This is a genomic window from Idiomarina sp. 28-8 (genome assembly GCF_000320945.2).
Classification (GTDB): domain Bacteria; phylum Pseudomonadota; class Gammaproteobacteria; order Enterobacterales; family Alteromonadaceae; genus Idiomarina; species Idiomarina loihiensis.
Genome location: NZ_DF266790.1, coordinates 182,977 through 240,647, shown reverse-complemented (window position 1 = coordinate 240,647; position 57,671 = coordinate 182,977). Strand labels below are relative to the sequence as shown.

The 57,671-nt window shown below is 47.0% G+C and carries 44 protein-coding genes and 4 tRNA genes (1 of these 48 running past the window's edge); 17 read left to right on the top strand and 31 right to left on the bottom strand.

What is annotated here, in order from left to right:
- The 5 genes from RJ32_RS05870 to grpE form a co-directional block, all read right to left on the bottom strand.
- Positions 1–200, bottom strand: the 5' end (the start) of a protein-coding gene (locus tag RJ32_RS05870) for a dicarboxylate/amino acid:cation symporter (protein ID WP_034820119.1). It extends 1,033 nt beyond the left edge of the window; 200 of the gene's 1,233 nt are visible here — the first part of the coding sequence; the start codon lies at positions 198–200; its stop codon lies beyond the left edge, outside the window.
- A 128-nt stretch (positions 201–328) separates the two neighbouring features.
- Positions 329–1,165, bottom strand: coding sequence for a M48 family metallopeptidase (locus tag RJ32_RS05865; RefSeq protein ID WP_034820116.1), 837 nt, complete (start codon positions 1,163–1,165; stop codon positions 329–331).
- A gap of 49 nt (positions 1,166–1,214) precedes the next feature.
- Complete coding sequence (dnaJ, locus tag RJ32_RS05860) at positions 1,215–2,369, bottom strand: molecular chaperone DnaJ (protein WP_034820113.1); 1,155 nt, start codon at positions 2,367–2,369, stop codon at positions 1,215–1,217.
- A 102-nt stretch (positions 2,370–2,471) separates the two neighbouring features.
- The gene (gene dnaK, locus RJ32_RS05855) at positions 2,472–4,400 is read right to left on the bottom strand and encodes a molecular chaperone DnaK (protein WP_034820110.1); all 1,929 of its coding nucleotides are present in this window, start codon (positions 4,398–4,400) and stop codon (positions 2,472–2,474) included.
- 105 nt (positions 4,401–4,505) lie between these two features.
- On the bottom strand, positions 4,506–5,171 hold the full coding sequence (gene grpE, locus RJ32_RS05850) for a nucleotide exchange factor GrpE (RefSeq protein ID WP_034820107.1): 666 nt from the start codon (positions 5,169–5,171) through the stop codon (positions 4,506–4,508).
- 142 nt (positions 5,172–5,313) lie between these two features.
- On the opposite strand from grpE, the gene nadK reads away from it, so the two are divergent.
- From nadK to RJ32_RS05825, 5 genes are all read left to right on the top strand, one after another.
- Entirely contained in the window at positions 5,314–6,192 is an 879-nt protein-coding gene (nadK, locus tag RJ32_RS05845) for an NAD(+) kinase (protein ID WP_034820105.1), read from the top strand.
- A gap of 80 nt (positions 6,193–6,272) precedes the next feature.
- Entirely contained in the window at positions 6,273–7,937 is a 1,665-nt protein-coding gene (gene recN, locus RJ32_RS05840) for a DNA repair protein RecN (protein WP_034820102.1), read from the top strand.
- An 86-nt stretch (positions 7,938–8,023) separates the two neighbouring features.
- Positions 8,024–8,374 (top strand): outer membrane protein assembly factor BamE, encoded by a 351-nt coding sequence (locus RJ32_RS05835; protein ID WP_034820100.1) that lies wholly within the window; start codon positions 8,024–8,026, stop codon positions 8,372–8,374.
- Between the two features lie 30 nt (positions 8,375–8,404).
- The gene (locus tag RJ32_RS05830; RefSeq protein ID WP_034820098.1) at positions 8,405–11,113 is read left to right on the top strand and encodes an insulinase family protein; all 2,709 of its coding nucleotides are present in this window, start codon (positions 8,405–8,407) and stop codon (positions 11,111–11,113) included.
- Positions 11,114–11,218: 105 nt separating this feature from the next.
- A complete protein-coding gene (locus tag RJ32_RS05825) occupies positions 11,219–15,100 on the top strand; it encodes an EAL domain-containing protein (protein WP_227016309.1) in 3,882 nt (1,293 codons plus the stop codon).
- Positions 15,101–15,115: 15 nt separating this feature from the next.
- Here the strand turns inward: RJ32_RS05825 and fadJ are convergent, their stop codons facing one another.
- Complete coding sequence (fadJ, locus tag RJ32_RS05820; RefSeq protein ID WP_034820093.1) at positions 15,116–17,242, bottom strand: fatty acid oxidation complex subunit alpha FadJ; 2,127 nt, start codon at positions 17,240–17,242, stop codon at positions 15,116–15,118.
- The gene (gene fadI, locus RJ32_RS05815) at positions 17,242–18,552 is read right to left on the bottom strand and encodes an acetyl-CoA C-acyltransferase FadI (protein ID WP_034820090.1); all 1,311 of its coding nucleotides are present in this window, start codon (positions 18,550–18,552) and stop codon (positions 17,242–17,244) included. Before fadI ends, fadJ begins: the two co-directional genes overlap by 1 nt.
- Positions 18,553–18,763: 211 nt before the next feature.
- Between fadI and RJ32_RS05810 the strand changes: the two genes are divergently transcribed.
- Genes RJ32_RS05810 through RJ32_RS05785 form a run of 6 tightly spaced genes read left to right on the top strand, consistent with a single transcriptional unit; the run spans position 18,764 to position 25,684 of the window.
- Complete coding sequence (locus RJ32_RS05810) at positions 18,764–19,720, top strand: MoxR family ATPase (RefSeq protein ID WP_034820087.1); 957 nt, start codon at positions 18,764–18,766, stop codon at positions 19,718–19,720.
- Positions 19,720–20,679, top strand: coding sequence for a DUF58 domain-containing protein (locus RJ32_RS05805; protein ID WP_034820084.1), 960 nt, complete (start codon positions 19,720–19,722; stop codon positions 20,677–20,679). Before RJ32_RS05810 ends, RJ32_RS05805 begins: the two co-directional genes overlap by 1 nt.
- Entirely contained in the window at positions 20,679–21,155 is a 477-nt protein-coding gene (locus RJ32_RS05800) for a DUF4381 domain-containing protein (RefSeq protein WP_034820081.1), read from the top strand. Before RJ32_RS05805 ends, RJ32_RS05800 begins: the two co-directional genes overlap by 1 nt.
- Positions 21,145–22,131: a VWA domain-containing protein gene (locus RJ32_RS05795; protein WP_370543293.1), complete on the top strand. Its 987-nt coding sequence runs from the start codon at positions 21,145–21,147 to the stop codon at positions 22,129–22,131. The genes RJ32_RS05800 and RJ32_RS05795 overlap by 11 nt, the downstream gene beginning before the upstream one ends.
- A complete protein-coding gene (locus tag RJ32_RS05790; protein ID WP_034820075.1) occupies positions 22,128–23,966 on the top strand; it encodes a VWA domain-containing protein in 1,839 nt (612 codons plus the stop codon). Before RJ32_RS05795 ends, RJ32_RS05790 begins: the two co-directional genes overlap by 4 nt.
- A gap of 41 nt (positions 23,967–24,007) precedes the next feature.
- On the top strand, positions 24,008–25,684 hold the full coding sequence (locus tag RJ32_RS05785) for a BatD family protein (RefSeq protein ID WP_235598923.1): 1,677 nt from the start codon (positions 24,008–24,010) through the stop codon (positions 25,682–25,684).
- 74 nt (positions 25,685–25,758) lie between these two features.
- Here the strand turns inward: RJ32_RS05785 and RJ32_RS05780 are convergent, their stop codons facing one another.
- From RJ32_RS05780 to RJ32_RS05730, 11 genes are all read right to left on the bottom strand, one after another.
- A complete protein-coding gene (locus RJ32_RS05780; protein ID WP_034820069.1) occupies positions 25,759–27,627 on the bottom strand; it encodes a SurA N-terminal domain-containing protein in 1,869 nt (622 codons plus the stop codon).
- Between the two features lie 153 nt (positions 27,628–27,780).
- Positions 27,781–28,053, bottom strand: a complete 273-nt coding sequence (hupB, locus tag RJ32_RS05775) for a nucleoid-associated protein HU-beta (protein ID WP_011234253.1) — start codon at positions 28,051–28,053, stop codon at positions 27,781–27,783.
- A 304-nt stretch (positions 28,054–28,357) separates the two neighbouring features.
- Positions 28,358–30,682 (bottom strand): endopeptidase La, encoded by a 2,325-nt coding sequence (lon, locus tag RJ32_RS05770; RefSeq protein WP_034820068.1) that lies wholly within the window; start codon positions 30,680–30,682, stop codon positions 28,358–28,360.
- Between the two features lie 121 nt (positions 30,683–30,803).
- Positions 30,804–32,075 (bottom strand): ATP-dependent protease ATP-binding subunit ClpX, encoded by a 1,272-nt coding sequence (clpX, locus tag RJ32_RS05765; protein WP_034820067.1) that lies wholly within the window; start codon positions 32,073–32,075, stop codon positions 30,804–30,806.
- 28 nt (positions 32,076–32,103) lie between these two features.
- Positions 32,104–32,724, bottom strand: a complete 621-nt coding sequence (gene clpP / locus RJ32_RS05760; RefSeq protein ID WP_011234256.1) for an ATP-dependent Clp endopeptidase proteolytic subunit ClpP — start codon at positions 32,722–32,724, stop codon at positions 32,104–32,106.
- Positions 32,725–32,823: 99 nt separating this feature from the next.
- A complete protein-coding gene (gene tig, locus RJ32_RS05755; RefSeq protein ID WP_011234257.1) occupies positions 32,824–34,125 on the bottom strand; it encodes a trigger factor in 1,302 nt (433 codons plus the stop codon).
- A 180-nt stretch (positions 34,126–34,305) separates the two neighbouring features.
- The gene (locus RJ32_RS05750) at positions 34,306–34,533 is read right to left on the bottom strand and encodes a hypothetical protein (RefSeq protein WP_034820065.1); all 228 of its coding nucleotides are present in this window, start codon (positions 34,531–34,533) and stop codon (positions 34,306–34,308) included.
- Positions 34,534–34,633: 100 nt separating this feature from the next.
- Positions 34,634–34,710 (bottom strand) — tRNA-Pro (locus RJ32_RS05745).
- 27 nt (positions 34,711–34,737) lie between these two features.
- Positions 34,738–34,813 (bottom strand) — tRNA-His (locus tag RJ32_RS05740).
- A 26-nt stretch (positions 34,814–34,839) separates the two neighbouring features.
- A tRNA-Arg gene (locus RJ32_RS05735) sits at positions 34,840–34,916 on the bottom strand.
- Positions 34,917–34,944: 28 nt separating this feature from the next.
- Positions 34,945–35,021, bottom strand: a tRNA-Pro gene (locus tag RJ32_RS05730).
- Here RJ32_RS05730 and RJ32_RS14500 point away from each other — a divergent pair.
- Together RJ32_RS14500 and folD are read left to right on the top strand one after the other, a co-directional pair.
- Positions 34,994–35,173, top strand: a complete 180-nt coding sequence (locus tag RJ32_RS14500) for a hypothetical protein (RefSeq protein ID WP_082815444.1) — start codon at positions 34,994–34,996, stop codon at positions 35,171–35,173. The genes RJ32_RS05730 and RJ32_RS14500 overlap by 28 nt on opposite strands.
- 88 nt (positions 35,174–35,261) lie before the next feature.
- A complete protein-coding gene (gene folD, locus RJ32_RS05725) occupies positions 35,262–36,122 on the top strand; it encodes a bifunctional methylenetetrahydrofolate dehydrogenase/methenyltetrahydrofolate cyclohydrolase FolD (RefSeq protein WP_034820064.1) in 861 nt (286 codons plus the stop codon).
- 3 nt (positions 36,123–36,125) lie between these two features.
- On the opposite strand, the gene RJ32_RS05720 is transcribed toward folD, so the two are convergent.
- The gene (locus RJ32_RS05720; RefSeq protein ID WP_034820063.1) at positions 36,126–36,860 is read right to left on the bottom strand and encodes a TadE family protein; all 735 of its coding nucleotides are present in this window, start codon (positions 36,858–36,860) and stop codon (positions 36,126–36,128) included.
- A gap of 111 nt (positions 36,861–36,971) precedes the next feature.
- Positions 36,972–39,590, bottom strand: coding sequence for a type I DNA topoisomerase (topA, locus tag RJ32_RS05715; RefSeq protein WP_034820062.1), 2,619 nt, complete (start codon positions 39,588–39,590; stop codon positions 36,972–36,974).
- 296 nt (positions 39,591–39,886) lie between these two features.
- Between topA and astB the strand changes: the two genes are divergently transcribed.
- Positions 39,887–41,230: an N-succinylarginine dihydrolase gene (gene astB, locus RJ32_RS05710; RefSeq protein WP_034820061.1), complete on the top strand. Its 1,344-nt coding sequence runs from the start codon at positions 39,887–39,889 to the stop codon at positions 41,228–41,230.
- A gap of 34 nt (positions 41,231–41,264) precedes the next feature.
- Here the strand turns inward: astB and purF are convergent, their stop codons facing one another.
- The 10 genes from purF to fabB form a co-directional block, all read right to left on the bottom strand.
- On the bottom strand, positions 41,265–42,782 hold the full coding sequence (gene purF, locus RJ32_RS05705; RefSeq protein ID WP_034820059.1) for an amidophosphoribosyltransferase: 1,518 nt from the start codon (positions 42,780–42,782) through the stop codon (positions 41,265–41,267).
- Between the two features lie 14 nt (positions 42,783–42,796).
- The gene (locus RJ32_RS05700) at positions 42,797–43,291 is read right to left on the bottom strand and encodes a CvpA family protein (protein ID WP_011234264.1); all 495 of its coding nucleotides are present in this window, start codon (positions 43,289–43,291) and stop codon (positions 42,797–42,799) included.
- Between the two features lie 89 nt (positions 43,292–43,380).
- Positions 43,381–43,926, bottom strand: coding sequence for an SPOR domain-containing protein (locus RJ32_RS05695; RefSeq protein WP_034820056.1), 546 nt, complete (start codon positions 43,924–43,926; stop codon positions 43,381–43,383).
- Positions 43,927–43,928: 2 nt separating this feature from the next.
- Positions 43,929–45,221 (bottom strand): bifunctional tetrahydrofolate synthase/dihydrofolate synthase, encoded by a 1,293-nt coding sequence (gene folC, locus RJ32_RS05690; RefSeq protein ID WP_034820053.1) that lies wholly within the window; start codon positions 45,219–45,221, stop codon positions 43,929–43,931.
- Complete coding sequence (accD, locus tag RJ32_RS05685) at positions 45,221–46,099, bottom strand: acetyl-CoA carboxylase, carboxyltransferase subunit beta (protein ID WP_034820050.1); 879 nt, start codon at positions 46,097–46,099, stop codon at positions 45,221–45,223. Before accD ends, folC begins: the two co-directional genes overlap by 1 nt.
- A 91-nt stretch (positions 46,100–46,190) precedes the next feature.
- On the bottom strand, positions 46,191–46,976 hold the full coding sequence (gene truA / locus RJ32_RS05680; protein ID WP_034820047.1) for a tRNA pseudouridine(38-40) synthase TruA: 786 nt from the start codon (positions 46,974–46,976) through the stop codon (positions 46,191–46,193).
- A gap of 11 nt (positions 46,977–46,987) precedes the next feature.
- A complete protein-coding gene (locus RJ32_RS05675; RefSeq protein WP_034820044.1) occupies positions 46,988–49,345 on the bottom strand; it encodes a FimV/HubP family polar landmark protein in 2,358 nt (785 codons plus the stop codon).
- Positions 49,346–49,424: 79 nt separating this feature from the next.
- The gene (locus tag RJ32_RS05670; protein WP_034820040.1) at positions 49,425–50,441 is read right to left on the bottom strand and encodes an aspartate-semialdehyde dehydrogenase; all 1,017 of its coding nucleotides are present in this window, start codon (positions 50,439–50,441) and stop codon (positions 49,425–49,427) included.
- An 11-nt stretch (positions 50,442–50,452) separates the two neighbouring features.
- The gene (locus RJ32_RS05665) at positions 50,453–51,598 is read right to left on the bottom strand and encodes a 4-phosphoerythronate dehydrogenase (RefSeq protein ID WP_034820038.1); all 1,146 of its coding nucleotides are present in this window, start codon (positions 51,596–51,598) and stop codon (positions 50,453–50,455) included.
- A gap of 21 nt (positions 51,599–51,619) precedes the next feature.
- A complete protein-coding gene (gene fabB / locus RJ32_RS05660; protein WP_034820035.1) occupies positions 51,620–52,834 on the bottom strand; it encodes a beta-ketoacyl-ACP synthase I in 1,215 nt (404 codons plus the stop codon).
- A 133-nt stretch (positions 52,835–52,967) separates the two neighbouring features.
- On the opposite strand from fabB, the gene mnmC reads away from it, so the two are divergent.
- Complete coding sequence (mnmC, locus tag RJ32_RS05655; RefSeq protein WP_034820031.1) at positions 52,968–54,788, top strand: bifunctional tRNA (5-methylaminomethyl-2-thiouridine)(34)-methyltransferase MnmD/FAD-dependent 5-carboxymethylaminomethyl-2-thiouridine(34) oxidoreductase MnmC; 1,821 nt, start codon at positions 52,968–52,970, stop codon at positions 54,786–54,788.
- Here the strand turns inward: mnmC and RJ32_RS05650 are convergent.
- Positions 54,753–55,049: a YfcL family protein gene (locus tag RJ32_RS05650; RefSeq protein WP_034820028.1), complete on the bottom strand. Its 297-nt coding sequence runs from the start codon at positions 55,047–55,049 to the stop codon at positions 54,753–54,755. The genes mnmC and RJ32_RS05650 overlap by 36 nt on opposite strands.
- Before the next feature lie 105 nt (positions 55,050–55,154).
- On the opposite strand from RJ32_RS05650, the gene fldB reads away from it, so the two are divergent.
- Positions 55,155–55,676, top strand: a complete 522-nt coding sequence (fldB, locus tag RJ32_RS05645; protein ID WP_034820885.1) for a flavodoxin FldB — start codon at positions 55,155–55,157, stop codon at positions 55,674–55,676.
- A gap of 5 nt (positions 55,677–55,681) precedes the next feature.
- Positions 55,682–57,671: zinc-dependent metalloprotease (locus RJ32_RS05640; RefSeq protein ID WP_034820024.1), on the top strand; the 1,990-nt coding region annotated here is incomplete at its 3' end.

Below are 57,671 nucleotides of genomic sequence, written 5' to 3'. Positions count from 1 at the left end.
TCATTCAAATCCGTAATGGCACTGACAATGGCACAGAAAATAAGCGGCGCGACCAGCATTTTAATGGCTTTTATAAATAAATCGCCAAGAGGCTTAAGCGCAACTCCAACTTCAGGAGCCAGTCCACCTATGAGCATGCCTAATACAAAGGCACCTAAAACACGTTGCCAAAATGGAATTGCAAACCACGCTTTAAACATAATTCCCCAGCCGCTTTATAAAAATGGGAGCTAGGGTAAAACTTTAAGGATAAGGGCAAAAAGAATAAATTGAACTAGGTTATAACCTTTTGAAAGGCAGAGGGAACAGGATCATTCCCTCTGTTACTTTATTTGTCTGAACTGCCGACCGAAGCAGGCCGTTGACAGGCTGGTGTTTTTCCGGCGGCACGAGCCGCAGAATAACGCTCTTGCAACGAAGGGATCAGCGCTTCAAGATCTTTAATACGAGTTTTTGGATTCGGGTGAGTCGACAACAGCTCAGGCGGCGATTCACCGTCTGAAGCCGATTGCATATTGCGCCAAAGCTCAGGTGCCTCTTCCAGCTTGAAGCCAGCGTCGGCCATATATTCCATACCCAGTTCATCCGACTCTGATTCATGGGTGCGTGAATAAGGTAGCAGAATACCAACCTGGGCTCCTACACCTAACGCGGCCATCAATAAACCGGCTTTATCATTGTCCAACTGAGTACTGGCAAGGATACCACCAAGCTGCAAACCAAGCCCTACCATCATATTACTGGAAATGCGCTCGTTACTGTGTTCCGCAATCACGTGGCCAATTTCATGCCCGATAACCGCAGCAAGCTGATGTTGATTTTCGGCAACTTCTATCAAGCCGTCGTATACGCCAATATAACCACCAGGTAGAGCAAAAGCATTAACAGTAGGCTCTGCAAAAACAGTCACTTGCCAGTCCATATCACTATAGTTTCCCGGCAAGTTTTCAACTAATGCATTGCTGATACAACGCACATAAGCATTGACCTCAGCATCATCATTAATTTTTTGCTCTTCGCGCATTTCTTCGTAGGAGGCAGCCCCCATTTTATTCAACTCGCTATTTGAATAAAGTTGCAACTGCGAGCGGCCCGTCGGAGATTTAGCACAACTGGCTAATACCGCCAACATGCAGGCGCTTAACGTCACGGTCTTCCAATTCATTGACTGCCTCCGGTCTTTTTTATCATGCACTTATATAGTGATAGACAATCTAGCTACGTAAGTCATCAAAGAATTGTTTCACGCCGTCGAAAAAACCTTTTTCTTTGGGTCGGAATTTTGCAGCTTCATCGCCGGTACCCATTGAATCCTCGAGTTCTTCTAACATGTCACGTTGCTTAGATGACAGATTTACCGGGGTTTCAATCACCACTTTGCAAATTAAGTCGCCAACTTCACCCGTGCGGACTGACTTAACGCCTTTACCACGTAACCGGAAATGTTTACCCGTTTGTGTTTCTTTAGGCACTTTCAGTTTTACTTTGCCATCTAAGGTTGGCACTTCAATGTCGCCACCCAGAGCAGCTTTAGTGAAACTGACAGGCACTTCACAGAACAAGTTATTGCCGTCGCGGGCAAAAATAGGATGCTCCCGTACGTGAACCTGAACATACAAATCACCCGCAGGCGCTCCGTGCTCACCGGCCTCACCTTCATTCGCTAAACGAATGCGATCGCCGGTATCAACGCCGGCCGGGATCTTAACCGACAAGGTTTTTGTCTCTTCTTTACGGCCATGCCCATGACATGTGCGGCAAGGATCTTTAATAATCGTACCTGTACCACGGCATTGAGGACAGGTTTGCTGCACAGCAAAAAAGCCCTGGCGCATCTGAATCTGACCTGAACCATGACAATGACCACAGGTTTGCGGCTTACTGCCTTTCTTCGCGCCACTGCCGTTACAGTCTCGACATTCCACTAAGGTAGGAATTTCGAGCTCAACAGTTTTACCGCGAACCGCTTCTTCCAGCGACATATCAAGGTTGTAGCGCAAATCTGCACCGCGTTGCGCGCGAGCTTGCTGACGTCTGCCACCGCCAAAAATATCACCGAAGACATCACCAAAGATATCAGCAAAATCAGCACCGCCACCGCCGAATCCGCCTGCACCATGGCCAGCTCCGCCCTGGCGTGCCTGTTCGAAAGCTTCATGCCCATATTGATCATACATCTGGCGTTTCTGAGGATCAGAAAGAACTTCGTACGCCTGCTTAATCTCTTTAAACTTAATTTCCATATCTTTATCACCCTCGGTTCTGTCCGGGTGATACTTCATCGCCATACGTTTGTAGGCTTTTTTAATGTCACGTTCATTGGCGTCTTTCGATACGCCCAGAACCTGATAAAAATCTTGCGTCGCCATAATTTCTTCGTCTTCTATCTGTGCTGTTTGTCAGCCTGATACAAATACACGGGTATTACCTTTCGGCAACACCCGTGTGCTTTTGCGAAGTTGCCTTGATGCTTACTTCTTATCGTCGTCTTTGACTTCTTCAAATTCAGCATCAACAACATCATCATCCGCTTTGGAAGACTGTTGTTCACCGCCAGCTGCACTTTCAGCACCTTGCTGTGCCTGTTGCTGCTGAGCCGCTTCCATCAGTTTCTGTGATGCTTCCATTAACGCCTGAGATTTCGCATCAATGGCTTCTTTGTCGCCATCTTTAGCAGCCTGCTCTAACTCTTCACAAGCTTTCTCAATGGCGTCTTTGTCTTCCTGAGACAAGGCATCGCCAACTTCTTTCAGTTGATTACGAGTTGCGTGAACCAAACCATCAGCTTGGTTACGTGCCTGCACCATTTCTTCAAACTTCTTATCTTCTTCAGCGTGCGCTTCTGCATCTTTAACCATCTTATCGACTTCGGATTCATCCAGACCAGAAGACGCTTTAATGGTTATCTTCTGCTCTTTGCCGGTATCTTTATCTTTAGCCGATACGTGCAGAATACCGTCCGCGTCAATGTCGAAAGTGACTTCAATTTGCGGTACACCGCGTGCCGCAGCACGAATACCTTCGAGGTTAAACTGACCCAGCGACTTGTTGTCTGCTGAACGTTTACGCTCGCCCTGCAGTACATGGATAGTCACCGCAGACTGGTTATCTTCAGCCGTTGAGAAGGTTTGCGACTCTTTAGTAGGAATCGTTGTGTTCTTCTCAATCAGTTTCGTCATAACCCCGCCCATGGTTTCAATACCCAGCGACAGCGGGCATACGTCCAGCAGCAGTACGTCTTTAACGTCACCTTGCAGTACACCGGCCTGAACCGCAGCACCAACGGCAACCGCTTCATCAGGGTTAACATCGCGGCGTGGTTCTTTACCAAAGAAGTCAGTTACAGCAGCCTGTACTTTCGGCATACGAGTCTGACCACCCACCATGATGATGTCCTGAATGTCACTGACAGACAGATCAGCATCCGCTAGCGCCTGTTTCAGTGGCTCAAGTGACTTCTTAATCAAGTCTTCAACCAGCGACTCCAGTTTCGCACGGGTCACTTTAATGGCCATGTGCTTAGGACCGGTGTTGTCTGCCGTAATGTAAGGCAGGTTCACTTCGGTCTGCTGCGCAGATGACAGTTCAATTTTTGCTTTCTCGGCAGCTTCTTTTAAGCGCTGCATCGCCAGCGGATCTTTACGCAGATCAATGCCCTGATCTTTTTCAAACTGCTCAACTAAGTAGTTAATCAAGCGGTTATCAAAGTCCTCACCACCTAAGTGCGTATCACCATTAGTCGCCAGTACTTCGAAGGTGTGTTCGCCTTCAACTTCATCAATTTCAATAATTGAGATATCGAACGTACCACCACCTAAGTCATACACAGCAATCACATTGTCGCCGGACTTCTTGTCCATACCGTATGCTAAAGCAGCTGCTGTCGGCTCGTTAATAATACGTTTGACGTTAAGACCCGCGATTTTACCGGCGTCTTTTGTTGCCTGACGCTGAGCATCGTTAAAGTACGCCGGTACAGTAATTACCGCATCCGTTACTTTCTCGCCCAGAAATTCTTCCGCTGTCTTTTTCATCTTTTTCAGGACTTCAGCAGAAATTTGTGGTGGCGCTTTTTTGTCACCATCAATTTCTACCCATGCGTCACCATTGTCAGCCTTAACAATTTTATAAGGCATGATGCCTATATCACGCTGTACTTCTTCGTCCTGAAAGCGACGGCCAATAAGGCGCTTAATAGCAAACAGTGTTTTGTTTGGGTTGGTTACTGCCTGGCGTTTTGCCGGTGAACCTACCAAAATTTCGCCATCGTCAGTAAATGCAACTACTGACGGAGTTGTACGGTCGCCTTCGCCGTTTTCAATAACGCGAGCTTTGCCACCATCCAGTACAGCAACGCAAGAGTTTGTTGTACCTAAATCTATACCAATCGTTTTACCCATGATTCGTCTCCAACTTCTGATTCATGTAATTTGTTTCGTTACCCCTTATCTGGGGTGCCTATGTTCGAATTTCAATACCCAACACAGGGATAATTTTCGATTTTGTTACGCTTTTGTGTCGACACCAGAGTTCGAATTACGCGCAACCATTACCATTGCCGGACGCAACAGGCGTCCATTCAGCTCGTAGCCTTTTTGCATTACCGCCATAATGGTGTTGTTCGGATGTTCATCAGATTCCTGCATCGACATGGCCTGGTGTTGATCCGGATTAAAGGCTTCGCCTTCAGCACCAATTGCTTTTACGCCAAATTTTTCCAGCGTTGAGGTTAAGCTTTTATAGGTAAGCTCAATCCCTTCTACAAAGTTTTTGTTCGCTTCATCTTCTTTATCAGCCAGCTGTAAAGCACGTTCCAGGTTATCTACCGAAGTCAGTATTTCATTAGCAAACTTCTCCAGCGCAAACTTATGTGCTTTTTCAACATCCTGACTGGCCCGGCGACGCACGTTTTCCATTTCAGCCTGAGTGCGTAGTACCGAGTCGCGTTGATCATTCACTTTCGCTTCTGCTTTACTTAAAGCCAATTCCAGTTCAGCAATGCGATCCGTTTGATCCGATGACTGTCCCGCAGTTTCTGCTTCGTCAACTGCTACGTCTTGTTGCAACGCCTCTTCAGCTGCCTGTGCGGCTTCCTGTTCAGCTTTTTGCTGCTCTACAGTCGGCTCATCAGCCGCTTCATTTTTCTGTTTCGAATCGTTTTTATCGGTCATAAGTGACTCTCTTTAACCAGTTTAAAATTAAGGTTGCAGGATTAATGGGGGCAAGTTTTTTTCTTTCAAGGGGATTTCTCTTACTTGATAAATTTTCTTGCTCATCGTAGCGTAAGCACACGAACGCATAAGGATCCCGTTAATGAGCGCTTTTACAAAGATTGGGTTACTCGGCAAGGCCGACGATCGCGGTACCCAGTTAACTTTAGAAACAATTACCACGGCTTTAATTCATCGTGGTTTTGCGCTGTGTCTGGAGGCACGTACGGCGGAGCAATTAAACCTGCCGGAAGAGGTTGAGACGCTGAGCCTGCCGGACTTAGGTGAATGGGCCGAAATTGCTATTGTCGTCGGTGGTGATGGCAACATGCTGGGTGCTGCCCGCGCCTTATGTGAATATGATATCGGTGTTATCGGCGTCAATCGCGGCAATTTGGGCTTTTTAACCGACTTAGACCCTGACGAAGTTATGACGCCTTTGTTGTCGGTACTCAATGGAGACTACCACGTAGAGGAACGTTTCCTGCTCTCAGCTGAAGTCATTAACAAAGGCAGCTCATCAGGTACCGGCAGAGCAATTAATGAAATTGTTCTGCACTCAGACAAAGTCGCGCATATGATAGAGTTTGAACTCTATGTAAACGACCATTTTGTTTTTAGTCAACGCTCTGATGGTTTAATTTGCGCCACACCAACCGGCTCTACCGCCTATTCATTATCAGGCGGCGGCCCTATTTTGCATCCCGGCCTGGACGCAATGACTCTGGTGACTATGTTTCCCCATACTTTAAGCAGTCGCCCAATTGTCGTCGACGGTAACAGTGAAGTCAGATTAAAGGCCGCTTTTGACAATGACTTGCTGCAAATCAGTTGCGATGGGCATGTCAGGATGACAGTTCACCCGGGCGACGATGTCATTATAAAAAAATACCCGAAAGCCTTACGTATGATTCATCCGATTGACCACAACTACTACCACGTATTACGCAATAAACTGGGCTGGGGTAGTCGACTTTTTTAAAAGGGATACTTGCATTTCGACGTAACTACTGTATAAATACTGTATAACCTGTATATATCAACAGTATTGGAGCGAAGATTATGTTATCCCAATTAACTATTCGCAACTTTGCAGTCGTTAAATCTTTAGACATTGAATTTCACAACGGCATGACCGCTATCACCGGTGAAACCGGCGCCGGTAAATCTATAGCTCTGGATGCCTTGAGCCTTTGCCTGGGTAGTCGGGCCGATGCTAACTGGGTTCGTCCGGGCCAGGAAAAAGCGGAAATTACAGCTGTTTTCGCTTTAGAAGATGCCAGCCCCGCCCATCAGTGGTTAACTGAAAATGAGTTTGATGCTGATGATGACTGCGTTTTACGTCGGGTTATTCAGCGCGACGGACGCTCCAAAGCATGGATTAACGGAACACCGGTTCCCGTCAGTCAGCAAAAATCCCTGGCACCTCTGTTAGTTAACATTCATGGTCAGCACGAACACCAATTATTGTTAAAAGAAGAGCATCAATTAACGCTACTCGATAGCTACGCCCGCCATCAGCACTTATTAGACAAAGTCCAGCAAGACTATAAAAACTGGGCTTCAGTTGAGAAGCAATATCAGAGCTATCAGCAACAAAAAGAAGAACTGGAAGCCCAGCGTCAATTACTTGAATATCAGGTTAACGAGCTGAATGAGTTTGCTCTGGAAGATGGTGAATTCGAAGAACTGGAGCAAAAACACAAACGCTTAAGTAACAGCAAGGTTTTACTCGAAGCCGGTGTGTTTGCTTTAAATGCTCTTTACGAAGGGGAGCACAATAACGCGTCCAGCCTGGTTCAGTCAGCCAGCCAACGCTTAGCTGAAGCTGAAGAGATGGATACCGCGCTTTCTCCTATTAACCAGTTACTGCAACAGGCGAAAGTACACATTGAAGAAGCGGCGCTTGAATTACGCCAGTATCAGGACGACTTAGAGCTCGACCCGGGCGAACTCCAGATTATAGAAGCCCGCTTAAGCGCCGCTATTCATTTAGCGAAGAAGCACCAGATACCCGGCTCGGAACTGAGCCAGCAACACAAGAAGTTAATGGATGAGCTTGATAATCTGGAACAAGCCGGTGAACAAGCTGAGAAGCTTGACGAAGACCGGCAGCAGGCTCGCAAAGTTTACCGTGAGAGTGCCCTTAAGCTTTCCACAAGCCGCGAGCAGGCAGCTGCGGAATTAAGTCAAAAAATAAGCAGCTCAATGCAAGAGTTGAATATGCCGCATGGTCGTTTTGTTATTCAGGTTGAACATGATGCCAGCGCCCGAGCTACCCGACTGGGTACCGATGAGGTCGAGTTTCTGGTAACAACCAACCCGGGACAACCCATACAGGCGCTGAATAAAGTCGCTTCCGGGGGTGAACTTTCGCGAATTAGCCTTGCCATACAGGTGATGACAGCGACACAGAAAACGGTTCCTACCATGATGTTTGATGAAGTTGATGTCGGCGTCAGCGGCCCCACGGCATCAATAGTGGGATCTATGCTTCAGGCTTTGGGGAAAACCTCTCAGGTTATTTGTGTTACCCATTTACCACAAGTCGCGGCTAAAGCTCATCAACAATTGCAAGTGAGCAAGTCAACTGATGGAGCCGAAACTGAAACTGCGGTGGTTGCATTATCTAAAGAACAGAGAGTTATCGAACTGGCGCGTTTATTAGGTGGCGACAAAGTCACCGACATGGCAAAAGCTAATGCGAGGGAATTACTCGCCAGTTAAATTCGTTCTATACTGGCGTTCGAGTAAGTCATTGTTTATCATCGACGCCAATACAATCAATTGAGATTAATTTTAATAGGTATTTCATGTCAAGATTTGGAGTTTTTCTAGTTGCCGTTATAACCTTAAATGGCTGTTCTCTTCTCGATGAAATGGTATATCGTATTGATATCCCACAAGGAAATTACCTTGAACAGGAAGATGTCGACAAGTTGCGGGTGGGAATGACTGAAGAGCAAGTTGTCTTTGTGCTGGGAACCCCTGTTGCGCAGAACAGCTTTGACTCTGACCGCTGGGTATACCTTTATAAAATGGATCCCAATTCAGGTGAAGATTACCGTAAAGAGCTGGTACTTACCTTCAATGACAAGCGTTTGCAGGATTTTAAAGGCGACTTTGATAAACCAGAAGACTTTAATCAGGCACTGGACCAGTAACTCGCCTCGAAATCTACATCAAGGAGAATTATGGCGAACTCTTCACTTAACGATGAGGTCGTCCGTGTTGTCCGAAGTTCTGGAGACAAACGAGACTATCAGCACCTGACATTAGAGAACCAACTTAAGGTGTTGTTGGTTCACTGCCCTGATAGCCAGAAAGCCGCGGCCTCTGTCGCGGTAAATGCCGGCCATTTCGATGATCCTGAACATACTCAGGGGTTGGCTCATTTTTTAGAGCACATGTTATTTTTAGGAAGCCAGGCGTTTCCTGATCCCTCCGCTTTCGGGCACTTCTTAAATTTGCAAGGTGGCCAGCACAACGCCTGGACCGGCACGGAATTTACTAACTATCACTTTGACTGCAATGCTAATGCACTGCCACAGGCGCTGGAATTTTTTTCCGCTATGCTGAAAAAACCGTTGTTGTCGGAGAGTTGGATAGACAAAGAAATAAGTTCTATAGAGTCGGAGTTTCGCCTGAAACAAAATGATGAACTCCGACGCTTGTATCAGGTTCATAAGGTTACCGCGAACCCAAAGCACCCTTTCAGTCAGTTTTCTGTGGGCAACCTTAATACACTCAGACACGATGAGCACGGTACCTTAAAAAGCAAATTGCAGCGTTTTTTTAACGAACATTACGTAGCACAAAGAATGCGTCTGGTCGTTGCCGGTCCGCAGTCTATTGCCGAGCTCGAACAATTAGCTCACCGTTACTTTGCGGATATTAAACAACAACGCACTGGCAAAACGTCTATTAATGCTCCTCTTTACCGCCAGGAACAAAAAGGAGTATGGATAAAAGTTAAGCCCATCAAAGCAGCTTACCGTCTTATTTTGACATTACCGTTACCGAGTATCGACGCAGACTACCCGCATAAAACCACCAGCTTTATTGCGCATTTATTGGGCTACGAAGGTCCGGGAAGTTTATTCAGTTCGTTGCGTTCAAAGGGTTGGGTCAACTCACTTTCAGCGGGCGGTGGCATTAGTGGTAGTAACTTCAAAGATTTTAATATTAATATCCAGCTTACTGAGTCTGGTCGCCACAGAGTTGAACAGGTTGTTCAGTGGGTTTTTGCCTATATACGAAAAATAGAAGCGGACGGGATCGAAGACTGGCGCTACAAAGAGCGCCGTATTACCACAGAAATGAGTTTTCTGTATCAAGAGCCGACTCCGGTCGGAGAATTGGCTAACCAGCTCTCCGTAAACGCTTTTCACTATAAACCGGAAGACACTCTCTACGGTGATTATCGTATGGATGGGTTAAATTATTCTTATGCAGCGAAAACCCTGCAACAGATGACCGCTGAAAATGCGCGTATTACTTTAATTGCTCCTGATGTCCGGACGACTGAAGTCGCGCCGATTTATCATACAGAATATGGTTTAAGCCCTATTAGCAAAAAGCAGTTTCAGTCATTTTTCTCAACACCTGATGACTTCAACTGTCAGCTACCTAAGCCCAACCGTTTTCTCAACTCCCGGTTTAAACCTTTACCTCTGGAGTCTGGTGGCTCTCTGCCAACACGATTAGAGGACAGTGCACAGTTACAGTTATGGCACCTGCAGGATCGTGACTTCCGGGTACCCAAAGGGCATATTTACTTATCCTTAAGGTTGCCTGCGGTAACCAATTCAGCTTTTCACTTCGCTATCGCCAGATTATGGTCTGAGCTTATGATAGATGCATTAAATGACGACTTGTATGACGCCGAAGTCGCTGGCTTGCACTTTAATATTTATCCAACTCAAAACGGTATTACGATACATACAACCGGGCTTTCTGCCGGACAAATTCCCTTGATGCAACATCTTATCCGGCGAGCTTTAAAGACTCGTTTTGCGAGACGCCGCTGGCAGGATCTAAAACAAAGCTTGCTAAGTAACTGGCACTCCGCTCATCAGAGTCAGCCACTGAACAAGCTTTTTGCTGAACTGAACCAGCAGCTGCAATCCGGTTTATTTCGGCTTAGCGATTTAGCCTGTGAACTGGAGAAAGTCTCATTCCGTCAGTTTACAATAGAAGTAGCGAAGCTTTTCTCCCCAGTGCATGTTAATGCACTAGCTCACGGCGACTGGCAAAAAGGCGATGCTCTGGAGCTGGGACAGCTTATTAAAAATAATCTCCCTGACCAACGAAGCGTTCCCAACAAAAGGCTTCCGGTTAAGCGCGTCCGCGATTTTTGTTCGCAGCAGTTAATTGTTCCTGCTGAACACTCAGATACCGCTGTTTTGCTTTATTTTCAGGGCGAAGATGATACTTCAACCGAGCAAATCAGTTTTATGCTCTTGCAGCAATTAATTCATCAACCAATATTCCAGGCTTTACGAACCGAACAACAACTGGGTTATGCCGCCGGTAGCCAATATTTTCCGGTACAACGGCTGCCCGGAATCTTATTCTTTTTACAGTCACACGAGTTTGATGCTGATAAACTTTATCAAGCAATACAAGACGTGATTAAAGTGCAACTGGCCGAGCTTGAGGAGTTGACACTAAAAGAATGGCACCACGCTAAGTCGGTACTTAAACAGCAAATTAAAACAGTTGATCGTAACTTAAGGGTTCGCAGCCAAAGACTTTGGGGCGCTATTCAACTCGCCGATACAGGGTTCAATCGCCAGCAAGAACTCCTCAGTGCCCTGGAACATTGCCAACTCACTGACTGGCTGGAACGACTAAAACTGCGTTTAGGTGATAAATCGCAAGCTCTAAGGCTTCAAACCTAAACTCTGACCAAGTAGAATAGTCTTTGACAGTCAGTACCTCTCTCGTTATCTTAACGATATATTAACAATAAAGAGCTGCTAAAGTAGCCATTCAATAGGTTTGTCGTGAATTTTACATTGCCTATCAGAACATTATGCTCTGCTCTTTTTCTATGTGTTTTGTTATCTGGAAGCTTTAGCTTTCATGTTTACGCGCAATACTCCTCCACACAAAACTCAGTACATCAATGGACCTTCAATGATGGCTTACCCAGCAATCATGTAAATGTTATAGCTCAGGGTCCCGAAGGTTTCTTGTGGGTTGCGACAGCCAGTGGCTTAACCCGATTTGATGGCAATGAATTCAAAAATATTTTAGCTATCCCTGAAGCAAAGAGGCATTTGCTTTCTGATAATATCGAACAACTGTTTTTTGATACGTCGGGTGCACTATGGCTCGGAACCCGAAACGGTCTGACGCAACTCCAGTTTTCCTCAGAGCACAAGCTTAAAACCTTTGAGTTATCAGGGCGTGAGTCCGGCGGTCAAACTCGTATAAGACACATTTCAGAAGACGCAAAAGGTCGGTTACTGGTTGGTACAGACCGATTCATTTACCGCCACACTCCCGGAACAGAGGTTTTTGAACCCTTAAACCTAAGCTATAACGGCACCCCGATTCAGCACGTAAACTATATTTATCATGGAAAAAAATGGAACTGGTTAAGTACTGAAAATCAGGGAGTATTTGCCTGGGATGGTTTTTCCAGTGAAGTTTTTGCGGTTAATAAACAAAACCCGATTACAGACACAATACCAGGCAAGCAGCTTTACGCTGCCGTTCACTATCAAGATAAGCTCTGGCTTGCAACAGAGCAAGGGCTGACTCTTCTGGACAAAGATTTACGCTTAAAAGCACTTCCTGAGTACCTTAGCAACCTAAATAAAGTTAATGATATAGCATTAACTCAAGACCGTTCCGCAATTTTACTCAGTGCTGCTAATGGTCTGTATGAATTACAAAATGAAAAGCTTATCAAGCTACATAACGCACCCACCGCATCGGCTTTGCAAGTTACCCGGGGGGACGTTTTTTTCGTACCGGATAATCAGGGCATTTACCAACTAGACACGCCTTTTGCTCCGGCAGCCCTGGTTTCCGGTTCCAATACACAGCAGAGTTCAGCCAGCATAAACATTCCTCAACTGATGCAACAAGTATCAGCAGCGATAGAAGATAGCAATGGTAACTGGTGGTTAGCGACAGACTTAGGGTTATTATTTTACAATACCGTCAATGAAGAAATCTCCGAACTTAATCACTACCCGGACGCCCAGTTTGAGATAAATAAAATGCGTTTATTCGCTAATCAGCTTTATCTTGTTAATAACTCCGGAGAGCTATATCAGTACAACATTATTAATAGAGACTGGAATTCACTAATAGCGTCAGAATTGTCGGCAACACCCAATAATTTGAATTTAACGGCATTTGACCATTCGCTTTGGTTGCATACAAAAACCGAAGCCATCGAAATAGACGCCTTTGGACAAGTCTCTCAGAAAAAAACAATTTCTGTCGATAATGAACTGTTAAACAAACCACCCCATATTGACTTAGAAAAAGTCAGCAACGCCACATTTATAGCTGACTTTACGGTTCCGTTCGCAGCCGCTCCGACAGAGTTACACTACCGCTACAAATTGAATCACGCTGAAAATAGCTGGCAAACTCTGGGAAAAAGCGGTGCATCGCTACAACTATCGTCGTTGCCCGCCGGGTCGCATGAACTAGAGGTTCAGGTATCTTATCATGATGACCTCTGGTCGCCATCGGCAGTGGCTCAGCTTGACGTGGCAATTCCTTTTTGGAAAACACCTTTTGCCTGGATCGGCGGCACACTCATCTGTGCTCTGGTCTTGTTATCGTATTGGCTTTATCTGCGCCAGCGGCAAACCAACATGCGCCGCGATCTTAAACAGTACCACCGGCAGGCTCAAGGCGTACTTTCCAGCCGTTACCAATGCTGGGAATGGGATCTCGATTCAGGCGAACTGATACGACAGAATATCTGGGAGAACTGCCCCGCTTTCCCTATTGACGGGAAACGACTTGGCCTTTCTGGCGGAAAGTCGAACGTACACCCGGAAGACTTAAAACGACTGCAAAAAAGCCTTGCAGACCACCTAAGTGGTGAGTCTGAGTTGTTCGAATGCAGCTATCGACTGGACAATCAGGGCAACTGGCTGTGGGTATTAGATAGAGGAAAACTTCAAACTAACGATGAACACCGAACTATGTTCGGTACCCTAAGTGACATAAGCAGTCTGATAAGCTCTGAAGAGCGAATTACGATGCTGGCTTCTTCGATTACAAATATATCTGATGGAATTTGCATCTTCGACCGGTTTTTCCGAAAACGCGAAGTCAATAATGCGTTTGAGCGAATTAGCGGCTTCAGTCGTGAACAGGTTTTAGGTCAGTTATTGACGCTTGAATGTTATCCCGAGAGCTTCGTGAATCAAATAAAAAGAGCGGTCATAAAAGAGGGAACCTGGCGGGGTGAAATCACCGATGTTAAAGCCAACGGTGAAGAGTTCCTGATGGAATTAACCCTTGATGCGGTTCGGGATGATAACGGTGAGGTGTCACTCATCGTTGCCAGTTTCTCGGATATCACCGAAAGGCGTCACACAGAAAACGAGCTTCGCCGCTTGTCGAACACCGACACTTTAACCGGCCTGCCGAATCGTTCTTACTTTCAGGTCAGTCATTCAAATCTGGTTAGGAAAAAAGTCTCACATACTTTATTGCTCTTTGATTTAGACGATTTTAAGAAAATTAACGACTCCTTAGGTCATGAGATTGGTGACCAGCTTTTATGCCAGGTTGCCGAGCGACTTATGGATATTGGCCGTCGGCAGGATACTCTTTATCGGTTGGGTGGAGACGAGTTTGGTTTGCTCATTGAAGACAGCGTGGACATAAACCTAATTGGCGATTTGGCCAACCAAATTAACCTAAAAGTGGCAGAGCCATACTTTATTGAGCAACAGGAAATTGTCATTGGCAGTTCCATTGGCATTGTACTTTACCCTCACGACGGCCAGACGTCGCAGGAGCTTTTACAGAAAGCCGATATGGCTATGTATCATGCCAAGCAGCGTGGCGGAAACTGCTATCAGTTTTTCAGCCAGTCAATGAACGAGAACGCGGTCAAACGACTTAAGCTGGAAAATGAATTAAGAGCAGCATTAAAGTCTCATAATATTCGCGTTTACTATCAGCCGAAAATAGAAATAAACTCCGGCCATATTGCCGGACTTGAGGCGCTGGCCCGCATTGAGAGTGAAGACGGCTCAATGATTAATCCGGCTGACTTCATTCCTCTGGCCGAAGAAACCGGGCTTATTATTCCACTAGGCGAAGAAGTTTTGCGGCTAGCATGCCGTGATATGAAACGCTTTATGGCTTGTCAGGGCTCACCGAAGAGCATTGCTGTGAATTTGTCTGCCCGGCAGTTTATGCAATCCAGTCTGGCCTTGCAAATTGAGCAAATTTTACGTGAAGAGGGGTTGCATCCTCGCCATGTTGAGTTTGAGATAACCGAAGGCATGGTCATGAGCGACCCTGAACGCGCCATTACTATGATGGAAAACCTATCTGATATGGGTGTAAAACTGGCTCTGGATGATTTTGGTACAGGTTACTCTTCGCTGTCGTACCTTAAGCGTTTTCCTATGAACAGCCTGAAAATTGATAAAGCCTTTGTTGATGACATAACCATCAACGACAAAGACCGTAATATGGTCGCGTCAATTATTGCAATGGCACATAACCTTGGCCTGAAGGTTGTTGCGGAAGGGGTTGAAACTAAAGCTCAGTTACAGACGTTAAAAAGCCTCAAATGCGAATACATTCAAGGCTTCTATTTTGCAAAACCAATGCCGGCTGATGCGTTAATTGAGTTTATTGAGCAGCACAACGAAGTAGCTGCTCAGGTTTAACGTTACTAATAAAGGCTATTGATAAAAATTCCAACCATTTTCCAGCATTTGCTTCAACAAAGGCGCAGGCGTGTATCGTTCGCCACGTTCTGCTGCCAGCTTCTCTAGCTTATTCACTATCGTTTCAAGCCCCTGGCTGTCCATATAACGGAATGGCCCGCCAAGGAAAGGTGGGAAACCGATACCGAAAATTGCACCAATATCACCGTCGCGAGGACTGCGAATAATCTCTTCCTGCAAACAGTAAGCAGCTTCATTCAGCATGGGCAATAAACAAATATCAATAATTTCGTCCGCAGACTTGCTCTCGTTCGGATCAATATCCAGCAAAGAATACACTGAAGTGTCTACCGGCTTACCCTTTACACTCTTGCCGTATTGATAAAAGCCTTTTTGGTTTTTCTTACCTTTACGGTCGTCGTCAATCAGCTTCTCAAAAGCTTCAGGCGCTTCAAAACGATCACCCAGCTCTTTCACCAAGACCGGAGCCACTTTTGCCGCAACATCGATACCAACCTCATCCAGTAAAGTAATTGGCCCCACCGGGAAACCAAATTTCACTAAGGTTTTATCGATATGCTCAATAGGCTCTCCGGCTAACAGTAAGCGCGCAGCTTCGTTCATGTAGGGCGCAAGAATTCGGTTTACATAGAATCCGGCACCATCTTTCACCACTATCGGAGTTTTACCCTGCTTCTTGGCCAGAGAAACCGTTGTGGCTATTGTCTTATCGGAAGTACCCGGATGGGTAATAATTTCCGCCAACGGCATTTTATCGACCGGAGAAAAATAGTGGAGCCCAATAACCTGTTCCGGGCGCTTGGCTTTAGCCGCTATTTGAGTAATAGGCAGTGAGCTCGTATTAGTTGCAAAAATGGTCGACTCGTCTGCGTGCTCCTCCACATCAGCAACCATTTTTTGCTTCAGGTTAAGGTCTTCAAATACCGCTTCAATAACCACATCGGTACGCTCAAATCCACTGTAATCAAGCGAACCGCTCAGCATTAGCATGGTCTTTTCAAGCTCGGCCCGGCGCATATGCCGACGCTTCACTTTTTTATCTAGACGCTCGTAACTGTAATGTAATGCATGTCGAATTCCGTCTTCAGCGATGTCCTTGATACGTGCAGGAATACCTGCTTTAGCCGCCGTAACATAGGCAATACCGCCGCCCATCAATCCACCACCTAAAACGCCAACCCGTTTGACCAAATCAGGTTTAACGCCATTGGCACCGGTTTCTTTTTTCATTTCAGTGGTGGCAAAGAAAATCTGGCGCAGCTGATAAGACTCTGGCGTCATTGCCAACTCACCAAAGCTACGGGCTTCCTTATCCAGGCCAGCTTCGCGGCCACGTTCAACACCTTCACGCACCGTCTGAATGATTTTATCAATTGCCGGGTAATTGCCCTGAGCTTTCTTCTGCGCCTGCTCACTGGCCTTTTTAAAGATAATGTCACGGCCAAACTTGGTCGCCTCCAGCACTTTACTAATGCCCTTAAGTGGCGGCTTAGTTGATTTTGGCTTACGTTTTAACGCGTGCTCAACGGCAACATCCAACAATATGCTTTGGGGAACAACCTCGGTGACAAGTCCTGCTTTCAGAGCCTGTTTAGCCCGCAGTTCTTTACCGGTCAGGATCATCGTCAGTCCTTGCTGAACACCAACCAGTTCAGGCAGACGTTGCGTACCACCACTGCCCGGTAACAAGCCTAATTTCACTTCAGGTAAGCCCAGAGCTGTCTTGCTGTTGTCGGTACAAACTCTTACATGACAAGCCATGGCCAGTTCCAGTCCACCACCCAGGCAAGCTCCGTTAATAGCCGCAACCACAGGCACATTTAACTGCTCGATGCGATCAAACATAGCCTGCCCTTTTCGCGCCAGACTTTCTGCATCCACGGCATTTTCACAACCGTCTATCATGTTGATATCAGCACCGGCAATAAAGGAGCCTGGCTTACCACTAATAAAAACCACACCTTTGACTGAATCATCGCTTTCTAAGCGATTCATCAAACTGCCAACTTCTTCGGCAAATGAGTCTTTTAAGGTATTCATCGACTCACCAGGGACATCAATCGTAATTACAGCGACGCCGTCGTCCCTAACTTCCATAGTGAATGCTTTATCCTGACTCATTATTCTGTCTCCACAATCATTGCTGCACCCAGGCCACCGGCAGCACAAGCGGTTGTTAAACCGACACCACCACCGCGACGGCGCAATTCATTCAAAGTCTGTGTGATCATTCTGGTACCGGTTGCGGCAAATGGATGACCATAAGCAATGGAGCCGCCCAGCACGTTAAATTTATCCATATCGATTTCGCCAATGGCTTTATCACGACCCAGCTTCTCTTGCGCAAACTTATCACTGGCAAACATCTTCATATTCGCCAATGTTTGCGCTGCAAAAGCCTCGTGCATATCAATAAGGTCTAAATCGTTTAAGCTCATACCCGCGCGGTCTAAAGCCACCGGAGTCGAATAGGAAGGTCCCATCAGCATGTCTTCTTCCACCTGTAGGGCAGCAAAGGCATAACTGCGTAAGTAACCTAATACCGGCAACCCGAGTTCTTTCGCGCGGCTTTCGGTCATCATCATGACAGCAGAAGCTCCGTCAGTTAAAGGCGTGCTGTTCGCCGCAGTCACTGAACCATGCTTGCGATCGAATACCGGCTTTAATTTCGCCAGTTTTTCTATCTGGCTGTCACCGCGAATATTGTTGTCGCGGCTCAAATGCTGTTTATAAGGCTCAGGGTAAGCCGTCATCACTTCATCACTTAACCAACCAGCTTCCCATGCAGCATGAGCCTTTTGGTGCGATCTTACCGTTAGCTCGTCCTGGTCTTCACGGCTAATGTTATGCGTTTTCGCCATTTGTTCCGCCGTTTGTCCCATGCTTAGTCCGGTACTGTATTCTGCCACGGCCGGTGGTACAGGCAGTAAGTCTTTAAAACCCAAGCGCTTCAATATAGAAAACCGTTGCCCTAAGGTTTTTGCTTTATTTAAATCGACTAGAGCACGCGCCAGACGTTTACTGACACCAATAGGTAATACCGAAGATGAATCCGCACCACCAGCTATGCCGCCACGAATATGGCCAGCCACCATAGCTTCGGCAATATTAACCGCCGACTGAAAGCTTGTAGCACACGCGCGGGACACACTGTAAGCATCAGTACCAACAGGCAAACTGGTTCCCAATACTATTTCACGGGCAATGTTAGGCGCTTCCGGCATTTGCACAACCTGACCAAACACCAGTTGCTCAACCCAGTCACCGTCAATACCGGTTTTATTCACTAATTCCTGAACAACCATTTTACCTAAGTCGACTGCGGGTATGCCGTGAAAGTCCGTTGCTTGTTTCGCAAATGGTGTTCTTATACCCGCCACAAAGGCAATTCTTTCGCCATTTACGGTTAGCAAGCGTTGTGCTGCTGTCATAATAAATCCTCAATTCAAAAACCAATACTGGTCTGACCACAAATTATGTTACAAATTCTAGCCCGTAATAGAGCAGATTAAAACCACCGTTTTCGGTAAAGTATGCTGTATAGATTGAAATTTCGGAACAAAGACAGCATTGTTGCTGTCATTGCTATGCAGTACTGACAGCATAGTCAGTTTTCGCTGATAACGACAGCCTGGAGTAAACATGACCGCGACAGCGTTTCAAAAGCTACAAAATTACCTGAATCGGCAAGTGCTTGGACAGCCGGACTTCACTCAAAACCTTTTAATTGCCGTATTGGCTGACGGCCACCTGCTGGTAGAGGGCCCTCCCGGCCTGGCTAAAACCCGTGCAGTACAAGCTTTAGCAAAAGGTATTGAAGGCGACTTCCATCGGGTGCAGTTCACTCCCGACTTATTGCCCGCCGATTTAACCGGTACCGACATTTTTCGTCCCGAAACTGGACAGTTTGAGTTTCAACAAGGCCCTTTGTTCCATAATTTAATTCTGGCCGATGAAATTAACCGAGCCCCGGCAAAAGTTCAGTCAGCATTACTGGAAGCTATGGCAGAGCGACAAATAACTGTCGGTCAACGCAGCTACCCACTTTCTGATCTTTTTATGGTGTTAGCAACACAGAACCCGCTGGAGCAGGAAGGAACTTACCCGTTACCTGAAGCCCAGCTCGACCGTTTTTTATTGCATTTAAAACTCGACTATCCGGATGCCGAGACCGAACAGCAAATTCTGCGCCTAACCCGGGGAGAAGCCCTGTCAGGTGATCTTGATATGCCTACGCCATTAACGCAAAAGCAGTTATTCGACGCGCGCCACGAAGTCCTGCAGTTGTATTTAGATGATGCAGTCGAAAACTATCTGGTTCAGTTGATTATCGCGACACGTCAGCCGCAGCGCTACGACCAGAACCTAGCACAATGGATAGGTTACGGCGCCAGCCCTCGCGCCACTATAGCGTTGGAGCGCTGCGCCCGCGCTAAAGCCTGGCTCGACGGTCGCGATTTCGTCACACCTGACGATGTTATCAGCGTGTTCCATAACGCTTTACGCCACCGTATTATTTTGAGTTATCAGGCGGAAGCCGATGGCGTATCACACGATCAGGTTCTTGATACAATACTGAAACTTGTACCGGCACCATAATGTTAAAAGCTGAAGTTGAACAATGGCTTAAGCAGTTGCACTGCGATGGAGTCAGTCCCGGTATTCAGGAACTTCTTTATTATCGCAGTAAAATTAATGCGTTTGCACGCCACCATAAAAGTCTGCCGCGCTCAAGCCAGACCGGCCCCCTGCTAAGTAAGAGCCGGGGGCGCGGAATGGAGTTTGATGAAGTACGGCATTACCAGCCCGGTGATGATATCCGCTCCATTGACTGGCGGGTAACCGCGCGAACCGGTAAAGCTCATACCAAGCTCTATCGTGAAGAAAAAGAGCGCCCGGTATTTATCTGGGTGGACCTTTCTTTAACCCAATTATTTGGTAGCCAGTTTGTATTTAAATCTGTGCAGGCTTGTCACTTAGCCGCAGCCCTGGCCTGGCAGGCACAACACAAAGGCGACCGTATTGGTGGGCTCATTGGCAACGGTTGGCAACATCAGGAGTTAAAACCTATAGCCAGACAAAAAGGCGTTTTACGTTTATGTCATGCACTTCTGGAAGTTCATAAAGACAGCCTGAAGCGTTGGCAAGACAAGCAAAAACAGCAACAAAACACGCTGGATGATAACTTAAAACGCATACGACAACTGGTTAAGCCCGGCAGCAGCATTCATGTTATCAGTGATTTCTATAACGCAGGCGAACGCTTTCTGGATGGTTTGCGCGTGCTATCCCAGCATAATTCGGTTCGTTGTTTTGGGCTTTACGACCCTATGGAGCATGAGTTGCCTCAGGGGTACTCGTCTCATCCGCTGGCAATTACCGATGGTCAGCAACAAGTCAGTATAAATCTCGCTGCTCAACAGCAAAGAAAAACATATCAAAATGCCGCTGAGCTTCGTTGGAGCAGTATTCAGCAAGAGTTCAGGAAACGGAAGTTGTCTTTAACACCAATATCCAGTGCTTTACCATTGGAACAGCAATGGGCAGAGGTAAAATAATGCAGCAACCGTCATTAGATAAGCTTAATGATATTGTCGAGCCGGGAGCGGCGAGTTGGTGGCCGCCGTCATGGCCGGCAATTGCTCTTGCCGTTGTACTACTGGCTGGCATCGCTTTATTTATTTTTTGGTTAGTTCGGCGTCGACAGCAGTCGCGCGCGCGCAAAGCGGCTATCAGGCAGTTGCAGCAAGACAGAAATATGGGCATCGAAGAGCTTACTATATTGTTGAAACGCACGGCGCTGGCGTATTACCCCAGAAAAGTCGTTGCGGAAAAACACAGTCGTCAATGGATAAGTTTCTTGCTCAGTCCTCTGTCAGGCAAGGAAAAGACAACTTATGAACCCTTGCTTAACGAGGCCAATAAAAACTTTTATGGTATTGCTGATAATAACTTTAACCGACATTACTACGAACTCGCTCGCCTGTGGCTGAGTAAAGATTTAAGCAAGCAACCCGGAGCCGATGATGTTTGAATTTGCCTGGCCGTGGATGTTTTGCCTACTGCCCTTACCCGCCATTATCTGGAAATGGTTTCCGGCCGAACGTAAAAGCAGCTCGGCCATACGCCTACCCAGCACTTACGGTTTAGTTAGCGGCAGTCAGAATTCTGGTAAACGCTGGCTTTTATTACCGTTGATGAGCTTATGCTGGATCATGCTGGTCGCGGCTGTCGCAAAACCTCAATGGCTTGGCGAGCCGCTCGCAATTCGAGCCGAAGGAAGAGAAATTATGCTGGCGGTGGATCTATCCGGCAGTATGGAGATTGCGGATATGCAACTGGAAGGCCGCTCAGTCAACCGTTTAACTATGGTTAAGCACGTTTTGAGCGACTTTATTGAACGCCGCGAAGGTGACAGGCTTGGGCTTATTCTATTTGCAGATACTGCCTATTTGCAGACCCCCATGACTTACGACCGCAATACTGTAAAACAAATGCTCAATGAATCTGTACTCGGCCTAGTGGGTGAACGCACCGCAATAGGAGACGCTATTGCTTTGTCGGTGAAGCGCTTTCGTGACGACGAAGAATCGAACCGGGTACTGGTATTGCTGACCGATGGTCAAAACACAGCGGGGAATTTAACTCCGGAGCAGGCTCTTGAGCTGGCTCAGGCTTACGATGTGACGATTTACCCTATCGCGGTAGGTGCTGAAGAAGTAGTAGTTGATAGCTTTTTCGGGCAACGGCGAGTTAATCCAAGCCGTGATCTGGACGTACCGTTAATGCAAAGTATCGCTAAACAAACTGGTGGTAAATATTTCCGTGCCCGCAGTACCAGTGAGCTCGAAGAAATTTATCAACGCCTGGACAAGCTGGAGCCTATTGCCGGTGACCCTCAGCAACTAAGGCCCCGAGTCAGTTTATTTTACTGGCCATTAGCAATCAGTTTTCTTCTGTTTATCGCGCTAGCCTTGTTGCACTATCGCCCATGGGGGAGACGTTCATGAACGAATTTCATTTATTGCGTCCCTGGTGGTTGTTGGCTTTAATTCCGGTCGCACTGCTGTACTGGCGTTTACTCTACAGTCAGAAACATCAGGCAGGATGGCATCAATGGCTACCCGGACACCTGTCAAAAGTATTGGTTAAGTCAGGGTCACAACCCTCTCTCTGGCCAGCCCATCGTTTTCTGTTAATTTCAGTTTTGGCAACACTGGCTCTTAGCGGGCCTACCTGGGAACGACTGCCACAACCGGTTTACCAACTTGAATCGGGACAGGTTGTGATTATGGACATGTCGCCATCGGTTTTAGCCGATGACATTTCACCCAACCGCTTAACCCGAATGAGATACAAAGCTATTGATTTAGTCCGGGCAGGACTTGATGGTGACACGGGTCTTATCGCTTACGCCGACGATGCTTTTATCATCAGTCCGCTGACTGCCGATAACCGTAATTTAATGAACCTCATTCCCTCTCTCTCACCCGACATTATGCCGGCGCAAGGCAGTGAACCTCAGTTAGCTCTGGAGCTGGCTGACGAGTTATTAAAGAATGCCGGCTATCCGCAAGGCGATATATACTGGCTTACCGACGGCATCAGTAGTAGCGAACTCAACCAGCTAAGTAGCTATTTGCGCTCTATTGAGCATCGGGTTTCAATTCTGGCGGTTGGTACCGAAGATGGTGCCGCAATCCGCGATAGCTCTGGCCGTTTATTAAAAGACAACAATCAGGTCATTATTGCCAAAACTTATCCTTCGCGATTATCTGATCTGGCTTCTATTACCGGAGGAGCCTTCTCATCAGTAACCGCGGACAACAGTGATATTGATAAACTGATAAACCAGGCACCACTGACACGTGAAGGTAAGGACGGTGATGATCAGCAGCAAGGAGACTCGTGGCGTGATATGGGCCCTTACGTTGCACTCTTTATCTTACCTATTATGTTATTTAGCTGGCGTCGGGGCAGTCTGCTAAGCCCAGTGTTAGTCTCTATGTTATTGCCTTTAATCGGCTTCACTCCAAATGCTCATGCTCAACAGGAGTCCGTCTGGCAGAAACAACTACTGAACCAGGAGCAACGCGCACAGCGTTTATATCAGGAAGAAGAATATCAACAGGCTGCTAATCTGAGTGAGACGCCTTTTCGCCAGGGTTCAGCATTCTACCGCGATGGTGACTATGAAGCTGCCGCCGAGGCTTTCTCTCAGGACGATTCAGCAGAAGCGCAATACAATTTAGGTAATGCTCTAGCTCAGCAGCAGCAATACGATGCAGCAATAGAAGCTTACGACAAGGCGTTAGAACAACGGCCTGACTGGTCACTGGCAGCCGAAAACAAGCAGCTTGTCGAGCAATTACAACAACAGCAGGAGTCCGAAGACTCCGGCGACTCGGACGAATCCTCCGAGGAGTCAGATTCCGATAACAACGAATCGGATAAGAATTCTGAGCAAAGTGGTGACAGCGAAGATCAGCAAAGTAATCAATCCAACAATAATGATGGTCCTCCTAACCCGGATGAGCAGGGCCAGCAGGATGGAGAGTCTGATCCGGAGCAAAAAGAACAGGAGCAGGAGTCATCTCAGGAAGAAATGCAAGAGCAACAGAGCAAGGATCAAGACACCGAAAGCGCAGAAGAATCCAACGAGCAACTTCAACAGCAAGTGCGCGAGGGCGATATTGATCCTGAGAAAGCCCAGCAATTGGAACAATGGATGAACCGGGTGCCTGATGACCCGAGTATACTGCTACGTAATAAAATGCTTCTGGAGAGCCAGAAACGGCGTCAGCGAAGAGCCTCAGAACCCCAGGGAGAAGATAAAAAATGGTAAGAGTATGGCGACACATTATCTTATTGATAAGTTTTTTGCTCGTGAGTCAGCTTGCTCACGCTGATGTCTCTGACGTTACCGCAACGGTCGATCGCAACCCGGTTACGGCCAACGAGTCCTTTGTTTTAACAGTAACCGTTGACGACGATGTGGCTAATGACAGCTTTTCGCCATCTAAACTACTAAAAGACTTTGTTGTGGGCCGAACTTCGGTTAGCCGCCAAACGTCAATGATTAACGGAAAACTAAGCAAACAGACGCGCTTTACAACCGTACTCATTCCTCAGTCCGCCGGGGAATATAAAATTCCCGAAATTAGTATAGGTGGGGTTTCATCGGCTCCTATTTCACTGCAAGTTCTGGAGCCAGGCAACAACCAGGATAACGAACAGAAAGTCGCTTTCCTTGAAGCTCAGGTCGACAGTCAGCAAGTCTATTTACAGCAACCTATTACCTATGTTGCGCGTTTATTTCTTGCTGCCGACTTAAACAAGGGAAACTTAATACCGCCTGAAGCAGAGAATGCCGACATTCAGCAAATTGGCAGGGATGAAGAAAGCACTGAAATGGTGAATGGCAGGCGCTATAAGGTTTATCAGCGTGTTTATCAAATAACGCCAAGCAAGTCCGGTTCTTTAAGTATTACAGGAGCCCGGTTCGATGGTGAAGTTTTCACTCAGGGTCAGCGTTCTATCTTTTCATCTTTTTCCAATACGCAGCCTGTCAGCACCATTGCTGAAACTATAGAGGTTGAGGTGCAGGCCGTTCCGGATAATTGGCAAGGCCATTGGTTACCCAGCGAGCTTGTCAGTGTTTCTCAGTCTGTTTCTCCTGAACAAGACAGTTACACCGTAGGCGAACCCTTTACGGTTTCTTATATGCTGACCGCGGTTGGTGTGAAACCAGAGCAATTACCGGACATTCAACCCGAATTTCCCGATACGGTAAGAGTTTACCCGGATGGCGATGAGACGGATCAGTTTAACCGTAACGGCGTTATTATTTCGCAAAAAACAATAAGCTTTGCGATCGTTCCTAATCAGCCTGGGCCGTTAAAAATTCCGGCGCTAAGCATCCCCTGGTTTAATACCAAAACAGGCTCACCTGCATCGGCAAAAACCGAAGAGCTTAACTTTTCTGTCGCAATGGGTGACGGCATGCAGTCTATTCCGTCGCCAAATGATAATGCCGAAACTCCTGCTGCTGAAAAGCACCCAGAAAAGGATAAGAAGCAAGCTTCGACTGAGGTGGAAGCCCAATCAGCTGAATGGAATATCTGGGTAATAAGTTTACTCGCCCTTGCATTGGTTATTTCGCTCATACTGAACGCTTACCTTCTTTGGCATAAAGGCACAATCTCTCAGAATAGAGTATCGTCGCGTAAACCGGAAGAAACACCGCGTAACCTCAATAAAGACAAGTTCTGGCGAGAATTTCAGCTTGCCTGCCGTAACAATAATGCGCAAGAAGCAAAAGACTCTCTATTAGAGTGGGCAACCCGATATTTTAAGCGTTCGTTTAATAGCTTAACAGAGCTGTCCCAGTACCTTTCGATACAAGCTGCCTGCTCAAGCTTGCAGCAAAGTCTCTACCATCCGGGAGCTACCCCATGGCAGGATGGTAAAGTGCTTTATAAAGAGGTTAGAGCGTCGATAGAAAGTAGGAAAAATAAAACAACAACCAAAAGCGTGCTGCCTAATTTATATGGCAATGGTTGATAAAAACTTTCCGCAATAGCAATAAAAAAGCTCAGACTTTTTACGGTCTGAGCTTTTTTCTTCGATATTAACCTTTACCGAGTTGATAAACGTTGAATATCTGCGTCCGTTTTTAAGTTATTGATGAACGCTTGTAACATAACCTGAGCCTGACGATTCTGCATCTGACTCTTTAACTCATCAAGCTGGTTGTCGTCAGCATTTCCCGGAGAAACGTCCGTCAACGCAACCACAGCAGCATCGCCATTTGGCAAGGCAACCGTATTAAAAACACTCTCGTCGCTGGCTGAAGGAGACATCGAGAACAACTCTTGTATTATGGCTCGCGGATATTCGTCGCTATTCCGCTCCACGCTGTCTACCCAGACAATGTCGTCACTGACGTCATCGCCGTTTTCCCATGCCTGCATCCATTCTTCTGCCTGCTCGAGTGCCAGCTGCTGCGCTTTTTCTACGCGCAATTGTGAAACGATTTGTTCACGAACTTCATCCAGATCTTTTACACGCTCTGGTTGATGATCCGTTACGCGCACAACAAGAGAACGGTCATCCGGCGTCTCAATGATGTCACTATTCAGTTTCTCTTTAATTAATTCTTCCGAAAATAAGTTATTGAGAATCACATCATCGCTTAATGAAGTAGGCGCTCGCTCACGAGTAAATAAATCGGAACGGCGTACAGTAGCACCAATTTCTTCTGCAGCAGGTTCTAAAGTGTCAGGCTGTTCAAAACTAATTTCCGCAAGTTTTTGTTGTTTTTCGAAATAGCGGTCTTCCGCTTTTTCGGTCAACAGTTGCTGACGCACTTCGTCTTCCACTTCGCTAAATGGTGTGACTGAGCCTTCGCGTAAATCAGTCAGCTTAATAATGTGGTAACCAAAACTGGTTTCCACAATACCGGATAAGTCGCCGACATTCTCCAATTCAAAAGCAGCGGCATCAAAGTCTTCATCCATCATACCGGCTTCTATCCAGTCAAGATCGCCGCCCTGCTCTGCCGAGAACGTGTCATCTGAATAAGTCTGCGCTACTTCCGAGAAGTCCGCACCTTGTTCAAGTTCAGCAAGCGCTTCTTCAGCTTTCTCTTTGGCGTTATCCGTATCAAACTCAATCAGAATATGAGACACACGGCGCTCTTCTTCCGTTGAATATTGTTGCTGACGTTCATCATAGTACTGACGTACTTCTTCATCTGAAATTTCGACTTCAGACTCAACAGCAGCTAACGAAAGCTCCACATAAGCAACGCTAAGCTTTTCCTGAGTCCGGAACATATCTTGGTTTTGCTGATAGAAGTTTTCAATATCCTGATCTGCAATCTCTACCTGTTCTTCGAAGTTCTCATTGCGAGCGACCAGAAAGCCCCCTGAACGGGATTGACTCTGTAAACGCATAAAGGCTATAGCTTCAGGCTCCAGTACGAACTCAGTTGCAGACAGCCCGCGTAGCAATTGGTTGCGTGTCATATCTTGCTGCATAACCTTAGCAAAAGCTTCAGGGCTGTAGCCGGCATTACGTAACGCCATCAGATAAACATCGTTATCAAATTGTCCAGCCGTACGAAATTGAGAAATATCGCGGATTGCAGCTTTTACCTGCTCAGGCCCCACTCTCATTCCGTTATCTTCGGCGTATTGCACTAAAAGCTCTTGTTCGATGAGTTGCTCTAATACTCCGCTACGTAAATTACGCATATAATCTGGATCGGAAGTAATAGCAGAAAACATATCACCAAACTGCTCTTGCAAGCGGCTACGCTCATTTTCATAAGCACGATCGTAGTCACTACGAGGAATTTCTTCTCCATTAACTTTTGCGACAGCATCTTCTGTGTCACTAGTGATATAACCACCAACACCCGCTAATGCAAAAGTTAGAATGATTAACACAAGAATGGCCTTAGCAGTATAACTCTGCGAGCCTTCCCGAATCCGCTCTAACATAATAAGGCTTTCCTTATTTAACCTGAATAAACGACGTCACATTATAAGGTGATTCGTCTTAAAACTCACCATTCATACAAAAAAATAACCCGAGGTTTTATAAACCTCGGGCTACTATTATTATTCTTAAAAAAAAGCGCTAATGCGCTTTGATTAATTTACTGCGTCTTTCAGTGCTTTACCTGCTTTAAAAGAAGGAACTTTAGCAGCAGCGATCTGGATAGTCTCACCCGTTTGAGGGTTACGACCAGTACGAGCAGAACGCTCACGCACGCTAAACGTACCGAAGCCAACTAATGCGACTTGGTCATCTTTTTTTAGAGCATCAGTTACTGCATCGATCATAGAGTCCAGAGCACGACCAGCAGCAGCCTTAGAAATATCTGCACCTGCCGCGATTTTGTCAATAAGCTGAGACTTGTTCACAGTATCATCCCCTTAGATTGTTATTATCAAGTTTCCGTGGTTCCATTCGGATTTTAAAATGGGCCAGAACGGTTATATCAAGCTTGATTTAATTGTTCAAGCACCATTAGTCCAAATGGCTTTCCTATCCAGCTGTTCGTATGTCATACATGTGAATCAGCTATAAACTCTAGGCTACCACAGTCTTTTAGATTGAAAACCCTTTTTACTCACTTTTTAACGAAAAAATGCGGTCTGAAGCATGATTTCTCATCCGCAGGCCGCATTCTAGTGCTTGAATATGACTTTAGTATTAATCCGCTGGTTAATCCTTAACCAAGGCGACATCCAATACTTCATCAATCCATTTTACCGGCTGAATCACTAAATCTTCTTTTACGTTATCAGCAATTTCTTTTAAGTCGCGTTCATTCTCTTTCGGAATTAACACATGCTTAATTCCGCCACGATGAGCAGCCAGCAGTTTTTCTTTTAAACCACCAATGGCCAGCACTTCACCGCGCAATGTAATTTCACCCGTCATAGCAACATCTGAGCGTACAGGTTTACCGGTTAACGATGAAACCATAGCTGTCACCATAGCGATACCGGCACTGGGCCCGTCCTTAGGTGTAGCGCCTTCTGGCACATGCACGTGAATATCGCGTTTTTCATGGAAATCTTCCGCAATACCCAGCTTGTCAGCACGGCTACGAACCACTGTCAGAGCAGTCTGAATCGACTCCTGCATAACATCACCCAGGGAACCGGTGGTGGTTGTCTTTCCTTTACCAGCTACATTAGTAGCTTCGATAGTCAGCAAATCTCCACCAACTTCAGTCCATGCTAAGCCAGTGACCTGACCGACTTGATTCGCTTCTTCAGCTTTGCCGTAATCAAAACGTTGTACGCCAAGGTAGTCGCTCAGATTATCGCCGGTAATCTCAACATGTTTTATCGATTTATCCAGCAAAATTTGCTTAACCGATTTACGGCACAAACGTGACAGCTCTCGTTCGAGGTTACGCACGCCGGCTTCGCGTGTGTAATACCGGATAATGCCAATAATCGCACTGTCCTGAACCGTTATTTCTTTTTCTTTTAAACCGTTACGGCCAATTTGCTTGGTTAACAAATGTCGCTTCGCAATATTCAGCTTCTCTTCTTCGGTGTAGCCCGACAAGCGAATCACTTCCATGCGGTCTAATAATGGCGCTGGAATATTCATACTGTTAGATGTCGCCACAAACATGACATCCGACAGGTCGTAATCCACTTCAAGATAATGGTCATTGAAATTAATGTTTTGCTCAGGATCCAGCACTTCAAGCAATGCTGAAGCCGGGTCACCACGCATATCAGCCGACATTTTGTCTATTTCATCTAACAGAAACAACGGATTGCGGACACCAACTTTTGACATTTTCTGGATCAGTTTACCCGGCATAGAACCAATATAAGTGCGACGGTGACCTCGTATTTCTGCTTCATCGCGCACGCCACCTAACGCCATGCGCACATACTCACGCCCCGTAGCCTTCGCTATCGATTGTCCAAGCGACGTTTTACCGACACCCGGAGGACCTACTAAACAAAGGATTGCACCTTTCACTTTGGTGGTTCGTTGTTGTACCGCAAGATACTCAATAATACGTTCTTTAACTTTCTCTAGCCCGTAGTGGTCAGCATCTAGCACTTTTTCAGCGTGAGCTAAATCTTTCTTGATACGCGAACGCTTTTTCCACGGGACCGATACCATCCAGTCGATATAGCCGCGCACGACAGTCGCTTCCGCTGACATAGGTGACATCATTTTTAATTTTTGCAGCTCAGCTTCAGTCTTTTTCTTCGCTTCTGCCGGCATCTTAGCGTCATCAATTTTCTTCTGTAACTGCTCAAATTCATCGACGCCATCTTCGGTTTCACCCAGCTCTTTCTGAATAGCTTTCATTTGCTCATTCAAATAATATTCGCGCTGGCTTTTTTCCATCTGCTTTTTAACACGACTACGAATGCGCTTTTCTACCTGCAGAATATCAATCTCACCTTCCATAAGAGCCATCAGGTGTTCGATGCGCTCGCGAATGTCAGTAATTTCAAGAATGGCCTGCTTTTCTGCAAGTTTCAGTGGCATATGAGCGGCCATGGTGTCTGCTAAGCGATCTCCGTCTTCAATACCGGACAGAGACGTCAGTACTTCCGGTGGTATCTTCTTGTTTAGCTTTACATAGCCTTCGAACTGATTCAGCGCCGAACGAATAAGGATTTCTTCCTCTTTTTCCGGTAACTCTTCCGCGGCCAGGTAATGAATACTGGCCTGGAAGTATTCTTCGTTATCCTGCAATTCATCCAACTGCGCCCGCTGCTTACCTTCAACCAGCACTTTAACGGTGCCATCGGGTAGTTTCAGTAGCTGTAGAACCGTCGCAACTGTACCTACCTGATAAATATCCTCAGTAGTAGGTTCATCCACAGAAGCGTCTTTCTGAGCCGCCAGAAAAACTTGTTTATCTTCATCCATAGCGGCTTGTAAGCATCGAATCGACTTTTCCCGACCGACAAACAGTGGTATCACCATGTGCGGGTATACCACGACATCTCTCAACGGCAGAACCGGCATCGTTAATTGTTCGGTGCGCTCTTCGCTCATTAAATTCTCTCCCGACCTAGGTTTACTTTGTAATATGCGGTCTTTACCTGAAAGTTCAATCCTTGACAGAAAAAAAGGGCCTTTCCGGCCCTTTTTCGAACACTTTTAATACAGTTTCGGATTATTCGCCCGAAGCCTGCTTATTTTTCTGCTGATTCGCGTAAATTAGAATAGGCTCGGATTCACCAGCGATTACCGATTCATCCACCACAACTTTCGCGACCCCTTCAATAGAAGGCAATTCATACATAGTGCCCAGCAGAACACCTTCAACAATGGAACGTAGGCCTCGAGCACCGGTTTTGCGAGCCATGGCCTTTTTCGCAATAGCTCTTAAAGCATCTTCGCGAAACTCCAGTTCAACGTCTTCCATTTCAAACAAAGCTGAGTATTGCTTGGTTAACGCATTCTTTGGCTCACGCAAAATTTCAATCAGTGCTTCTTCATCCAGCTCATCTAACGTGGCAACAACCGGTAAGCGACCGATGAACTCGGGAATCAAGCCATAGCGAACCAAATCTTCTGGTTCCACTTTAGCAATAATTGCCCCTTCTTCACTTTGCGTCTTACTCTTCACTTCTGCGCCAAAACCAATACCGGTTCCGGTAGACAAACGTTGCTCGATAACTTTATTCAAGCCAGCAAAAGCTCCGCCACAGATAAACAGGATTTTTGATGTGTCGACTTGCAGAAACTCTTGTTGAGGGTGTTTTCGACCACCTTGTGGCGGCACAGAAGCAACTGTCCCTTCAATCAGTTTCAATAAGGCTTGTTGCACACCTTCGCCACTGACATCGCGAGTAATTGACGGATTGTCCGACTTACGCGAAATCTTATCAATCTCATCGATATAGACAATGCCGCGCTCTGCTTTCTCAACGTCGTAATCACATTTCTGTAAAAGTTTTTGAATAATGTTTTCAACGTCTTCGCCAACATAACCCGCTTCGGTTAATGTTGTTGCATCTGCCATAGTAAATGGCACATCCAAATAACGCGCTAAGGTTTCAGCCAGGAAAGTTTTTCCTGAGCCTGTCGGACCAATTAGCAGGATATTACTTTTGCCAAGCTCAACTTCCTGCTTGGCTGAACCGCGTAAGCGTTTATAGTGATTATAAACGGCTACCGACAACACCTTTTTAGCGCGATCCTGACCAATAACATAGTCATCCAAATGCTTACGGATAGCTTTTGGCACAGGCAATTCATCCTGATCCGGAACCGGAGACAGTTGATGAATTTCTTCTTTTAGAATGTCATTGCATAGCTCAACGCATTCATCACAAATGAATACGGACGGTCCTGCAATAAGCTTCTTAACTTCGTGCTGACTTTTGCCACAAAAAGTGCAATATAGCGGCTTATCGCCGTCACCTTTGGACTGATCCGTCATGCTTTTCTCCTAACTGCTCTGCGCCAACTCAGGACTCTTCGCCACGCTGACGTAAAATACCATCAACCAGGCCGTAATCGATTGACTCTTCTGCCGATAAAAAGTGATCGCGATCAGTGTCTCTGGCCACTTTCTCGTAATCCTGACCTGTGTTCTCCGCTAACATACGGTTTAAGCGCTCTTTCAGATCCAAAATTTGTTTCGCATGAATTTCAAAATCTGACGCTTGCCCCTGGAATCCACCCAAAGGCTGGTGAATCATCACTCGGGAGTTAGGCAGACAATAACGCTTACCCTGAGCTCCACCCGCTAACAGGAATGCTCCCATACTGGCGGCCTGGCCCATACACACAGTGCTAACGTCTGGCTTAATGAAGCGCATGGTATCGTAAATAGCCATACCTGCGGTCACTACGCCACCAGGCGAATTAATGTAAAGGTAAATGTCTTTATCAGGATTATCTGATTCTAAAAACAGTAGCTGCGCCACAATAAGATTGGCCATATGGTCTTCAACCTGACCACAGCAAAAAATGACACGCTCTTTTAATAGGCGTGAATAAATGTCGTAAGAGCGCTCCCCTTTTGAAGTCTGCTCGACGACCATAGGGACTAGCTGTGCCATTGGATCCTGAATATCGCTCGACATGTTTTATAAAGCTCCTGAAATAAAAATGGCTCGTATGAGGTCATACGAGCCATTAAACCAAGCTGTAGCGGGACCCGTCAAGGATTCCGTTACACGAGATTACTGCTGCTTCGGATTCATGATGTCATCAAAGCTCGCTTTTTTATCTTTAACCGAGGCTTTTTCCAACACGAATTCGATTGCTTGCTCTTCCAACGCTAAGTTACGAACTTGCTGCATCATATCGTTGTTTGACTTGTAGTATTCCACAACTTCCTGTGGGTCTTCATAAGCAGAAGCTGCGGTTGCAATGATTTCATCTACTTTCTCATCATCAGCTTTAAGCTCGTTACCACGAATCACTTCACCTAATAACAAACCCACTTTAACACGCTCTTTCGCTTGTTCTTCGAACAGCTCAGCCGGTAAGTCAGGCATTTGTTCAACATTACCACCGAAACGTTGAGCAGCCTGCTTACGCAACTGGTCAATTTCCTGGTCGATCATTGATTTAGGCAGTTCAACGTCGTTGTTTTCAACAATACCTTTCAGTACCTGTTCTTTAACTTTTGCTTTCACAGCGTTTTTCAGCTCGCGTTCCATATTTTTGCGAACTTCTTCTTTCAACGCTTCAACGCCGCCTTCTTTCACACCGAACAATGCAACGAACTCATCGTTTAGCTCAGGCAGGTCACGTGCTTCAACTTTCTTAGCGGTTACCACGAATTGTGCTTCTTTACCTTTCAGGTTTTCAGCGTGGTAGTCTTCCGGGAAAGTGACTTCAATCGTCTTTTCTTCGCCCGCTTTAATTCCTTTGATTTGATCTTCAAACCCAGGAATCATACGACCTTCGCCCAGCTCAAGCGCGAAGTCGTCAGCTTTACCGCCTTCAAATTCTTCACCGTCGATAGAACCAACGAAATCCATAGTGACACGGTCACCCTTTTTGGATTTACGCTTAACTTCTTTCCAGTCAGCGTGTTGTTTCTGCAACGTTTCCAGCATGTTGTCGACGTCTTTCTCGGTGACTTCAACAGCAGGCTTTTCAACTTTTACTTTGTCCAGGTTCTGTACTTCTACTTCTGGATACACTTCGAACGTAGCCGTGAACTCAAGATCTTTACCTGGCTCATTGACTTTAGGTTCAATTGCAGGTGCGCCAGCAGGGTTCAATTTTTCCTGCATAACAGCTTCAAAGTACTTACTTTGCATGATACTTGATGCTGCACGTGAACGGGCTTCGCGACCAAACAGCTTTTGTAATACGTTTGGTGGAATTTTTCCTTTGCGGAAACCATTCACACGGCGATGGCGATATTCTTCTTTTAATAAGCGTTTTACTTCGCTATCAATTGTATCTGCCGGGACTGTGACAGTCACACGACGTTCTAAACCTTGAGTTGTCTCTACAGAAACCTGCATTGCTTCATTACCTCGGTTTCAATCAATGAATGTTACTCGCATCAACTTATCATTATAAAAATGAGATACGGCAACGGCGTTGACCTTTAAAAATGACGCAGCATTATAGCGAGGTGACCGCCCGGAGTCGAGCCCCCGAGCGGCAATTTTTAGGCTTCACTTTAACGGAAGGAAAAATAACTAAGATTTGTCTTTAAGCTCAAGGAGTAGATTGTTGATTTCGCCCAGTTTATCCGGTTTTTCCCCGGCCATGTTTTCCTGATCGGCGACTTCAGTTTCCAGCTCATCATAACGCCACTGCGTCAGCACTTCGATTTTCTGCTCGTTTGAAAGCTCAGAATCGTTTGCCACGTCTTGCGGAGAATCAAACGCTTCAGCGGGATTCTTTAAACTTTTCTTAAAGTCCATAACAATAGCTCCAGCCAAGGATTAACAATAAAATCTTTTGATTAAGTATTAAGATAAATGTAGCAGTAGTGACTGAAAAGAAAAAGGGGAATTAGTGTAATGGTCGGCGATGCAGGATTTGAACCTGCGACCCCTTGGACCCAAACCAAGTGCGCTACCAAACTGCGCTAATCGCCGATATACAGGATGTTACTTCAAAAGAAATGGGGTGGATGATGGGACTTGAACCCACGACAACCGGAATCACAATCCGGGGCTCTACCAACTGAGCTACACCCACCACTGAGTGATTTCTTTGGCGCGTTATGGCGCACCCGGCAGGATTCGAACCTGCGACCCACGGCTTAGAAGGCCGTTGCTCTATCCAACTGAGCTACGGGCGCATATCGAACCAGTAAACCGTCAAGAGAATGGTCGGCGATGCAGGATTTGAACCTGCGACCCCTTGGACCCAAACCAAGTGCGCTACCAAACTGCGCTAATCGCCGAATTTCTCCGAAAGCCGTGTCAGACGCAGCTTTTAAAAACGCTATTGCTGGTCGACAACGGTGGCGAATATTACCTGCTGAAGACTGACCCGTCAAACTTTTTTTCGGTTATCGGTACCGACTGGCTACTTTTGCAACAACCTGATGACTAAACCAACAACCGGTGACATTCAAGGCAGAAAAAAGTTACAATGAGGCTTATATATCACCTTGAATTCTCTCATCTTTGGGAACGTCATTATGCCAGCTCAAATTATCGATGGTAAAACCATCGCTGCCACTGTTCGCCAGGCGGTTAAACAGCAAGTAAAAGAACGCATTGATTCCGGCTTACGGGCACCGGGGCTAGCTGTTGTCCTGGTCGGAAGCGACGCCGCTTCAGAAGTTTATGTGGGCAACAAGCGCCGTGCCTGTGAAGACGTTGGTTTTCGCTCGTTTGATTACGACTTGCCAATAACCACAACACAGCAAGAACTTGAGAAGCTCATTGAAGAGCTGAACGATGACGACGCCGTAGATGGTATTTTAGTTCAGCTTCCGTTGCCTGCGGGTCTGGATGCCACGCCGATTTTAGAACGAATTCGCCCGGATAAAGATGTCGACGGTTTCCACCCTTTCAATATCGGACGCTTGTCACAACGCATCCCTGCTTTGCGCCCCTGTACCCCCAAAGGCATTATGACACTGTTAGAACACACACAAGTCGACTTACATGGGTTAAACGCAGTGGTTGTCGGCGCATCGAATATTGTTGGTCGTCCAATGAGCCTGGAGTTATTACTGGCCGGAGCAACAACCACCGTGTGCCATCGCTTTACCAAAGACTTATCCGATCATGTAAAGCGTGCCGATATCGTCGTTGTTGCAGTAGGCAAGGCGGAGTTCATTCCCGGAGAATGGATTAAGCCTGGCGCCATTGTTATAGATGTAGGAATGAATCGCCTGCCCGATGGTCGGTTAACCGGTGACGTAGAGTTCTCTGTCGCTGCCGAAAGAGCTGGCTGGATCACTCCAGTTCCCGGTGGCGTTGGTCCCATGACAGTTGCCTCGTTAATTGAGAACACATTACAGGCCTGTGTCGATTATCACGACGTTCGTTAAGTTTTATTGCTGTCGGTAGCCGCTTAACATGACATGTTGAGCGGTATTCGATAACCCCCACAACGGTTCATCGAATAAAGTACTGCGGCCTGCACAGTAAGTCGCGGCTTTTGAATCTGAGAGTAAACTCTGTGTTGCTGCCAGAAAATCAGCAGCAATTGGAATTTCCAATGGCAAGCACCAATAAGTTTCAATGACCAGAACGCGTGCCTGATGCCATTCCTCCGAAGCATTATCGCCAGCCCGGGCATGATAATGGTCGACCGAAATTTCCAATACATCTTTTTGCAATTCGTTATCCCAACGCCAGTCGGAAAACTGGCGAAAGTCATCAGTACTGGGCGAAAGAACCTTTAATTCTCCAAACCGCGAGAAATGCATTCGCTGTTTAGCTATCGCCTCAGCTGCGGCGGTTATTTTGTTATCTATGTCCAGTTGTGGTTTTAAACCGGCCATTCCTGACGCCAGCGTGTTCACCATGGCGTTATTGTTGCCATGATTAAGACTTCCCGCTCTTACTGCATACTGATTCGCTACCGTGAGTGTTTGCTGCGCCCACCAAATAAAGAGCGCCTGAACAAAAGTAAAAACGCAGGCGACAATAACAGGCCAGACGACCAGCAGCTCAACACTCGCCTGCCCGGATTGTTTTTTCAGTATTTTAACGGGGTTCAGAAAAGAAAAACCCGCTGCCGGAAAAGCAGCGGGAAGTGTTATGCTCAAGCGAGACAATAACATGAGGACCTCCGTGTCCGGTGTGCCGTGTCCTTCAATAGACACGGCACTATGTTAGTTCAGCTTTTATCTTTTAACTATTGGCAAAATGAGTGTTTGTTCGTAAGTTTTTAGCTACTTTTCCTCAACTTTCCATTTACCGTTACGGTAGAACGCCTTCCACCCTGTTTGTTTCTTCTTAATTTCAGTTACAACGTACTGTTCTTTATTCTTTCTTGAAAAACGAACAATAGCATCATTACCGTCATCATCTTCCTTGGGTGCTTCTGCCAGGTACTTAAATTTTTCCGGTAAACGATCTTTAAACTGAGCCAGCTCTTTTACCGTTACCGCGCGTGTTTCTCTGGATTTAGGGAAGGTATTGGCCGACAGGAAAATACCGGAGGCACCGTCTCTTAGCACAAAGTAAGCATCCGACTCTTCACAAGGCAATTCCGGTAACGGCACAGGGTCTTCTTTCGGTGGCGCAGCTTCCCCGCTGCGCAGTAATTTCCGAGTGTTTTTGCACTCACTGTTGGTACAACCAAAATATTTACCAAAACGTCCCGTTTTTAACTGCATTTCAGAACCACACTTATCGCATTCAATGGTGGGTCCGTCATAACCCTTAATGCGGAAAGTCCCCTCTTCAACCAGTTGGCCGTCACATGTTGGGTTGTTACCGCAAACATGAAGCTTACGCTTTTCATCAATAAGGTAACTGTCCATTGCGGTGCCACATTTAGGACAACGCTTTTTGGCCCGAAGCGCTTCAGTTTCACGCTCTTCTTCGTCAGTCACCTCTATAGCTTCTTCGCCCGGTGTCAGGTTAAGCGTTTTGGTACAACGCTCTTTGGGCGGCAGGTTATAGCCAGAACAGCCAAGGAATACTCCCGTGGAAGCTGTTCTTATTCCCATTTTGCGACCACATTCAGGGCAGTCGATATCGGTAAGAACCATGCTGTTCTCGCGCATACCGCCTTCGGTCGGTTCCAGTTCTGCTTTTTCCAGACGCTCTTTAAAGTCGGCATAAAACTTATCCAGAGTCTCTTTCCAGTTCCGCTTTCCGGCAGCAATATCATCCAGAGCCTGTTCCATTTCCGCCGTAAAGTTATAGTTCATTAGCTCAGTGAAGTTCTCAACCAACCGGTCATTGACAATTTCACCCATTTTCTCAGCAAAGAACCGACGGCTCTCAACCCGAACATAACCGCGATCCTGAATGGTAGAAATAATGGAAGCATAAGTTGATGGACGACCAATACCCCGCTTTTCCAGTTCTTTAACTAAAGAGGCCTCGCCATAACGCGCCGGTGGCTTAGTAAAATGTTGTTCCGGGTTCAGTTTCTCCAGCTGTAATGCATCGCCTTTTTTCACGTCAGGCAAGGTCGCATCACCGTCTTTTTTACTACTGGCCGGAGGCATCACCTTAGTCCAACCGGCAAACCGCATAACGCGTCCGCGAGCTTTCAATTCAAAATCGCCGGCGGTTGCCGTCAAGGTGGTACTGTCGTACCGAGCCGGTACCATTTGACAGGCTACAAACTGACGCCAGATAAGTTCATACAAACGCTGGGCGTCTCTCTCCACAGAAGATAAAGATTCAGATTTAACCTTCACATCTGACGGACGTATCGCTTCGTGCGCTTCCTGCGCATTACTTTTTGCACCATAGCGAACAGGAGCATCCGGTAAATAATTTTTACCAAAGTCCTTGGTAATTAATTCACGACAGGCATCAACAGCCTCAGAACTTAAATTGGTTGAATCGGTACGCATGTACGTAATGTGACCCGCTTCATACAGACGCTGGGCCATCATCATGGTTTTCTTAACACCAAAACCTAACCGGGTACTGGCAGCTTGCTGCAGAGTCGAAGTAATAAAAGGTGCGCTGGGTTTGCTCGACGTTGGCTTGTCTTCACGCCCGGTAATTTCATAGCCGGCTTTTTTCAGTAGCGCTAAGGCTGCGTCCGTTTCCTGTTTATTGGACGGCCGGAAGTTCTTACCGGCCTGCTTCATCACCTGCATGCGCAGAGACTCGTCTACTGGCGTATTCAGGTCTGCATGGACGTCCCAGTACTCTTCCGGCACAAAGGCTTTAATTTCGCGCTCACGTTCAACCACAAGCCTTACAGCAACAGATTGAACACGTCCTGCTGACAACCCTCGGGCGATTTTCTTCCACAACAGGGGCGACACCATAAAACCGACGACCCGATCCAGAAAACGTCGGGTCTGCTGCGCATTAACCCGGTCGGTGTTCAGCTCTGCCGGATGCTCGAAGGCCTCCTGAATGGCTTTTTTCGTTATTTCGTTAAACACCACGCGTTTATAACGCGAGTCATCACCACCAATAAGTTCCCGCAAGTGCCAGGCTATCGCCTCTCCCTCGCGGTCCAAATCCGTTGCCAGAATAATTTCATCTGACTTTTTGGCTAACTGTTTTAGCTCTTTAACGACTTTTTCTTTTCCCTGCAGAACCTCGTAATGCGCTTCCCAGTCATTTTCCGGGTCAACCCCCATACGAGCAATCAGTCGCTTATAATCACGTTCTTTCTGGTATTTTGCCTTAGCATCCGGCGACATTTTGCGTACTTCCGCAGCCGGCTTACTCTTTATTGTCTCAGTGGCACGGGTAGGCAGATCACGGACATGACCAACACTGGACTTAACGACAAAGTCCTTACCTAAATACTTATTAATCGTTTTGGCTTTTGCCGGAGACTCGACAATGACGAGCGATTTTGCCATAGAATAATCGTTCTCTTGTTGTAGATGACCGTGTATATACGTGCTAACAGTAACAATTACAAGTGCAATTGCTCTTTAGCGGCCTTTTTTAGGTATATCGGTTATCGCTTGCAGAAACAACCGCAACTCGGTTATTTGATAAAAATTCGCACAAGTTAAATAAACAGTCACAATTAGATTCGAACGCCAAAGTCCAGAAAAATAAAGGCTTTCAAGGCAGTTTTAAAACAGTATAATGGAAATTAAGTTTCTATTTTCAGGTGCACGACACGTGCAGGGAGTATCGAAAAGTGAGCATGCAACACTTCGAAGTCAACTACGACGGTTTGGTTGGCCCAACCCATAATTACGCTGGACTGTCATTCGGCAACGTTGCCTCTTTAGCTAATGCAAAAGCAACTTCCAGCCCCAAACATGCTACCCTGCAAGGCCTGAAAAAAATGAAAGCCTTGCACGATATGGGAATGAAGCAAGGCGTGTTAGCCCCACAGGAACGTCCGGATATTTTTGCATTACGTCGCCTGGGCTTCAACGGCACCGATTCCGAGGTGTTGTACCGTGCAGCAACCGAAGCGCCCGCAATATTTCAGGCCGTTTGCTCCGCTTCCAGTATGTGGACAGCCAATGCCGCGACAGTTTCGCCCAGTGCAGACACCGCCAACGGGAAAGTACACTTTACCCCGGCGAATCTGACCAATAAGTTTCACCGTTCCTTAGAGCCACAAACCAGTGGTCGTATTCTACAGGCAATGTTCAATAATGGTCGTTATTTTGAGCATCACACCCACTTGCCGGACAATGAACACTTTGGTGACGAAGGTGCCGCGAACCACACCCGTCTGTGCCGTGAATATGGTCATGCCGGAATTGAGCTCTTTGTTTTTGGCCGTTACGCCTTCGACAGTTCCAAGCCAGCGCCTAAGCGCTTTCCGGCAAGACAGACTCTGGAAGCCTCTCAGGCAATAGCCCGGTTGCATGGTCTAAGTGAAGACAACACCGTTTACATTCAGCAGAACCCCGATGTTATTGATCAGGGCGTATTCCATAATGATGTTATTGCGGTCGGTAATCAAAATGTGCTTTTTTATCACGAGCAGGCTTTTACCGATACAGAGTCGAAATTAGCTGAAATTCAACGTAAATTCGGCGAACATCCGCTACATTTCATTAAAGTAGCTACAGAACAAGTGAGCATTCAGGACGCAGTAAATACCTATTTATTCAATACTCAGTTAATTACACCGCCCGACGGCCAAATGACCATTATCGCGCCTACAGAGTGCCAGGAAAATGATAATGTCCGTTCCTATCTTGAGCAGTTGACGCAAAGCGCTGACAGCCCAATTAAGCGGGTTGAGTACTTCGATGTGAAACAGAGTATGCGCAACGGCGGCGGCCCCGCCTGCCTGCGTTTGCGTGTTGCTTTAAACGATGAAGAAATAGCCGGTGCAAACCAGAATTGCCTAATGTCTGAAGGGCTATTTAATCGCTTAAATCAGTGGGTAGAGAAGCATTACCGTGATGAGTTAGCGGTAGATGATTTACGTGACCCTGCGTTATTGGAAGAATCGCGCACGGCACTTGATGAATTAACACAAATTATGAAGCTGGGTTCGGTGTACCCATTCCAACAAGACTGAGCGCCAGGCGCTCAGTCTTTCATTTCAGAATGAATTAATCGTTGTCGTTGTGAAGTTCGAGGTTGGCGTCTTCTGAACCGTCACGATCGGACCTTGCAACGTCATTACGTGCCGCATGCAAACGATCCAGATACTCCTGACTCACATCACCCGTTACGTATTCACCACTGAATACCGACGTCTCGAAGCGCTTAATTGAGCGATTCTCTGCTCCTACGGCATCAATCAAGTCGTCAAGATCCTGGTAAATGAGCCCATCAGCTTTAATCATGTCACGAATTTCTATAGCTTCACGTCCGTGACCAATTAACTCGTTAGCACTTGGCATATCAATGCCGTAAACGTTCGGGAAGCGAATTTCCGGAGCCGCTGATGCAAAATACACTTTCTTCGCACCGGCTTCACGAGCCATTTCAATTATCTGCTCTGAAGTTGTTCCTCGTACAATTGAGTCATCAACCAGCAGAACGTTCTTACCACGGAATTCCGCGCTAATAGCATTTAACTTGCGGCGTACTGATTTACGGCGCTGAGTCTGCCCAGGCATTATAAAGGTGCGGCCAATATAGCGGTTTTTCACAAAGCCCTGACGATAAGGTAAGTCTAGCACGCTGGCTATCTCTAAAGCGATATCACAGCTGGTTTCGGGAATTGGAATAACAACGTCGATATCAAGATCGGCATAGTCACGTTTCAGCTTTTCGCCCAGCTTACGTCCCATATTAACCCTTGATGCATACACCGAAATACCATCGATAAATGAATCGGGACGAGCAAAGTAAACGTACTCGAAAATACACGGGCAATGCATAGGTTTATCTGCGCACTGACGCGAATACAATTTGCCATCGTTAGTGATATAAATGGCTTCGCCGGGCTCGACATCACGCACATATTTAAAGCCGGTGCCATCAATGGCAACGCTTTCAGAGGCAACAATATACTCTTCGCCGTCTTCGGTATCGCGCTTGCCCAGTGCTAACGGACGAATGCCCCATGGGTCACGAAAAGCTACCATGCCATGACCCAGGATCATTGCTACCACGGCATAAGCACCGCGTACCTGACGATGTACAGCGGTCATAGTGCGAAAAACATCTTCTTCGCTCAGCGTTAAGCTCTCATTTTTATCCAGCTCATTGGCAAAAACGTTCAGCAAAATTTCCGAGTCTGAAGTGGTATTAATATGGCGACGAGCCGTTTGAAACAAATGCTCCTGAACGTCTGCAGCATTGGTTAAGTTACCGTTATGCGCCATGGCAATACCAAAAGGCGAATTAACATAGAATGGCTGAGCTTCTGCTGAGCTCGAACTTCCGGCCGTAGGATAACGCACATGACCAATACCGACGTTACCTGACAACCGGTGCATGTGACGCGTATGGAACACATCCCGTACCAGTCCGTTGGCTTTTCTCAAACGCAAAGTACAGTGTTCATCAACTGTCATAATACCAGCGGCGTCCTGGCCACGATGTTGAAGCATGGTTAACCCATCGTAAAGCGCTTGGTTAACAGGTTGCTTACCAACAATACCAACAATACCACACATGTCTTTTCACCTTTTTATACAGGTTGAGGGACTAAAAAACTGGAGCTGTTTTCCAGATAACTGAAAAACCACTGAATAAATACACCGAAATGGGGAATTAACACGGACTCCTTCCACCAGTCACTGGAAGATAACGTAGTAAAGGAGTCAATAAAGAATAATAACGCACTGACAATTAGCACTCCGCGTAAGGCGCCAAACACCAGACCAAGTACCCGGTCGGTTCCGGACAAGCCGGTGTGATGAACTAATTGAGAAAGAATATAGTTGATAATAGCGCCCAGAATAAGTGTCGCTACGAATAGTGCGGCAATAGCGGCAGCGTTTCTGACCAGCGGGTCACCAATTTGGGTAAAGTATACCGCAAGATCCTCGTAGAACTGACTAGCGATGAAAAAAGCTGCTATCCAGATGGCCAGAGATACGGCTTCTTTAACGAATCCTCTTACCAGGCTGATAAGCGTAGAAAGGCCAATAACAATGATAATGGCGTAGTCAATCCAGAGCATAGTGACTCACAATTGCTGAGCTAAAGACGCGGGCGATTTTAACAGAATGCGATTCATAATGTGATTTCTTTTCGCATATATTGCAAAACTTATGGCCGGTAGGTAATGACCTTACCTTCAAGACCGGTTAACTCTTTTAATGGCGTTAATTGCTTTTCAAGTTCTGATTTAGACGTATCCGGACCAACCAATACACGGATTAAAGAGCCGCCTGAGGCTTTTTGTGAGTATGCGGCAAAGCCCTTTGCCTGTAACTGCGAAATTAACCGTTTAACACTGTCTTCCTGACTAAAAGCACCTAACTGAATAACCCAGGCTTTACCATCGGCAGCAAACTCAGTAGGTTCCCGTGGTGGCACCTGAACCTCGTTATCTTCGTTAACGGGAGCGGCCTCGTCTGCTGTCTTTTCAACAGTTGATGACGCTTCTTCAACCGTAACGGGCTCTGCTACTGTTGTATCTGAGAGAGTTTCAGGTTTCTGCAGCTGTTCCTCTACTGCGGGCTTTAATGGAATAGTTTCCATTGGTTCCACAGGTCCTTTCTTTTCGCCATCAAGCACATCAGGAATAATGATCACAGCTAACGCCACAAGTATTAAAGTGCCAACGAGACGATTTTGCAGAGGACTGGACAAACTCAAACTCCTTTTAGGTACGCGTTAATTCTCGCTACAGTGTAAAACGAGCCGAAGCCGAAAACCAGAGCCTTACCATGATTCATTTGCCATTGCTTCGCTGCTTTTACAGCGGCAACAAATGCCTGCTCCACAGATTCAAACTGACAACAGGATTCGGTAGGTAATTTAGCACTGGTCACCAAGTTATCCGCAGTTTCACCACGCGGTTCCGGCAATGAGCCAAGATACCAGGCGGAAGCCTGAGAACTCAGTGCGTTAGCGACACCGGCATGGTCTTTATCGTTTAACATCCCAACCACAGCGAAAACCTTATGTTCAGGATAAAACTTACGTAAATAACGACTGGCATACACTGCAGCCTGCGGGTTATGCGCGACATCCAGCAAGACTTCAATACCATCAACGTTATGAGATTGCATTCGCCCGGCTAAACTCGCCCGGCTAATACCTTCACGAATAGCCGATAAGCTAACTGGTAACGGCAACTGTTCGATAGCCGCAATGGCTGTTGACGCATTGATAAGAGGCAGTTTGGGCAACGGTAAATCATTCAGTTGGGTGTTCTGACTGCGATAACTCCAGCTTTCTTTGTATTCGGTACGATGAAAGTCACGCCCCACTTGATAAAGCTTAGCCCCAATGCGCTCCGCGCTTTCTGCAATACTGGACGTTGGATTTACTTCACCGCAAATTAATGGCTTACCCGCTCTGGCAATACCGGCTTTTTCATAGCCAATGTGCTCACGATTATTTCCGAGAAAAGCAATGTGGTCGATACCGATACTGGTGACCACAGCCACGTCTGCGTCAACACAGTTAACCGCGTCTAACCGCCCACCCAGGCCTACCTCAAGAATAGCGACATCCGGAGACTGGCGACCCATTAACCAAAGCGCGGCTAAAGTACCAAACTCAAAATAAGTTAATGAAGTATTGTTACGAGCCTGCTCAATAGCATGAAATGCTTTAACGTGTTCGGAGTCAGGCAATTCTTGCGCATTAACCCGGACCCGCTCGCGATACTCGGTAATATGCGGTGAGGTATAAACACCAGTAGTGTAGCCCGCCGCCTGCAAAATGGTTTCCAGATAACAAACAGTTGAGCCTTTACCATTGGTTCCGCTAACCGTAATGACTAAAGGTGCTGGCTTTAATACGCCGACATTAGCGGCAACTCTGGCTACACGCTCCAGACCCATATCGATATTTTTCGGATGAAGTTTTTCGAGGTAGGTCAACCACTCCTGCAGTGACGCTGTCGCCGCAGGAGCTGATAAAGATATTTCCGCCATTACTCGTTTACACTTACTTCCGTAGCTTCGGTAGAAGGTAAGTTTTGCATTTTCGCCAACAAACGGGCAACAGTATCGCGCATATCACGACGGTCGGTAATCATGTCGATAGCCCCATGTTCCAGCAAGAACTCAGCGCGTTGAAAACCTTCCGGTAAGGTTTGACGAACCGTTTGCTCGATAACTCGAGGTCCGGCAAAACCGATGAGTGCTTTTGGTTCGGCAATATGAATATCACCCAACATTGCCAGGCTCGCAGAAACACCACCCATGGTCGGGTCTGTTAATATCGAGATGAACGGCAGACCTTCTTCACTCATGCGCGCTAAAGCTGCAGAAGTCTTAGCCATTTGCATTAACGACATCAGAGCTTCCTGCATACGAGCACCGCCGGAGGCAGAAAAACAGACCAGCGGAATACGGTGCTTAAGGCAGACTTCGGCAGCCAGGACAAACTTAGCCCCTACTACCGATGCCATGGAGCCGCCCATAAAATTAAAGTCAAAGGCAACCGCGACTATAGGAACGCCTTTTACGGTACCTTTCTCGGCAATTAAAGCGTCGTTCTCGCCCGTGCTTTTTTGTGCGGCAGCAATACGGTCTTTGTATTTTTTGGAATCTTTAAAGCGTAAAACGTCTTTTGGCTCCAAATCTGTGCCTATTTCTTCGCGATTGTCTTTATCCAGAAAAATATCTAAACGGCTGCGCCCGGTGACCCGCATGTGATGATCACACTTAGGGCAAACATTAAGACTGCGTTCTAAATCAGCCTTATAAATAATATTGCCACAGGCCGTGCACTTACTCCACACGCCCTCTGGAACGCCACGTCTTTTGTTAATTTTTGGCTTCGCAAGAATTCTTTCTATCCAGCTCATACTATTCCGCCCAAAGGCTGTTATTAGTCAATTTGATGTAGCTTACATGGTACCACAAATGGGTCAAGCAAAGAGGTCATAACAGTGACTCTTAATCGCCTAGCCACAAAGGTCCCAATGGAGCCTCCGGTATATTATAGTGTTCTGGGTAAGTTACTGCCACCAGGTAAAGTCCGCCGGGTTTCGCTGTAGCTGCGGCCTTGGTGCGGTCTTTTTCTCTTAGCAGTTCGCCAATCCACTCCGGCGGCTGCAAATGCTGGCCAACAACGATCAGGCTGCCGACGATATTGCGCACCATGTGGTGCAAAAAGGCATTCGCAGAAATATCCACGATAATATAATCGCCACGGCGTTCAACTGTTAAATCGGAAACCTTGCGAAACGGCGTATGCGACTGGCAATGAGATGCCCGAAATGCAGTAAAGTCGTGCTCACCAATAAGCGCCTGAGCGCCTTCTTGCATAACCTTTGCATCAAGTGGCTGATGATAATGACTGACCCCGGCCGAATGAATACCCGGACGAAATCTGGTATTAGCAATAATATAACGGTAACGCCGCGACGTTGCACTAAAACGAGCACTGAAATCACTGTCAACTTCCTGCGCCCAACGCACAGCAATACCGGCCGGCAGATTGCTGTTCACGCCTAATGTCCAGGCCACGTCAGCTCTTGGTACAGGAACATCGAAATGCACTATTTGTGCAGTGGCATGAACGCCAGCATCCGTTCTGCCGGCGCAGGTTACCTCAACAGGAGCATTCGCTATTTTACTCAAAGCCTCTTCAACACACTGTTGAACACTGGCTACTTCACGTTGTCGTTGCCATCCATAATAACGACTGCCGTCGTATTCAAGGCATAAGGCCATTCGCATACTACTTTATCCTACGAATCTAGTTTTTGTTGCAGCGTCTTAGCTTCATTTGCCAGCGCTTCATCATCACCTTCTGCTAATTGCTGAAGAATCTCCCGCGCTTCGTCCTCTTCGCCCATTTCAATATAGGCTCTGGCCAGGTCAAGCTGACCCGCCGGATCATCATCTTCTGGAGCACCTTCGGCATCTCCCGATTCGTCATCCGGTAAAACGTCTTTTACTGCCGAGGACTGATAGCGATCGCTGTCTTCGTCTTCCTCATCGGCGTCCGCCATTAAGGAGTCAATATCCACAAATTCATCATCGTCGGTAGCACTAAACGCGTCAGTTTCGGCTTCCTTTTCGGTTTCGTCTTCTTCTGTCGCCAGCTCATCTTCATCGGCAGTGTTATCTGCGTTATCAGTACCGCCAAATAATGATTCTAAGTCTTTGTCAGCTTCATCTTCAGCCTGATCAAGTTCCGCATCGTCGTCGGGAACTTCTTCTTCAAGATCATCCAGATCGTCCAGCGACTGCGTCAGCTCATCCGACTCTTGCAGCAACTGTTCCAGATTATCCTCTTCGGTGTCCTCTTCTACAGGCTGGCTCTCCTCTTTCGAGGTTACCCCGGTTTCTTCAGGTTCAGCAGTCTCTTCTGGTTGAACCTCATCAGCGTCTGGTTCATCTGCTGCTTCGGATCTGTCTGTTTCTATACCTTCCGCTTCCGCACTTTCCGGCTCGTCGGCCTGGCTTTCTGCAAGACCTAATTCCGCGAGAACATCATCAACTTCGCTGTCGTCAAAGTCATCCGGCAACAAATCATCGTTTTCTTCATCAGGTTCGCTTTCACCTTCGTCCGGCTTTTCATCAGCCGCAGGCTCATCGTCGCTGTCAGCTTCTTCAGGGGTTTCTGAAGGCGCGTTGTCGGACAGAATGTCATCGATATCGTCGACATCCGCTACTGCAGACTCTTCTTCTGTTGCTTCGCCTTCTTGCTCAATATCCTCTGAAACAGGTTCATCGGCGTCTGCACTCGATGACTCCGGCGATTCTTCTTCATCATTGACGGAAAGGTCAATGGCCTGTTCGTCATCATCGTCGGCTTCACCAAACAAACGATCCAGTTCATCCTGAGACAGTTCACTAGACTCTTCGTCTTCTTCATCCGGCAACACAGCCTGATCGTCGTCATCTAAATCGTCTTCTACAGCCGGTTCAGTTTCGGCTTCCGGCTTCGGTTCTTCCTTCCTGACATCGTCTTTTCCATCGTCAAGACGAACACTCAAATCAGCGGCTTCCGGTTCGCTCGAATTCCCGGTTAACTCGGCCTCTAGCGCACTTAAGTCGTCACCTTCATCGTCAGCACTTTCTTCGCCGTCAATATCGAATAAGCCGTCCGTACTGTCGTTAGGCACATCACCCAGCAATTCTTTATCGAGTTCAGCCGCGGCTTCTTCTTCGGTGAGCTCTTTGCTGCTTTTCTCTTCCTGCTCCTCGTCTTCGTCCGCTGGTTTCGCTGAGCGGCGTAAAAAGAAGAAAACAACAAGACCAATTATGAGCAGTGCCGGTAATACCGATACAAGCAACATATTCAGAGGGCTTTGTAGCCAGTCGGAAAACCCTGACTCCTCCTCCATTTCTTCCCGAGCCTGCTGTTCAAGCAGCTCTCGCTGTTGAGCTAAAACCTGTTGAAACTGAACTTCCAGTTCATCTGTCTTGCTCGCATTGCTGGCGATCTCATCTAAGCGTGACGCTAACGCATCAATACGCTCCTGCAGAGACTGGTTCTCTCCATACATGCGTTCAACCGCCTGCATAGACTTCTGCATATCAGAGCGAAGCTCCTGAAAGTTTTGTTCCTGACGCTGTTCAACTTCCTGAATGGTTTGTTCAGCTTTTGCGCGGGCTTGTTCAAGTAACTGTTGCTGTTCGGCGCGAGTTTTCTGAGTCTCCTGCTGAGCTCGTGAAAGTTGTTGAGACTTGGTTTTTAACTGACCGTCAACCACTACTTGTCTACGAGCAGCTTCAGGGTTAACCATTTTGATTTCTTGCAAGGAAGGTATACGCAGGTAAAAACCGTCGAGCATGCGGTTCATGTTACCGTCGACGAAAGCATCGTCGTTAGCCTGCACAATAGCAACCATCGTCTGATACTGGGTCACACTGGAGTGTGGCTTATAACGCCGCGCAATGTCCCACAAGGTGTCGTTGCTGCTTATAGGCCCATAGCGCTCCTGGCCGATACGAACATCGGTTGCTTCTGAGCCTTTCTCGCCTTTTATAACGACGCCATCCTGCCAACCTGCTGCAGCGACAGTCATACTGCCGGACAACACCATGGCTGCCAGCGAGAAGTATCTCAGTACCTGCACTATCTTGGTTTTTCTCATCCTTTAGTCTCTGCCCGCGCTTTGCTCTTATCTTTAACGGCGTTCGTTAAAAAAACTTTATGACATACAGCTGCTTAAATTACCAGTAATCACGAATTAAAGTTTCCGCAATTTGTATACTGTTGGTTGCCGCGCCTTTGCGTATGTTGTCCGATACAACCCACAGGTTAAGTCCATTAGGGTGGCTGATATCTTCCCGTACCCGCCCTACAAAGACATCGTCATTGCCAGCAGCATTTCCCACTTGAGTCGGAAATTCCTCGCGCTGTTCCATTAAAGTAACACCCGGAGCCTCACTTAACAGCTGTTTTGCATGCTCAGCGGTAATTGGCTGCCGCGTTTCAATATGAATGGCTTCTGCGTGTCCGAAAAATACAGGAACCCTTACCGCCGTAGGATTAACCCGAATACTGGGGTCATTAAATATCTTTTGGGTTTCCCACACCATTTTCATTTCTTCTTTGGTGTAGTCATTCTCCTGAAAAACGTCTATTTGAGGAATGCAGTTGAAAGCAATTTGTCGACTGAAGTTCGCGACCGTCGGCTGCTTGCCGTTTAAAAGTTCTGCAGTCTGCTTTGCCAGCTCTTCCATCGCCTCTTTACCAGCACCGGATACCGACTGATAGGTGCTGACATTTATGCGCTCAATGCCGACCGCATCATGAATAGGCTTAAGCGCAACCATCATTTGAATAGTAGAGCAATTCGGATTAGCAATAATATTGCGGTTTCTGAAATCGGCTAGCGCCCAGGCATTAACCTCCGGCACGACCAAAGGAATATCCGGTTCATAGCGATATTCAGAGGTGTTATCAATAACCACACAACCTGCTTCAGCAGCTTTGGGGGCGAACTCGCGTGAAATTGAACCACCCGCTGAAAAGAACGCGATATCCGCATTAGACCAGTCGAACTCACCAGCATCTAACACTTCTATTTCTTCGCCGTTGAAGTCCACTGTTGCTCCAGCGGAGCGGGCACTAGCTAACGGAAAAAGTTCTGCCACCGGGAATTTTCGCTCAGCTAAAATTTCTATCATCTGCTGACCTACTAAACCTGTTGCACCTAATACGGCAACGCGAAACCCATGTGACATGCTAAAACTCCTTACTTAGGCAATTGTTGAGCATTAAAGCCCAACTGTAAAAACTGGATGTATTGCTCGCTATTATGGCATGTAACGACCTGATTAATGAACTCTCTACGCGGGCTTTCTTTGCGATAATTGCGTCGTAAGCTATCAAAACCTTCGGTAGTGAGACCCTGTTGCCGGAAAAGTTCATCGTCCAGGAACAAGTCGAAATGTTCTTTTGCCCACAAATTAAGACTTTCCAATGAATTCAACTCATCGGCATCACGTTCATTCCAGGCCGTCCCCGGCAACACATCAGACACAGTCTTATCGGCGGGCTTACCAAAGTGTTCCAGCAATGCATTTGAAATCATTACCGCCCCGCCTACTTTACCTTCCAGGCTGTGTCCGGCAATGTGTGGAGTTGCGATATCAACATAAGACACTAAACCTGACAGGACGTCAGGTTCATTCTCCCATACATCCAGCACCAGCGATGGGCGCTCACCCTGCTCGACTCGCTCCAGTAAGGCCTTGTTATCGATAACAGCACCCCGGCTGGCGTTAATTAATAACTGCTGCGAATGCAGTGACTGCAATGCCGTATTTTCAAACAAATGCTGAGTCGGGAAATCGCCGTCCCGCGTCAGGGGGACATGGCAGGAGATAATATCGGCCGTTAGTACACGCTGCCAATGGTCATGCACAAACTTAACGCCTTTTTTACACAGGGGCGGATCATAATAATGAACATTGAGTCCCAGCGCTTCCAACCTCTTTCCCGCGGCTTTTCCCGTATGCCCGGCGCCAACAATGGCAACATCGATTTCGTCAGCTACATACCGGGGTTGGTCACTTAACCAATTGAGCACCGCACACAAAACATACTCACCAACTGATTGCGCATTCGCCCCCGGCGCGTGAGCAAAGCCAATGCCCCGCTCCTCTAGAGCCCGAAGATTGATGTGCTCAGTGCCAATGGTTGCGGACGCAACAAATTTAAGTTCGGGAGCTTGCTCTAAAAGTGCTTCATCAACTTGAGTCACAGAACGCACGAGTAAAGCGTCAGCTTCTGCCAACAGTTTCTGCGGAGGGATTCGTTCAGAAAAGTAGGAAAGTGTTCCCGCACCCGACAATAAGTCGGAAAGTGCGGGAATATTCTGATCGGCAACGATTTTCACCGAAGTCACCGATCTTGTCGATTATTCAGAGTATTGGCGCATCACTAACGATGCGTTTGTACCACCGAAGCCAAAGCTATTAGACATAACCGTTCGCAGTGGTGCTTCAGTTGTCTGCTGAATAATGTTCATGCCGTCGGCTTTTTCATCCAGCTCTTCAATATTGATTGAAGGTGTAACAAAACCATTTTTAAGCATCAGCAATGAATAGATTGCTTCATGAACACCTGCGGCACCCAAGGCGTGTCCTGTCATGGCTTTTGTCGCGCTAATCATTGGCGTTTTCTCAGGGAAAACTTCACGAATAGCTTCTAACTCTTTAACGTCACCAACTGGTGTACTGGTACCGTGCGTATTCAAATAATCGACCGGAGTATCTACCGTTTCCATTGCCATTTTCATACAACGAACCGCGCCTTCACCCGACGGAGCAACCATATCGTAACCGTCTGAAGTCGCACCATAACCTACAATTTCACCGTAAATTTTGGCGCCACGAGCTTTTGCCGCTTCCAGTTCTTCAATAACCAGAATACCGCCACCACCAGCAGGTACGAAACCGTCACGACCCTGGTCGTAAGTACGTGAAGCTTTTTCAGGCGTATCATTGTACTTGGTACTTAATGCGCCCATAGCGTCAAATTCCATGCCCAGCGTCCAGTGCAGTTCTTCACCGCCGCCGGCAAATACGCGGTCTTGCTTACCGAATTGAATTAATTCCAGCGCATGGCCAATACAGTGCGCAGAGGTTGCGCAAGCAGAACTAATTGAATAGTTAACACCTTTAATTTTAAAAGGTGTTGCCAGGCAAGCTGAAGTCGTTGACGCCATGCAACGAGGTACCATGTATGGGCCAACTTTTTTCACGCCACGTTCACGCAAAATATCAGCTGCTGCAACCTGATGTTCACCAGAAGCGCCACCGGAACCAACAACTAACCCCGTACGCGGGTGAGAGACTTGTTCTTCGGTTAGGCCTGAATCCTCGATAGCCTGCGCCATTGCAATGTAGGCATAAGCAGCCGAATCGCCCATAAAGCGCAGCGCTTTGCGGTCAATATGGTCTTTAGGATCTAACTTAACTTCGCCCCATACCTGACAACGCAAGCCCATTTCAGCAAAAGATTCTGAACGGGTAATACCCGATTTGCCGGTGCGTAATGATTCCAGCACTTCTTCTTGATTGTTCCCGATACTTGATACAATACCAAGTCCGGTGATAACAGCTCTTCTCATTCTATAATCCTGTCTGACATTTCTACGTCGATATCTTACCAACGTCGTGTGTGAATGTGGTCTGCTTTGTCCACTGTTGTTCGTAAAGTTGTTATTATAGCGTTCATCAACCAATAAATCATGGGATAGCCGCTTGAATTCTAGTTCATCTGTTCAGTTTAACGAGCAAGGCGTACCCGTTTCCACTACTTTCGATGATATTTATTTTTCTGTCGAAAGCGGTGTTGACGAAAGTCAGTACGTATTTCTGGCGCAAAACGGATTACCCCGCCGCTGGCTGTCGCTACCGGCTCATTATAGCTTTACCATAGCCGAAACCGGGTTTGGTACAGGTTTGAACTTTCTTCTGACCTGGAAACGTTTTTTAGAGCAGGCACCTGCCAATACACGTCTTCATTTTGTCAGTTTCGAGAAGTTCCCTTTATCGCGTCAGCAACTTGAACAAGCATACCAATTACTGGAACCCTTAAAGGAATTCAGTCAGTTGTTTCTGGAGCATTACCCGGCAACCGATCCCGGCTGTCATCGCATTATCCTATCACAGGGCCGGGTCATTCTGGACCTGTGGATAGGCGACCTCAATGAGCTATTGCCCAAATGGCTTCCACAGGCACAACACCAAATTGACGCCTGGTTTCTCGACGGTTTTGCTCCGGCAAAGAACCCGGAAATGTGGCAGCCCACACTTTTTGATGCCATGAAGCAAACCGCACACAGCGAAACAACCTTTGCTACCTTCACCGCTGCTGGCAGCGTAAGAAGAGCACTACAACAAAGCGGATTCGAAGTTCAAAAAGTAACGGGCTTTGGTCGCAAACGAGAAATGCTTTGTGGTCACTACCATAGCGCCGAAGTTTGTCAGAAATATTACGACAGACGTGACGTTACCATTATTGGTGGCGGCATTAGCGCGGCATGTTCAGCCCTGGCACTGAAGCAAAGAGGCGTTAACGTCAGAGTCGTTAGTGCGGGTACTGCTGATGGCGCATCCGGAAACCCTCAGGGAGCAGTGTATCCTCTGTTACACGCCGAGCATACGCCGCTCAGTCGTTTCTACTGGCAGGCGTTCTCCACAGCCACCAGCTTCTACCGTAGTTTTTGTGCCACCCACTGGTTTCCAGTGGGCGTTATGCAGCCCGCCTTTAACGATAACAGAGCCAAACGTTATCAACGTATAGCCGATGAACTGTATGCGCCGGACACGGTACGCTATTTATCTCAGCCCGAGGCAGAACAAAAAGCCGGGGTGTCGCTGGCAGTTCCGGCGTTGCATTACCCTAAAGCAGGATGGTTAAGACCGGCGGCTGTGGTCAAAAGCCTTTTAGAAACAGCACAAATTGAGCTTATTGAAGGCGAAGCTACGGCTCTTCAGAAAACTGAAAATGGCAGTTGGCAGATATCACTAAAGGACGGAAGTGTGCTGGTCGCTGAGCGTGTCGTCATTGCCACGGGTCATCACATCAATTCGTTATTGCCGGAAAGCGTCGAACCGCTGCCAATCCAACCGGTTCGCGGACAAGTCAGCCTGGTTCAGACAACTCCCTTATTGTCTTCGCTGAAAACGGTTTTATGCTTTAAAGGGTATTTAGTTCCGGAAGATGGCAAGCATCACTGTGTTGGCGCAACCTTTAATCGCGATAGAGAGGATTTAGAACCAACCCCGGAGGATGACGAGGAAAACCTGAAACAACTGGCTGAAAACGCGAGGCAGCCATGGGCTGAGTCTCTGCAATTAACATCTCAAAGAGTCTCGGTACGGGCGACCAGCCCCGATCACCAGCCTGTTACCGGAGCGGTTGCTGAAAACTTATATGTTATTACAGCGCTTGGGTCACGGGGCTTCACTTCCGCCCCTATTCTGGCCGAGGTGATTGCCTGTCAGCTAACCGGAGAGTTAACGCCTTTAACTCAGGATGCTTTACGCCGCATCTCCGTTAGTCGCTTTGAGAGCTAATTTGTCCAGTACATTGTTAATATGAGCCTGGTCGGCCGGAGACAACTCATGCCGCGTTTTGTGAACTGCATCACGCAAAGCAGGCATAATCTTCTCCGGTTGAGTCTCACCAGCCATTTCCAGTTGAGCAACAACTAAATCGAAATGCCCGCGCAAATAACCGCAGGCAAATAGTTCATCATCTGTGCCGGAAACCACCGCATCATCGAATACGGTTTCAAGTTGTTCCACTAATTGATCAAAGTCCGTACGAGTTCCCATCTGCAGTTTCCCGTTGAAAAACAAAGGCGCTCATTCTAACGGTCTTTTTGTTACAATGCATCCGCATCACAGACTCAACCTATGACAGAGGTAGTTATTATGTCCCTGGAAATTGGCTTGTTTTACGGCTCTACCACTTGCTATACCGAAATTGCTGCAGAAAAAATTCAGCAAGCCATTGGCGAGGACATTGTTCAGCTGTTTGATATAAAAAATACCCCGCTAAAAGAAGCTGAGCAATTTGATATTCTTATTTTTGGTATTTCTACCTGGGATTTTGGCGAACTTCAGGAAGACTGGGAAAGCCATTGGGATGACATAAATGACGTGAACCTGCGCGGTAAAGTTGTTGCGCTTTTTGGCATGGGTGATCAGGAAGGTTATACCGACTGGTTCCAGGACGCTCTGGGCATGCTGCATGATGCCATAGCCAACCACGGTTGTAAGCGCATTGGTTTTTGGCCAAATCAGGGCTACGAATTTGCCGCCTCCAAAGCGTTAACCGCAGATAACACTCAGTTCGTCGGTTTATCACTAGATGAAGACTCCCAATATGAGCTATCAGATGAACGTATTGAACAATGGACGACGCAAATTTTAGAAGAAATTGCCGAACAATTAGGATAACAAAAATGCAAAACTTTCTTTCAAAAGCCCTGCTGTTACTCGCCTTGTTTGTGTCGATAACGGCTCAGGCAAAAACCGAAGTTTCCAGCATCGACGAATTCACCTCATCATTCCAGGAGCAGTCCGGGTTCTTCACCTTTTACCACGATAAAACAAACGCTAAATTTTATCTGGAAGTGCCCAGACAAGGACCACAGTTTATTTTTCAAACCAGTCTTCCCTGGGGCTTAGGCTCTAATGATGTCGGGCTGGATCGAGGCCAACTGGGTGAAACTCGGTTAGCATCATTTCATGTTGAAGGAAATAAGGCGTTACTGGTTCAACACAACACCGAGTTTCGTGCACAAACCAGGAATCAGGCTGAACGCAGCAGTGTCGATCAAGCGTTTGCCGACGCCGTACTTTATGGTTTTGACGTTGTTGCGAGCAGCGATGACCGTGTTTTAATAGACTACACCCCTTATTTGTTGAGCGATGTACACGGCGTTAGTAAGCGCTTACAGCAAACTGAACAGGGACAGTTTAAAGCCGATACAAGCCGCTCAGTAATTTACCCTGAACGCAGCAAAGCCTTTGCAGAAAATACGGAGCTGGAAGCAAAAGTCACCTTTGTCGGCGAAGGGAAAGGTCAGTGGGTAAATCAGGTTGCGGCCAACGCCGATGCACTTTCTTTGCACCTGCATCATTCCTTTATAAAGTTACCTGACGCCGGATACCAACCCAGGAAGTTTCATCCAAACAGCGGTTTTTGGGCTCACAGCTTTAAAGACTACGCAGCACCTCTTGGCGAGTCGATGACAGTGCAATATATCCCACGTCACCGGTTGAATAAGAAAGACCCTATTGCCTCACAAAGTGAAGCGCGTGAACCTATTGTTTATTATCTTGACCCAGGTGCACCGGAACCTGTCAAAACGGCACTGCTTGAAGGTGCCCGCTGGTGGGCTCAGGGCTTTGAAGCTTTAGGTTACGAGAACGCTTTTCAGGTAAAAGTTCTGCCCGACGATGCTGACCCTATGGATGTGCGCTACAACGTCATTCAGTGGGTTCACCGTGCAACCCGGGGCTGGTCTTACGGCTCATCGGTAATAGACCCTCGTAACGGCGAAATCATTAAAGGTCATGTCACCCTGGGGTCACTGCGTGTCCGTCAGGATATGAAAATAGCCGAGGGCTTGTTGACGCCTTTTATCGAAGACCCCAGTGAACTTAAAAGCGCGGTTAAAAATATGGCGCTGGCTCGTATTCGCCAATTAAGTGCGCATGAAATTGGTCATACCTTAGGCATTGCTCATAACTTTGCTGCCAGCGCGTCAGACAGAGCTTCTGTTATGGACTACCCGCACCCACTGGTAAACCTGACAACCGATGGCGGTTTAAGCCTAAGCAACGCTTATACAGAAGGCTTAGGAATATGGGATAAACAAGTTCTGGCTTATGGTTATAGCGATTTTGGCGGTATGCCATCGTCTGACGAGCAACTGGCACGTATTCTGGATAAAAATAAAACGCTCAATCTGAGCTTTATTTCAGACAGAGATGCGCGCCCGGCAGGCGGTGCTCACCCTCAGGCGCACTTGTGGGATAACGGCAGCGAACCTGTTACAGAGCTTGAGCGACTGCTTTCTGTGCGTCAGCAAGTACTGGATAATTTCAGCAAAGACATGCTGGACAGCGATCAACCGTTAAGCCAGTTACAATCGACTTTCGTGCCTATTTACTTGCTGCATCGGTACCAGACCGAAGCCGCAGTAAAATGGTTAGGCGGCGTTAACTACCATTACTATATGGCTGATGATTCTACCGACGACTACCAGCCGGTAGGTGCCGCCAGACAACAAGCTGCTCTGAAACAGTTGTTAAAAACCATTCAGGCAGATACTTTGCGTGTCCCTTCACATATTAAACAATGGCTGGTCCCATCAGCTTACGGTGAAAGCTCATCGCGCGAGAACTTCAGTGGTAAAACAGGGCTAATACCCGATACCGTCAGCA

Coding starts and splice junctions, on each gene's coding strand:
- RJ32_RS05865 (WP_034820116.1), bottom strand. CDS start 1,165: ATGAATTGGAAGACCGTGACGTTAAGCGCCTGCATGTTGGCGGTATTA.
- dnaJ (WP_034820113.1), bottom strand. CDS start 2,369: ATGGCGACGCAAGATTTTTATCAGGTTCTGGGCGTATCGAAAGACGCC.
- dnaK (WP_034820110.1), bottom strand. CDS start 4,400: ATGGGTAAAACGATTGGTATAGATTTAGGTACAACAAACTCTTGCGTT.
- grpE (WP_034820107.1), bottom strand. CDS start 5,171: ATGACCGATAAAAACGATTCGAAACAGAAAAATGAAGCGGCTGATGAG.
- nadK (WP_034820105.1), top strand. CDS start 5,314: ATGAGCGCTTTTACAAAGATTGGGTTACTCGGCAAGGCCGACGATCGC.
- recN (WP_034820102.1), top strand. CDS start 6,273: ATGTTATCCCAATTAACTATTCGCAACTTTGCAGTCGTTAAATCTTTA.
- RJ32_RS05835 (WP_034820100.1), top strand. CDS start 8,024: ATGTCAAGATTTGGAGTTTTTCTAGTTGCCGTTATAACCTTAAATGGC.
- RJ32_RS05830 (WP_034820098.1), top strand. CDS start 8,405: ATGGCGAACTCTTCACTTAACGATGAGGTCGTCCGTGTTGTCCGAAGT.
- fadJ (WP_034820093.1), bottom strand. CDS start 17,242: ATGAGTCAGGATAAAGCATTCACTATGGAAGTTAGGGACGACGGCGTC.
- fadI (WP_034820090.1), bottom strand. CDS start 18,552: ATGACAGCAGCACAACGCTTGCTAACCGTAAATGGCGAAAGAATTGCC.
- RJ32_RS05810 (WP_034820087.1), top strand. CDS start 18,764: ATGACCGCGACAGCGTTTCAAAAGCTACAAAATTACCTGAATCGGCAA.
- RJ32_RS05805 (WP_034820084.1), top strand. CDS start 19,720: ATGTTAAAAGCTGAAGTTGAACAATGGCTTAAGCAGTTGCACTGCGAT.
- RJ32_RS05800 (WP_034820081.1), top strand. CDS start 20,679: ATGCAGCAACCGTCATTAGATAAGCTTAATGATATTGTCGAGCCGGGA.
- RJ32_RS05795 (WP_370543293.1), top strand. CDS start 21,145: ATGATGTTTGAATTTGCCTGGCCGTGGATGTTTTGCCTACTGCCCTTA.
- RJ32_RS05790 (WP_034820075.1), top strand. CDS start 22,128: ATGAACGAATTTCATTTATTGCGTCCCTGGTGGTTGTTGGCTTTAATT.
- RJ32_RS05780 (WP_034820069.1), bottom strand. CDS start 27,627: ATGTTAGAGCGGATTCGGGAAGGCTCGCAGAGTTATACTGCTAAGGCC.
- lon (WP_034820068.1), bottom strand. CDS start 30,682: ATGAGCGAAGAGCGCACCGAACAATTAACGATGCCGGTTCTGCCGTTG.
- clpX (WP_034820067.1), bottom strand. CDS start 32,075: ATGACGGATCAGTCCAAAGGTGACGGCGATAAGCCGCTATATTGCACT.
- clpP (WP_011234256.1), bottom strand. CDS start 32,724: ATGTCGAGCGATATTCAGGATCCAATGGCACAGCTAGTCCCTATGGTC.
- tig (WP_011234257.1), bottom strand. CDS start 34,125: ATGCAGGTTTCTGTAGAGACAACTCAAGGTTTAGAACGTCGTGTGACT.
- RJ32_RS05750 (WP_034820065.1), bottom strand. CDS start 34,533: ATGGACTTTAAGAAAAGTTTAAAGAATCCCGCTGAAGCGTTTGATTCT.
- folD (WP_034820064.1), top strand. CDS start 35,262: ATGCCAGCTCAAATTATCGATGGTAAAACCATCGCTGCCACTGTTCGC.
- RJ32_RS05720 (WP_034820063.1), bottom strand. CDS start 36,860: ATGTTATTGTCTCGCTTGAGCATAACACTTCCCGCTGCTTTTCCGGCA.
- topA (WP_034820062.1), bottom strand. CDS start 39,590: ATGGCAAAATCGCTCGTCATTGTCGAGTCTCCGGCAAAAGCCAAAACG.
- astB (WP_034820061.1), top strand. CDS start 39,887: ATGCAACACTTCGAAGTCAACTACGACGGTTTGGTTGGCCCAACCCAT.
- purF (WP_034820059.1), bottom strand. CDS start 42,782: ATGTGTGGTATTGTTGGTATTGTTGGTAAGCAACCTGTTAACCAAGCG.
- RJ32_RS05700 (WP_011234264.1), bottom strand. CDS start 43,291: ATGCTCTGGATTGACTACGCCATTATCATTGTTATTGGCCTTTCTACG.
- folC (WP_034820053.1), bottom strand. CDS start 45,221: ATGGCGGAAATATCTTTATCAGCTCCTGCGGCGACAGCGTCACTGCAG.
- accD (WP_034820050.1), bottom strand. CDS start 46,099: ATGAGCTGGATAGAAAGAATTCTTGCGAAGCCAAAAATTAACAAAAGA.
- truA (WP_034820047.1), bottom strand. CDS start 46,976: ATGCGAATGGCCTTATGCCTTGAATACGACGGCAGTCGTTATTATGGA.
- RJ32_RS05675 (WP_034820044.1), bottom strand. CDS start 49,345: ATGAGAAAAACCAAGATAGTGCAGGTACTGAGATACTTCTCGCTGGCA.
- RJ32_RS05670 (WP_034820040.1), bottom strand. CDS start 50,441: ATGTCACATGGGTTTCGCGTTGCCGTATTAGGTGCAACAGGTTTAGTA.
- fabB (WP_034820035.1), bottom strand. CDS start 52,834: ATGAGAAGAGCTGTTATCACCGGACTTGGTATTGTATCAAGTATCGGG.
- RJ32_RS05650 (WP_034820028.1), bottom strand. CDS start 55,049: ATGGGAACTCGTACGGACTTTGATCAATTAGTGGAACAACTTGAAACC.